The 57,671-nt window shown below is 71.3% G+C and carries 45 protein-coding genes and 2 pseudogenes (1 of these 47 running past the window's edge); 17 read left to right on the top strand and 30 right to left on the bottom strand.

Annotated features, from left to right (window positions below; translation table 11 throughout):
* Nucleotides 1–93 precede the first annotated feature (93 nt).
* From ACFHWY_RS20365 to ACFHWY_RS20390, 6 genes are all read right to left on the bottom strand, one after another.
* The gene (locus ACFHWY_RS20365; protein WP_416581815.1) at nt 94–858 is read right to left on the bottom strand and encodes a hypothetical protein; all 765 of its coding nucleotides are present in this window, start codon (nt 856–858) and stop codon (nt 94–96) included.
* Nucleotides 859–887: 29 nt separating this feature from the next.
* A complete protein-coding gene (locus ACFHWY_RS20370) occupies nt 888–1,049 on the bottom strand; it encodes a hypothetical protein (protein WP_416581816.1) in 162 nt (53 codons plus the stop codon).
* Between the two features lie 83 nt (nt 1,050–1,132).
* Entirely contained in the window at nt 1,133–1,402 is a 270-nt protein-coding gene (locus ACFHWY_RS20375; RefSeq protein WP_416581817.1) for a hypothetical protein, read from the bottom strand.
* Nucleotides 1,399–2,040, bottom strand: coding sequence for a hypothetical protein (locus ACFHWY_RS20380; protein WP_416581818.1), 642 nt, complete (start codon nt 2,038–2,040; stop codon nt 1,399–1,401). Before ACFHWY_RS20380 ends, ACFHWY_RS20375 begins: the two co-directional genes overlap by 4 nt.
* Nucleotides 2,041–2,434: 394 nt before the next feature.
* The gene (locus tag ACFHWY_RS20385) at nt 2,435–3,661 is read right to left on the bottom strand and encodes a trypsin-like serine peptidase (RefSeq protein ID WP_416581819.1); all 1,227 of its coding nucleotides are present in this window, start codon (nt 3,659–3,661) and stop codon (nt 2,435–2,437) included.
* Between the two features lie 151 nt (nt 3,662–3,812).
* Entirely contained in the window at nt 3,813–4,391 is a 579-nt protein-coding gene (locus ACFHWY_RS20390; protein ID WP_416581820.1) for a TetR/AcrR family transcriptional regulator, read from the bottom strand.
* A gap of 58 nt (nt 4,392–4,449) precedes the next feature.
* Here ACFHWY_RS20390 and ACFHWY_RS20395 point away from each other — a divergent pair, with 58 nt between their 5' ends.
* Nucleotides 4,450–4,971 carry a GNAT family N-acetyltransferase gene (locus tag ACFHWY_RS20395; protein WP_416581821.1) on the top strand — a complete coding sequence of 174 codons (522 nt, stop codon included), beginning with the start codon at nt 4,450–4,452 and terminating at the stop codon, nt 4,969–4,971.
* A gap of 109 nt (nt 4,972–5,080) precedes the next feature.
* Here ACFHWY_RS20395 and ACFHWY_RS20400 read toward each other — a convergent pair whose 3' ends face one another.
* Complete coding sequence (locus ACFHWY_RS20400; RefSeq protein ID WP_416581822.1) at nt 5,081–8,455, bottom strand: endo-1,4-beta-xylanase; 3,375 nt, start codon at nt 8,453–8,455, stop codon at nt 5,081–5,083.
* 543 nt (nt 8,456–8,998) lie between these two features.
* On the opposite strand from ACFHWY_RS20400, the gene rox reads away from it, so the two are divergent.
* From rox to ACFHWY_RS20415, 3 genes are all read left to right on the top strand, one after another.
* Entirely contained in the window at nt 8,999–10,426 is a 1,428-nt protein-coding gene (gene rox / locus ACFHWY_RS20405; RefSeq protein ID WP_416581823.1) for a rifampin monooxygenase, read from the top strand.
* A gap of 65 nt (nt 10,427–10,491) precedes the next feature.
* Nucleotides 10,492–11,049 (top strand): hypothetical protein, encoded by a 558-nt coding sequence (locus ACFHWY_RS20410; RefSeq protein WP_416581824.1) that lies wholly within the window; start codon nt 10,492–10,494, stop codon nt 11,047–11,049.
* 228 nt (nt 11,050–11,277) lie between these two features.
* A complete protein-coding gene (locus tag ACFHWY_RS20415; protein WP_416581825.1) occupies nt 11,278–12,873 on the top strand; it encodes a diguanylate cyclase in 1,596 nt (531 codons plus the stop codon).
* Here ACFHWY_RS20415 and ACFHWY_RS20420 read toward each other — a convergent pair whose 3' ends face one another.
* From ACFHWY_RS20420 to ACFHWY_RS20440, 5 genes and pseudogenes are all read right to left on the bottom strand, one after another.
* Complete coding sequence (locus tag ACFHWY_RS20420) at nt 12,874–13,869, bottom strand: hypothetical protein (protein WP_416581826.1); 996 nt, start codon at nt 13,867–13,869, stop codon at nt 12,874–12,876.
* A 217-nt stretch (nt 13,870–14,086) separates the two neighbouring features.
* Nucleotides 14,087–14,248: pseudogene (locus tag ACFHWY_RS20425) on the bottom strand (hypothetical protein); the annotation flags it as partial.
* Nucleotides 14,245–14,616 (bottom strand): PadR family transcriptional regulator, encoded by a 372-nt coding sequence (locus tag ACFHWY_RS20430; RefSeq protein ID WP_416581827.1) that lies wholly within the window; start codon nt 14,614–14,616, stop codon nt 14,245–14,247. The gene ACFHWY_RS20430 and the pseudogene ACFHWY_RS20425, both read right to left, overlap by 4 nt.
* Nucleotides 14,617–14,748: 132 nt before the next feature.
* Nucleotides 14,749–16,134, bottom strand: coding sequence for a DEAD/DEAH box helicase (locus tag ACFHWY_RS20435; RefSeq protein WP_416581828.1), 1,386 nt, complete (start codon nt 16,132–16,134; stop codon nt 14,749–14,751).
* A gap of 168 nt (nt 16,135–16,302) precedes the next feature.
* Nucleotides 16,303–16,524 carry a hypothetical protein gene (locus ACFHWY_RS20440; RefSeq protein ID WP_416581829.1) on the bottom strand — a complete coding sequence of 74 codons (222 nt, stop codon included), beginning with the start codon at nt 16,522–16,524 and terminating at the stop codon, nt 16,303–16,305.
* A gap of 324 nt (nt 16,525–16,848) precedes the next feature.
* On the opposite strand from ACFHWY_RS20440, the gene ACFHWY_RS20445 reads away from it, so the two are divergent.
* Together ACFHWY_RS20445 and ACFHWY_RS20450 are read left to right on the top strand one after the other, a co-directional pair.
* A complete protein-coding gene (locus ACFHWY_RS20445; protein WP_416581830.1) occupies nt 16,849–22,311 on the top strand; it encodes a biotin carboxylase N-terminal domain-containing protein in 5,463 nt (1,820 codons plus the stop codon).
* A 54-nt stretch (nt 22,312–22,365) separates the two neighbouring features.
* Nucleotides 22,366–22,512: a hypothetical protein gene (locus ACFHWY_RS20450; RefSeq protein ID WP_416581831.1), complete on the top strand. Its 147-nt coding sequence runs from the start codon at nt 22,366–22,368 to the stop codon at nt 22,510–22,512.
* Nucleotides 22,513–22,524: 12 nt separating this feature from the next.
* Here ACFHWY_RS20450 and ACFHWY_RS20455 read toward each other — a convergent pair whose 3' ends face one another.
* On the bottom strand, nt 22,525–23,898 hold the full coding sequence (locus ACFHWY_RS20455; protein WP_416581832.1) for a hypothetical protein: 1,374 nt from the start codon (nt 23,896–23,898) through the stop codon (nt 22,525–22,527).
* Nucleotides 23,888–24,487, bottom strand: coding sequence for a SigE family RNA polymerase sigma factor (locus tag ACFHWY_RS20460; RefSeq protein ID WP_416581833.1), 600 nt, complete (start codon nt 24,485–24,487; stop codon nt 23,888–23,890). Before ACFHWY_RS20460 ends, ACFHWY_RS20455 begins: the two co-directional genes overlap by 11 nt.
* Before the next feature lie 196 nt (nt 24,488–24,683).
* On the opposite strand from ACFHWY_RS20460, the pseudogene ACFHWY_RS20465 reads away from it, so the two are divergent.
* Together ACFHWY_RS20465 and ACFHWY_RS20470 are read left to right on the top strand one after the other, a co-directional pair.
* Nucleotides 24,684–25,190: pseudogene (locus ACFHWY_RS20465) on the top strand (bile acid:sodium symporter family protein); the annotation flags it as partial.
* A 180-nt stretch (nt 25,191–25,370) separates the two neighbouring features.
* The gene (locus ACFHWY_RS20470) at nt 25,371–26,747 is read left to right on the top strand and encodes an FAD-dependent oxidoreductase (RefSeq protein ID WP_416581834.1); all 1,377 of its coding nucleotides are present in this window, start codon (nt 25,371–25,373) and stop codon (nt 26,745–26,747) included.
* Nucleotides 26,748–26,910: 163 nt separating this feature from the next.
* Here ACFHWY_RS20470 and ACFHWY_RS20475 read toward each other — a convergent pair whose 3' ends face one another.
* Nucleotides 26,911–27,291, bottom strand: a complete 381-nt coding sequence (locus ACFHWY_RS20475; RefSeq protein ID WP_416581835.1) for a YccF domain-containing protein — start codon at nt 27,289–27,291, stop codon at nt 26,911–26,913.
* A gap of 64 nt (nt 27,292–27,355) precedes the next feature.
* On the bottom strand, nt 27,356–29,473 hold the full coding sequence (locus ACFHWY_RS20480; protein ID WP_416581836.1) for a cellulase family glycosylhydrolase: 2,118 nt from the start codon (nt 29,471–29,473) through the stop codon (nt 27,356–27,358).
* 248 nt (nt 29,474–29,721) lie between these two features.
* Here ACFHWY_RS20480 and ACFHWY_RS20485 point away from each other — a divergent pair, with 248 nt between their 5' ends.
* Entirely contained in the window at nt 29,722–30,987 is a 1,266-nt protein-coding gene (locus ACFHWY_RS20485; protein ID WP_416581837.1) for an FUSC family protein, read from the top strand.
* Between the two features lie 25 nt (nt 30,988–31,012).
* Here ACFHWY_RS20485 and ACFHWY_RS20490 read toward each other — a convergent pair whose 3' ends face one another.
* Complete coding sequence (locus ACFHWY_RS20490) at nt 31,013–31,981, bottom strand: AraC family transcriptional regulator (RefSeq protein WP_416581838.1); 969 nt, start codon at nt 31,979–31,981, stop codon at nt 31,013–31,015.
* Nucleotides 31,982–32,307: 326 nt separating this feature from the next.
* On the opposite strand from ACFHWY_RS20490, the gene ACFHWY_RS20495 reads away from it, so the two are divergent.
* On the top strand, nt 32,308–32,967 hold the full coding sequence (locus tag ACFHWY_RS20495; protein WP_416581839.1) for a hypothetical protein: 660 nt from the start codon (nt 32,308–32,310) through the stop codon (nt 32,965–32,967).
* Between the two features lie 27 nt (nt 32,968–32,994).
* Here the strand turns inward: ACFHWY_RS20495 and ACFHWY_RS20500 are convergent, their stop codons facing one another.
* A complete protein-coding gene (locus tag ACFHWY_RS20500; RefSeq protein ID WP_416581840.1) occupies nt 32,995–34,728 on the bottom strand; it encodes a hypothetical protein in 1,734 nt (577 codons plus the stop codon).
* Between the two features lie 287 nt (nt 34,729–35,015).
* Between ACFHWY_RS20500 and ACFHWY_RS20505 the strand changes: the two genes are divergently transcribed.
* The 4 genes from ACFHWY_RS20505 to ACFHWY_RS20520 are packed head-to-tail and all read left to right on the top strand — an operon-like array spanning nt 35,016 to nt 39,945.
* A complete protein-coding gene (locus tag ACFHWY_RS20505; protein WP_416581841.1) occupies nt 35,016–35,849 on the top strand; it encodes an ABC transporter ATP-binding protein in 834 nt (277 codons plus the stop codon).
* Nucleotides 35,850–35,895: 46 nt separating this feature from the next.
* Nucleotides 35,896–36,876: an ABC transporter substrate-binding protein gene (locus ACFHWY_RS20510; RefSeq protein ID WP_416581842.1), complete on the top strand. Its 981-nt coding sequence runs from the start codon at nt 35,896–35,898 to the stop codon at nt 36,874–36,876.
* 5 nt (nt 36,877–36,881) lie between these two features.
* Nucleotides 36,882–38,984, top strand: a complete 2,103-nt coding sequence (locus ACFHWY_RS20515; protein ID WP_416581881.1) for an iron ABC transporter permease — start codon at nt 36,882–36,884, stop codon at nt 38,982–38,984.
* A 16-nt stretch (nt 38,985–39,000) separates the two neighbouring features.
* Nucleotides 39,001–39,945, top strand: coding sequence for a siderophore-interacting protein (locus ACFHWY_RS20520; RefSeq protein ID WP_416581843.1), 945 nt, complete (start codon nt 39,001–39,003; stop codon nt 39,943–39,945).
* A gap of 10 nt (nt 39,946–39,955) precedes the next feature.
* Here ACFHWY_RS20520 and ACFHWY_RS20525 read toward each other — a convergent pair whose 3' ends face one another.
* From ACFHWY_RS20525 to ACFHWY_RS20545, 5 genes are all read right to left on the bottom strand, one after another.
* A complete protein-coding gene (locus tag ACFHWY_RS20525) occupies nt 39,956–40,471 on the bottom strand; it encodes a 2'-5' RNA ligase family protein (protein ID WP_416581844.1) in 516 nt (171 codons plus the stop codon).
* A gap of 21 nt (nt 40,472–40,492) precedes the next feature.
* Nucleotides 40,493–41,539, bottom strand: a complete 1,047-nt coding sequence (locus ACFHWY_RS20530; protein ID WP_416581845.1) for an NAD(P)-dependent alcohol dehydrogenase — start codon at nt 41,537–41,539, stop codon at nt 40,493–40,495.
* Nucleotides 41,540–41,915: 376 nt separating this feature from the next.
* Nucleotides 41,916–42,554, bottom strand: a complete 639-nt coding sequence (locus ACFHWY_RS20535; protein WP_416581846.1) for a hypothetical protein — start codon at nt 42,552–42,554, stop codon at nt 41,916–41,918.
* Between the two features lie 118 nt (nt 42,555–42,672).
* Complete coding sequence (locus ACFHWY_RS20540) at nt 42,673–43,521, bottom strand: alpha/beta fold hydrolase (RefSeq protein WP_416581882.1); 849 nt, start codon at nt 43,519–43,521, stop codon at nt 42,673–42,675.
* Nucleotides 43,522–43,702: 181 nt separating this feature from the next.
* Nucleotides 43,703–44,962 carry a hypothetical protein gene (locus tag ACFHWY_RS20545; protein ID WP_416581847.1) on the bottom strand — a complete coding sequence of 420 codons (1,260 nt, stop codon included), beginning with the start codon at nt 44,960–44,962 and terminating at the stop codon, nt 43,703–43,705.
* Between the two features lie 330 nt (nt 44,963–45,292).
* Between ACFHWY_RS20545 and ACFHWY_RS20550 the strand changes: the two genes are divergently transcribed.
* Together ACFHWY_RS20550 and ACFHWY_RS20555 are read left to right on the top strand one after the other, a co-directional pair.
* Entirely contained in the window at nt 45,293–47,350 is a 2,058-nt protein-coding gene (locus tag ACFHWY_RS20550; RefSeq protein WP_416581883.1) for a DNA gyrase/topoisomerase IV subunit B, read from the top strand.
* A 32-nt stretch (nt 47,351–47,382) separates the two neighbouring features.
* Complete coding sequence (locus tag ACFHWY_RS20555; RefSeq protein WP_416581848.1) at nt 47,383–49,866, top strand: DNA gyrase/topoisomerase IV subunit A; 2,484 nt, start codon at nt 47,383–47,385, stop codon at nt 49,864–49,866.
* Between the two features lie 19 nt (nt 49,867–49,885).
* Here ACFHWY_RS20555 and ACFHWY_RS20560 read toward each other — a convergent pair whose 3' ends face one another.
* The 7 genes from ACFHWY_RS20560 to pseB all read right to left on the bottom strand — a co-directional run bounded on the left by ACFHWY_RS20560 (nt 49,886) and on the right by pseB (nt 57,261).
* Entirely contained in the window at nt 49,886–50,521 is a 636-nt protein-coding gene (locus ACFHWY_RS20560; protein WP_416581849.1) for an alpha-ketoglutarate-dependent dioxygenase AlkB, read from the bottom strand.
* A gap of 20 nt (nt 50,522–50,541) precedes the next feature.
* Complete coding sequence (locus ACFHWY_RS20565) at nt 50,542–51,645, bottom strand: PseG/SpsG family protein (RefSeq protein ID WP_416581884.1); 1,104 nt, start codon at nt 51,643–51,645, stop codon at nt 50,542–50,544.
* On the bottom strand, nt 51,642–52,376 hold the full coding sequence (locus tag ACFHWY_RS20570) for a cytidylyltransferase domain-containing protein (RefSeq protein ID WP_416581850.1): 735 nt from the start codon (nt 52,374–52,376) through the stop codon (nt 51,642–51,644). The genes ACFHWY_RS20565 and ACFHWY_RS20570 overlap by 4 nt, the downstream gene beginning before the upstream one ends.
* On the bottom strand, nt 52,373–54,202 hold the full coding sequence (locus ACFHWY_RS20575; protein ID WP_416581885.1) for a class I SAM-dependent methyltransferase: 1,830 nt from the start codon (nt 54,200–54,202) through the stop codon (nt 52,373–52,375). Before ACFHWY_RS20575 ends, ACFHWY_RS20570 begins: the two co-directional genes overlap by 4 nt.
* Complete coding sequence (locus ACFHWY_RS20580) at nt 54,202–55,041, bottom strand: hypothetical protein (RefSeq protein ID WP_416581851.1); 840 nt, start codon at nt 55,039–55,041, stop codon at nt 54,202–54,204. Before ACFHWY_RS20580 ends, ACFHWY_RS20575 begins: the two co-directional genes overlap by 1 nt.
* An 11-nt stretch (nt 55,042–55,052) precedes the next feature.
* The gene (locus ACFHWY_RS20585) at nt 55,053–56,210 is read right to left on the bottom strand and encodes a DegT/DnrJ/EryC1/StrS family aminotransferase (RefSeq protein ID WP_416581852.1); all 1,158 of its coding nucleotides are present in this window, start codon (nt 56,208–56,210) and stop codon (nt 55,053–55,055) included.
* 67 nt (nt 56,211–56,277) lie between these two features.
* Nucleotides 56,278–57,261 carry a UDP-N-acetylglucosamine 4,6-dehydratase (inverting) gene (pseB, locus tag ACFHWY_RS20590; protein ID WP_416581853.1) on the bottom strand — a complete coding sequence of 328 codons (984 nt, stop codon included), beginning with the start codon at nt 57,259–57,261 and terminating at the stop codon, nt 56,278–56,280.
* Between the two features lie 267 nt (nt 57,262–57,528).
* Here pseB and ACFHWY_RS20595 point away from each other — a divergent pair, with 267 nt between their 5' ends.
* A protein-coding gene (locus ACFHWY_RS20595; protein WP_416581854.1) for a hypothetical protein crosses the window boundary here: on the top strand, nt 57,529–57,671 show its beginning. 1,582 nt of this gene lie beyond the right edge of the window; 143 of the gene's 1,725 nt are visible here — the first part of the coding sequence; its start codon is at nt 57,529–57,531; its stop codon lies off the right edge, out of view.

Here is a 57,671-nt window from a genome sequence, read left to right on the forward strand (position 1 = left end):
GCTGATCGGCAGCTTGATGGTGCGCGTATCGACGCCGAGCGGGTATGGCGGGCGATGATGGTGGCCTGGGGCTTTCCCGGGGCCGGCCGTACTTCACGGACTCGACGGCAGTCGGGGTGTCGGGGTAGGACATGTAAGGAAAGGCCCTCTGCTAGCGCCCGGCTGGAACGCCACGTCGGTGACGTCGGCGACCAACTCGGTGAAGTCGGTGCCGTACGCGGCCGGCTCGGTGATGCGCAGCACCAGCGCGAACGGTCGGTCGGCGCCGTAGGTGCGGCGGAGTTCCCGGTGGTGCGTGGTCAGGTAGCGGGCGGCGGCGAGGTTGCTGCCCGCAGTCAGGCCGCCGATGAAGAACACCGGGCGTCCGCCGACCGGGCCCCAGAACCGGGCGAGCAGGACGTAGCTGGTCTCCGGGCTGTGGGCGTACTCGGTGCCACCGACCGTGAACGACAGCCGACGCTTCTCCTCGTCGAAGACCTCGTACGTCACGCCACGGAGGATCGCGCGTACGTGCGTGACGCTGCGCGGGCTGGCGCCGCCGGGGCCGCCGACGCAGAACTCGGTCAGCCGGCCAATCTCCCCGGTCGGCTGGTTCTCGCCGACCCGGTCCGCGTGCGCGCCGCATTCCCGGGCGATGGTCGCCAGCTCCACCAGCGCGGCGACGTCGCGGCGGTGGACGCTGAATTCGCGCGGTGACGACGCGTGCCGGGACACCACAAGTAGGCAGCTCGCTCCGGCGGTGAGGCCGAAGAAGGCGCGTGCCCGGTTCAGCCTGCGTCGCCGCAGCAGGAACCCGGCGAGCCAGACGGCCGTCCCGGCGATGACGCTCGCCAACAAATTGATCACAAGGTCGCCCATGCCTCGATGATGTCCGATCCCGTCTCGGCTCAGCTGCGGTGTAGTACGCCAAGGAGGGTCACGGTCAGGGTCAGCTTCAAGGAGTCCTTCAACTCCATGTGGAACCGGGTCAGGTGAGGTTCGGCCTGGTAGGCCGCCTCCAGACTGGGAGGGGGAGTGCTGCACGCCGACAGCGCGCCGACCATGGCCACTGTTTGCAGGCTGATCGGGCCGGGAACCGATGTGGAACCGATGTCATCGCATGGTCCGGGTGGCGCAGGCGGGGTGGCCACGTTCAGATGGCGGTGCCGAGGTGCTGGCCGCCGATGACCTGTAGCAGGTCGAGTCTCTCGCGCGGGTCGGTGCCCTCAACGGGGAAGAAAACGAGGACCTTCGAATCCTCCTCGGGGGTGAGCAGGACCTCGCAGTTCAGGTCGAGGGTGCCGACCTCGGGGTGCAGGATGCGCCTGCGGTCGAGGCGGCGCACCGCGACGTCGTGATGCGCCCAGATCGCACGGAACTCGTCGCTGCTGATCGACAGGTCACGGATCAGGCGCAGAATCATGTCGTCACCGCCGCGACGGGAGAGGGACGCGCGCAGGTCGCTGACGTGGCCGGTGCCCCCACAATCCGTTGCCGCCGATCTGGAGTTGCGGTGGCCGGAGGAAGCTGTGGCGGCCGTGGACCGGGCCCGCGATGGCACTTTCGTCGCGGGCCCGGTCCACGTGTTCGGCTTCCGTCAGTTCGGGGCGTGTACCCCAGCGGCGGACCAGTCCCTGGTGGCGCCACGGACGTACATCGTGCTGTTCTGGCTACCGTGAAATACTGCCGGATGGAGCCGGCGAACGGTGTGCTGGAGGCGTAGCGGCCGTACACGTCGGTGTAGACCGTGGTCGGGCCGCTGTTCTGCACCTGGGAGGTGCCTGGCCGGAACTTCCGCAGGGTGCCCTTGAACGGCGAGCGCGGGTCGTCCCAGGCAATGTTCTGGCCGGCCTGGCGGGCCTGGTTGCAGTAGTCGCCACCGGCAAGGTTCGTGTAGCACAGGTCCACGATCCGGCCCAGGTTGTTCGGCTTCGTCGGGTCGTAGTAGCGCGACGGGTTGACCACGTAGAACAGTGGCGCCAGGCGGAAGTTCAGCCCGGAGCCGGTCACCTCAAAGTCGGAGAACCAGAAGTCGTCCATGTCGGACACGGTGAACGGCACGGGGTTGAGGGTAGAGCGCTACAACTGGGCGGTCGGCGCCGCCGACCAGTTCGGCGAGCACGCCGCACTGCTCACCTACCAGGGCTTGGGGGCACCTCGTCTATGGCCGGGCGGCCTGCGCGGACGAGGCAGTCGAGGCGTATCTGATCGATCTCGTCGTGCCTGCGGCGGGCGCCCGGTGCGCTGCGGCCCCACCACCCGGCACGACGTCCGACGGGGCTCGGGGCCGGGCACCGGGCCAGGATGCCGGCTCCTGCGCGCAGCCGATGATCCCGCTGCGCGGTGGGCCGGAGCTACCGACCTGGCTGTTCTGACCGGTGGTGTGGCGGTGGCCGGCGTCTCCGCGCATTGGCGGGGACGCCGGGATCGGCGTATGCCTCCACCTGGCCGATCGTCAGCCGTTGTCGATCAGGCTGGCGATCTCGTTGTAGATCAGGTGCGCCTTCGCGCCCTGGTTGGAGGGGCAGCCGCCGAGGTGGTGCAGGGCGATAACCCGGTGGCTGCTGTTCAACACCGGCGAGCCGGAGTTGCCGCCGGAGGTGTCACAGCTGTAGCTGATGTTCCAGGTGTTGTAGTTGGCGTTCCGAACGGCGCAACGCGCGCCGGTCTGCGAGTCTTCGAAGATCGACAGGCGCTTCGGGCGGCCGTCGCCGTGCCCCGGGATGTACATCTGGGTGCCGGTGGTGGTGGCGGTCGTCGCCAGGTAGAGCGTGCCGAACCCCTGGATGGCGGCGAAGTTGTTCACCGAGAACAGGGCGTAGTCCAGCTGGCTGGAGCCACCACTGCTCACCCGGTAGAGGGTGGCGCCACTGACCTTGGTGCCGGCGCCGGGGTTCGCGCCACCGCAGCTGGCGCACTGGTAGTTGAACTGCATCTCGCTGCCGCTGACCGCGGCCTGAGTCGAGAAGCAGTGCTTGTTGGTCAGCATGCGGTTGGTGTCGCCGACCCGCCAGGTGGTGCACATGCCGCCGCCGCTGATCAGCAGTCGGGCGACCGCGTTGCCGCGGGCGTACTCGGTGGGGTGGCTGGTGCGGTAGCAGACCACGTCGCGGCGGGCGTCGGTGCTACAGACGGACTGGGTGGAGAAGTTGTACTGCCCGATCTCCGTGCTGTCGTAGCCGCGCCAGAACCGGTCGATGGTCGCGGCGCTGCCACGGCTGGCGCGGCTGCTGTGCAGCGTCACCACGGCGGTGTCACCCTCCACCGACATCGCCCAGAAGCCCGACCGTCCGTCGGTGGTGTAGTCCGATCCGGTCGCCCGGTTCAGGTGGCGGTCGTACCGGTAGCTCTCCCGGCCGTCGGGGCTTGCCACGGTGACGTATTCGCCGGCAGCCAGGCGCAGGGAGCTGAAGTGCACCTTGACGTACGTGGCGCCGGGATGCTGGATGACCTGGGTGCGGCCGCTGCGGGCGTAGGACAGCGAGCTGTCGACGGTGCGCAGTTCACCGACGGTCGTCACGCCCTCGGCCGTGAACTGATCCGACTCGGGTGCCCGGTCGGAGTGTGGCGCGAGAGGCTGAACCGAGTACGCCTCGGCGGGTGCCGACAGCAGGCTCAGCCCAAGCGTGCAGGCGCTGAGCGTGACAGCCACCGTTCGTAGGCGTCGCAGGGCGTGTTTCATCGTCGCTCCTCCCGAGGAACCGGACCTTAACGAGTGTTAAGTCTTCTTACCCGAGGCGATCGATACATGCAAGAGCGTCGATGCAGAAGCTGCGCTGCGGGGTGCGGCGGACATCGACGTGGCGCCCCGTCGTCGCCGCCCCGGTGCGGAACTAGGGCAGGGTGAGGTGGTGTCGGACGGCGGCCGTCACCCGGTCCTCGTCCTCGGTGGCCAGCAGGTCGAGCAGGGCGCCCCGGAGGACCGCCAGGGCCAGGGTCCGGCGGGCGATGCCCTCGCCGCTGTCCCTCTCGGGTGGGGGCTGGCATGCGGCCAGTACGGCGAGCCAGTCGCGCACGGTCGCGCGGGCGAAGCCGGACCATGCTCCGTCGGGCTCGACAAGAGAGCGGGCGTACGCCTCTGTCCACAGTCGCAACAGCGGCCGGTGCTCCTCGGCGGCCAGCCATGTCCAGACTCGCTCGACCGCGGTCGCCAGCCCGATGGACGCCTCGCCGGTGCGCTGCCCGACCTGCTCCAGCATCGCCAACTCGTTGGTGCGGGCTCGCGCCAGCAGCGCCCGCACCAGGCCGTCCTTGTTGCCGAACAGGAACATCAGCACCCGTGGGCTGGAGCCGATGGCCGCGGCGAGCGGCCGCAACGACAGATCGGCCAGGCCGTGCTCAAGCGCGTAGCGGTAGGCGCTCTCCAGCAGCTCGACCTGCCGCGCGGACGCCGTAGGCGTTTCATCGGGCACGGGGGTAGCGTACCGTCCACTGAAACAGTCGTGTCAGTGGACTCGAAGGGGTGGCCCGATGTCCCAGCAAGGTCAGCAGTTGGCGAGAGTCACCGTGCGACGGGCCGACAACCCCGGAGACCTGGGCTGGGTGGTGATGGCTCACGGCGAGGTCTACGACCAGCAGTACGGCTGGAACATCGACTTCGAGAAACTGGTGGCCGGAATCGTTGGCGACTACGCCACCCACCACGACCCGACCCGTGAAGCCGGTTGGATGGCCGAGGTCGACGGCGACCGCGCGGGCTGCGTCTTTCTGGTCGCCGGCGACCAGCCGGATACGGCCAAGCTGCGTGTGCTGCTGGTCACGCCGGCCGCCAGAGGCCACGGCATCGGCACCCGTCTGGTCGAGGAGTGTCTCATCTTCGCCCGCGACGCCGGCTACCGGCGGGTCACCCTGTGGACCGTCGACACGCTCGACTCGGCACGCCGCATCTACCAGGCATTCGGGTTCACCCTCACCAACAGCGAGCCATACCACAGCTTCGGTCACGACCTCGTCGGTCAGAACTGGACCCTCGACCTGCCCCCGGTCGAGTGACGACGCACGATGGCGGGCCACCGCCCGTGCTGGGCGGTGGCCCGCCACCGGACCTACCTCACCGGCTCGGCCGCGCCAGCTTCGTCGGCTCGGCGTCAGGGACCGGGCCTCACAGGTTGGCGCAGTACCCGACGCTGAAGGTACTGGCGCCCGCCGCCAGGGTCCGGTTCCAGCCCACCCCGCCGATCCGGTAGTTGCCGTCGGAGAACCGCTCTCGCTCGAAGTTCCACGCGGTGTAGATGTCGCCTTCGAGGTCGACGACAGCGGACCACTCGACTGCCTTGTCGCTGTTGTTGGTGGCGGTGATGGTGGCGCAGTAGCCGCCGCCGCTGTCGGAGTTCCACCGGGCGATCCTGGTCTGGGTCACCTCGACGTTGGAGCCCGCCACGAGCCGGCCCACACCCCATCGGGCGGTGGTCTGGTAGCCCACACCGTTCGGCTCGGCCCAGTTGCGGATCGCCGTCCGAGCGCCGTCCGACGCGTCGTTGACCTGGAAGTCCAGGCCGTGGAACCTGCCGAGGCCACCGTGTTCGAGCAGGCTGATCGCCGCCTCGACGGTGTACCCCGTGTCGGTGCGGACGACGGCGCTGGCCAACCGGCCCGCCTGGAACGCCTCGTCGCCGGTACCGAACGAGACGACGTTGTCGGCGCTGATCCGGATCTGGGTGTCGTCGTAGCGGTAGGAGCCGTTCTTGGCGTTCCCGGCGTCGACGTAGATCTCGACCGAGTCCTGGGTCCACGGGTCGGAACCGGAGACGTCCACCACCGGGTCGGTGACCTCGGCCAGCACATAGAGCGTCTGGTCGCGCCACAGGGTGCGGACCTGCGCGGTCGCGCCGTCGGTGCCGGAGACCACCTTGTCGGTGGTCACCGCGACCGCCTGGGCCCACGCGTCGTCCACCGCGCCGTCGACGACCGGTCCGGTGGCGACCTCGCGCACCTCCAGGTACGACAACTCCTCCACCAGGGTGAGGGTGCCGAGGGCGCCCGGGGTGTTCCAGCCGGACGTGACGCCGTTGTCGCCGACCCGCACGTCGAAGGTGACCGTGTCGCCCTGGGCGGCGTCGGCGAGCGGCAGGTGCGCGACCAGGTGGTAGCCGCCGTCGCGCTGGGCCACCACGGCCGGCACGTCCCCGGTGTCGTCGCGGGGGGAGACCCGGTACGTCTCGTCACCCACCACGAAGCTGACCCGGTCGTCGTCGGAGGCCGTGGCGTCGGTGACCGTGACGTACGCGGTCAGCTGGTCCGGCGCCCAGCGCAGCTGGAACCGCGCGGTGTCCCCCACCGGGTGCAGCGGGAGCTTGCGCCAGGTCAGGTCCGCCGGAGCGTCGTCGGTGACTGGCACGTCACCGGCGAAGACGTCTGCGGTACGCAGCCGGGCGGGCAGCTCACCGTCCACCGCCCCGTGGTAGGCGGGCTTGGCCCGCAGGTTGTCGTCGAAGATCAGGGGCGCGCCGCTGCCGGACCGCCACGAGCGACCGTCGGTGAGACCCCAGACCGTGACGGCCAGCAGATCGTCGCTGTACGCCCGGAAGATCCGGAAGACGTCCCGGTAGTAGTAGCCCTGCTCGATCAGGTTCGCCTGGCTCACCGGGGTGCCCGTGGTGACGTCGAGCTCGGTGACGGCCTGGGTCACCGGCAGGTCCGCGAACGTCTCCAGTGCGGTCTCCAGGCTGCTGACCGGCATCGCCAACGAGACGTGGAACTGGTGGCCCACGCCGTGCACCGGCACGCCGCGCGCGAGCAGCCGATCGACGAGCGCCCGGTAGCGGACCTGCTTACCGCTCTGCTCGGTGTTGTAGTCGTTGACGAACAGGGTGACCGGGTCGCTGCCCTCTACCGCGTGCACGTCGTTGAACGCCTCGTCGGCGTACTCGAAGGTCAGGTCGATGAAGTTCTCGCCGAGAATCCGGTACCACTCGCTGCGGCGCAGGCCGTCGGCGTACTCGCCGCTGTCGCTGACCACCTCGTTGACCGCGTCGAACGCGTACAGCGGGTTGGTGGCAGAGCCGAACGGCCCGTACCGCTCGCTCAGCGAGCCGGCGACATCGAAGATGTGGGTACGCAGCCGCTCGCGCAGCACCTGCTGGTCCGCCGCGGACGTGGTCAGCGGCTCGCCGGCCGCGTCCTGGAAGAACCAGCCCGGGGTCTGGCTGTGCCAGACCAACACGTGGCCGTAGACACGCAGGTCGTTGTCCCGGGCGAAGTCCATCATGGCCAGCGCCTGCTCGTGCGGGCGGAAGTTGCCCTCGTCGTCGTACCAGGCCTCGGGTTTCATGTGGTTCTCCGGGGTGATCTGGTTGAAGTGCCGGGTGAGGAGTTCGGCCGGCGCACCGACCGTCTCCCGACTGTCGATCGCCACACCGACGGGGAAGTCGGTGGTCTCGTGGATGCCGGTGAGGTCCTCGATGACCGGGGGCTCGGGCACCCGAACGACGATGTCGTCGGCGAGGAAGTCGCTGGTGTTACCCGGTACGTCCGCGCCCTGCCAGCTCGTCTCGAAGTAGAGCAACGCGCTGTCGGCGGCCGGCATCGTGAACCGGGCGGTCAGCTCCGTCCACCCGCTGTTGGTGACGTTATCGAACTGGGCGAGCGTGCTGAACGACTGGCTGTCGCCGGTGGTGCTGGCGAGGCTGAGCCAGATCTGGTCGCTCGGCTGGCCCTCGGCGAACCGCAGCCAGGCGCTGAACTCGTAGCTGACGCCCGCCTCGAACAGGCCGGTGACGTCGCGGCCCAGGCCGGCGCCCTGGCTGACCCGATCGGTGACCAGCGCAGCGGACACGCCGCCGTGTGCGACGCCGGTGACAGCGACGCTCGGGGCACCCGGGCCGCCGTCGCGCGGGCCCCAGCCGTCCAGCCCGTCCTCGAAGTCCGTGTCGATCACGACCGTGCCCGGCTCCGGTCCACCCCCGCCGCCGTCCGGCGCGGTGATCAGCACGTCGTCGAGAAGGAACGGAGTGTCCTCCTCGGCCTCGACGTAGAGGATGGCGGTGCCGAGCCCTGCGGGCAGCGTGTAGTCGCCGCCGATCTGCACCCAGCCGTCCGCGGTGGTCGGGACGTTGCCGCCGATCCAGGTGTACGTGTTGTCGCCGCCGTCGGCCGGGGCCGCCTCGACGGTGAAGTGCACGCCGGCGGTGCCCTCGGTGCCGGCCGGCAGCTTCACCCAGGCGGTGACCGAGTGGGGCGTACCGGTCTCGAACAGCGCGGTCGCGCTCGTCGCCGGGCCCTGCCAGTTCGCCGTGCGGCCGGTGACCGAGAGGCTGTTGTCGCTTTCGTGGCCTTCGTCGACGATGGCGAGGGTCACGTCACCGCGTGGCCCCCACGGGGTGTAGGAGCCGGACTCGAAGTCGTTGGAGAGGACAACCTCTGCGGCGGCGGCCGGGGCGGGTACGGCAACGATGGCCGCGATGAGCGCGGTAGAGGACAGCGCCGCTAAGGCACGCGACCGGCGGTGTGATCGATGGGAGAGGTTCCAGAGGCGCATCGGTGATCCCTTTACGCGAATTGGACGGCGGTGGGGTGTGCCCTGACCTCGGTTCCCCGGAGGGATCCAAGCGCGTGCATGCTATGCCGGGGGCTTCGCGGTAGCCAGATCTTCCGGAAACTACCGGCAGCCCTCGGGGCGATGGCGGCACGTCAGCGGCGTGACCGGTGCCCGGGGTGGTGGTGGCCGGGCGTAGGCGTGCGAAACCTGTCGAGCCGATGGCGTAAACGGATCGCGGCTACCGTCCGGCGGTTGCGCGCCCTGCGGGACAGCGCGATCGGAGCCGCTCGACAGGTGCGGGGTAGAGTGGGCAATCACGGCCTGATCAGACCGTTGTGGCCACTTTCAACATATAGCGCATCGGGGGCCTTGCGGCAAGGCCGGGGTCATGCCGCAGAATCTCCAGCCGAAGCCAGGACCTGCGGAAACACCGGTCATTCGACTACGTGAGCGGTTGTCGGACACGGGTGTCTCGCGGGTTGTGCATGGCCGCCGAACTGCGCTGCGCAACTGGTTGACCCGCAGCTTGAGGAATTGGTTCTCGTGACTGACGTGATCATTGCCGGCGGTGGGCCGACGGGCCTGATGCTCGCCAGCGAGCTGCGGTTGCACGGCGTGCGCACGCTCGTGTTCGAGAAGGAGACCGCGCCGGTCGGGTACGTCCGCGCGCTCGGCCTGCACGCCCGCAGCGTGGAGGTGATGGACCAGCGTGGCCTGCTGGAGCGGTTCCTCGCGCTGGGCCATCAGTATCCGGTCGGTGGCTTCTTCGCCGGCATCGCCAAGCGCTCACCGGAGCGGCTGGACACCGCGCATCCGTACGTCCTCGGCATTCCGCAGACCCTCACCGACCGCCTGCTCGACGAGCACGCCACCGAGGTCGGCGTCGACATCCGGCGCGGCTGCGAACTGGTCGGGCTCGGCCAGGACGACGACGGCGTGACGGTCGAGTTGGCCGACGGCACGACGCTGCGCTCGCGCTACCTCGTCGGCTGCGACGGTGGACGCAGCACCGTGCGAAAGCTGCTGGGCGTCGGCTTCCCCGGCGAACCAACCCGGGTCGAGACGCTGCTGGGCGAGATGGAGGTGAACACGCCGCCGGGGACGCTGGCCGCCGTGGTGGCCGAGGTCCGCGCGACCCAGCTCCGATTCGGCGCCGGGCCGATCGGGGACGGGGTGTACCGCGTCGTCGTACCCGCCGAGGGGGTGGCCGAGGACCGCACCGTCCCGCCGAGCCTGGGCGAGTTCAGACAGCAGCTGCGGGCGTACGCCGGCACCGACTTCGGCGCACACTCGCCACGCTGGCTCTCCCGTTTCGGCGACGCCACCCGGCTGGCCGAGCGCTACCGAACCGGCCGGGTGCTGCTGGCCGGCGACGCGGCGCACATCCACCCCCCGGTTGGTGGTCAGGGGCTCAACCTCGGCATCCAGGACGCGTTCAACCTCGGCTGGAAACTGGCCGCCGAAATCGACGGCTGGGCGCCGGAAGGGTTGCTGGACAGCTACCACACCGAGCGGCATCCGGTCGCCGCCGAGGTGCTGGAGAACACCCGCGCCCAGATGGAGCTGCTGTCGCCGGAGCCCGGACCTCAGTCGGTACGCCGGTTGATATCGGAGCTGATGAACTTCGAGGACGTGAACCGGTACCTGACCGAGAAGATCACCGCGATCGGGGTCCGTTACGACTTCGGGGCGGGCCACGAACTGCTCGGCCGGCGGCTGCGGGACGTACGGCTCAAGCGGGCGCGTCTCTACGAGCTGACTCGCGGCGGCCGGGGCCTGCTGCTCGACCAGACCGGCCGGCTCTCGGTCACCGGCTGGGCGGACCGGATCGACCACGTCGTCGACGTCAGCGAGGAGCTGGACGTGCCCGCCGTGCTGCTGCGGCCGGACGGCCACGTGGCGTGGGTCGGTGACGACCAGCAGGATCTGCTCGGCCAACTGCCCAGGTGGTTCGGCGCCGCCCGCAGCTGAGGGTGACGGTGGCCGGTTCGGCCGACGGCGAGCCACCTGGTTGACGGATCGGCTTGGATGGGCACATGGAGGTCACCAGGGACGGGCGGAGCTGGCGGATCGGCACCGCCGGCGACGTCGCCTGGCTGGCCGGCCAGACCACGCTCGGGCTCGCGATCACCACGGCTATCCCGCCTGTCTTCGACGCCTACGCCACCTGCCACCCGCCCGACGGCGTCAGCCTCACGGCCCACGAACGGGCCATGGTCGACGAACTCACCGAGCAGACCGCTGACCAGCCCTGGTGGCTGGGCTATCTGGACACCGGTGCCCACGACATCGTCTTCCCCGGCGCCCCGAAGCTGTCCCTCTACTGGGACTGGCCCTACGTGCTGGTCGAAGCCGGGCCCGACCAGGCCCTAACCTGGCGTACCGGTCACATGCGCGGCGACGCAGGGGTACTGCCCGATCTGTTCTTCCCGGCAGACCGTTCCTGGCTCGTCTCCGCACTCTGGGACGACACCTGGACCGATGTCGGCGGTACCACCGCCCTGGTCGCCGCACTGCACCGCAACCCGCTTGTCAATGCCCGGCCGGTGGGGCCTGACGAGGACGCCCTACCGCCCGGACTGACCCGCGACTGACGCCGATGGCGCTCGCGGTGTTCGTGCTCCGCTGCCAGCGGCAGCTCGGACTGTCCGCGGCCGGCCAACCTCCACGGGTCAGTCCCGGCTGCCGCAATTTCGCGCATCGCTTGGCCGGGTCCACCGCCGATCCTGGGCGGAGCCGGCGGCGGCCATCGCGACCCCTCGAAACGGAATCCTTCCCGTAGCATCGGTCTGTTCTTCCCTGGGTGGTGCGGAGGAGACCGCATGGACGATGTGACCCGCCGTGCCCTGCGCCTGCTCGAGGAGGCCCAGTCCGGTCGCGCGGCCCAGGTGCTGGTGGCGGCCGAGTCGGCGCTTCGCGTACCCACCGGCGAGATCTGCGGCGGTCCGGCGGCGATGCACTTCGCCCGCGTCGTGGCGTTGACCCGGCTGGGTGACCTGCGCGCCGCGATCGCCGCCGCCGACCTGATGCTGGCCGCCGCGGAGCGGGAGGGCAGCGTCGGCTGGCGTTCCTGCGCGCTGTCGCTGCGGGCCACCCGGCGGCTGCGCCTCGGGGACCAGGACATCGCCGAGTACGACATCGAGGCGGTGCTACGGGATCTCACCAGCGCGGAGACCGCCCTGCTGCTGGACGAACCCGATCCGGTGATCGCGGGTAACGCACACACCGGCATTGCGATCGGGTACGCCCAACTGCGTCTCTACGAGTTGGCCGTGCCCCAGTTCCAGTCCGCGTACGAGGCGACCTCTCGGGCCTCGTACCCCGACAACGGCAATCGGGCGATGTGGCTGTGCAACCTGGCGGAGCTCAACCTCATCTGGGCGCTGGAGCTGTACCAGGTCGGTCAGGTGACCGAGGCGGAGAAGCACACCACGGTGGCCGAGGATTACGCGGTGCGCGCGGTGACAGAGGCATCCGGACCCAAGGCGGAGGTGTGGCGGCTCTCTGCGTTGCTGTACGCGGCGTGCTCCCGCGCCGACCGTCAGGACCCGGCCGGTGCGGCGGCGGACATCCCCAGGTATGTCGCGCGGCTACAGTCACTCGGCGTGGAGCAGCGACAGCAGGAGTTGCTGCTGTGCCGGCCGTTCCACGCCGTGGCACTCAGCCGTGCGGGGCAGCCGGACGAGGCGCTGCGCGTCATCGAGGAGGCGGTCACTGACCTGTCGCCGGACAGCGACTGGCTGGTCTCGGCGGCGTTGCACCGTACGCACGCGGTGCTGCTGGCGAACAACGGTTCGCGCGACGCCGCGCCGGGCCTCACCTACGGTGACGCCCTCGCGGAGCTGTTGTGGCGCCAGCGGCACCGCTGGCTGCATGCAGCAGTGACCATGCAGTCCTACGACATCCTGCGGTGGCAGCACGAGCAGGCCGAGCGGGCCGCGCGGGTCGACCCGCTCACCGGGGTGGCGAACCGCCGAGGCCTCGACAACTTCCTGCGGAACCTGGCCGCTGCCGCCACCTCCGGTGACGGCGAGTCGGTGGCGGTGCTGATCGTCGACCTGGACCAGTTCAAGCACATCAACGACTCGTTCGGGCATGCCGTCGGCGACGACGTGCTGCGGGCGGTCGCGCAGGTGCTCACGACCAACGTACGAAAGGGCGACTTCGTGGCCCGGTTGGGCGGCGACGAGTTCGTCGCCGTCCTTCCGGGTGCCGACTCCGTGGCCGCCGAGCAGGTCGCCCAGCGGACGGTGACCGCCGTGGCCGGCATGACGACGTGGCGGGTGGAGGTCAGCGTCGGGGTCGCCAGCGGTTCCGCGGACACGCTCCGGGAGACGCTCGCCCACGCCGACGGCGCGATGTACGCCGCGAAGCGGGCGGGCGGGAACCGGACGAGCTGTCGGCACGCCACGTCGTGATCAGTGGTAGCTGAACAACGGGGGGAAGACCAGGACCACGATCCAGGCCCAGCCGGCGTACACCGGTAGGTAGCCGGTCTGCCAGCGTTCGAGCGCGGCGAAGGGGGTTCGCCGCCGGACGAAGCCCAGCACCAGCCACGCCGACCAGGCGAGGTTGGCCAGCAGGATGACGTTCTCCCCGAGCGCCGCCGCCTTGTTCGGGGTGGTGCCGTACTCGGAGATCCGCTCGGTGATCTCCCGGAGCACCAGCACGTCGATGACGAGTGCGCTGACCACCAGGGCCAGTTGCACCGTGTCGAACAGGCCGGGTGGGGCGAGCGGGTCGCGGGCCGAGATCGAGTAGAGCAGCAGTCCCAGCACCACGACCAGCAGCAGGTCGAAGAGGATCAGCGCCTCCCGCTCGACGTTGATGCCGGTGCTCGTCCAGGTGAGGGCGACGAGGAAGGCGAGCAGCGCGGCGGTGAACAGTGGGGTGAACAGCCGCGTGAGCACGGGGGCGATGTTCTCCACGACGCTTTGCTTGGCCTCGACGAGCCAGCCGGCCACCACCACCGATGCCACCACTCCACACGGGACCAGCCACTGCGTGACGAAGCCCTCCGACTCGATCCCGATGGCCTCGAAGGTGCCGATCGTGAATGCGATAAGCACACCGCCGCCGAGGGCGATGAGGACGAAGTAGACGAAGCACTCGCCGGTGAAGCGAATGAAGTCCATGCGTCGGCGCGACGAGCGCAGGTCGTCGGAGATGTACGCCAGACCGACCACGAACCACAGGGCGATGGGGAGATGGATGCTGGTCAGCACCAGCGACTGGGAGTCGTCGGCGAGCGGGTAGGCGTTGGCGGCCACGGCGCCGAGCGCGAAGAACGCCACCAGCACTGCGATCAGCGCCGGTCCGGTCTGACGACGCCAGGCCAGGAAGGCCGCCAGCCAGGGGAGCGCGAACAGGGCGAAGTTGGGCCCGTAGAACGCGCCGTCGCGCTCCAGGCTCATCCCCGAAAAGTTCCGGCACCCTTATCGACACTGCCGCGCCGACGGCACAAATGATCATCGCGAGGAGGTCCTGCCGCGATCGGCTGTCCGTTGCGGGGTCGTCGGTCCTGCCGGTCAGCACCAACTGCTTCCACAGCCGGTCCGAATGCTCCCGGGCGAATTCGCGGGACAGGTCGTCCAGGCCACCGAGGCGTTTGACGGCTACCAGGAACGCTTCGTCGGCGCGTAGGCCGGCAGCGACGAGTTCGTCGACGGAACCCCGGAGATGATCCTCCAGTTCCTCGGTGTCGGTCCGCTGGAGCGCCGGGCGACGCTGCACGTACTGGCGCCACTGGGCGAACTGGGCCTCCAGGCCCTCCTGGCTGTCCGCCGCGCTCATGCGGGGTCCACGAGTGGGAACGTCGACCGCCGGACGTCGCCGGGGCCGTCCCAGATCTCCTTGAGCGCGTTCACCACCGTGTCCCACTGGCGGCGCTGCTCGGCGAGTTCCGCCAGGCCGCTGCCGGTGACGCGGTAGTACTTGCGGCGTCGCTCGCCGGGGACCGTCTGCCAACTCGACTCGACGTGGCCGAGGCGTTCGAGCCGGTGCAGCAGTGGGTAGAGCAGCCCTTCGGTCCAGTCCAGCTCGCCGTCGGACAGCTCGTTGATCCGTTTGAGGATGGCGTAGCCGTAGCTTTCCCCGTCGGACAGAATGCCCAACACCATCGGTGTGGCCGAGGCGGCCACGAGATCCTTGGTGACCTTCATGAGAACTCCCACCACGAGTAATACCTAGAACTGTGAGGCATGGTAGTTCTAGGTATTAGCGCGCCGCAAGAGACCGGTGCTTGCCGGGGTGGGATCAGCGTTCAGGTGACGGCGCTTGCGCCGACGTCACGCTCAGCGGCTGCCGCCTCGAGTGCCCGGACGGGCGCGGGACGAGAAGGACGCCGCGGATCGGGCCGGCACGGCTTGCGTCGAGGCGCTCGGCGAGGGCTTGCCGCCACGCCGCCCCCGGCTCCCGTTCGCCGCGGACACCTCGTGCCGGGTGGTGGTCGACTGTGGCGCCGGCGGCTGCGGAACCAACGCCCGTTCCCCGGGGGCGAGCTTGTGCAGCAGGGCGTCGCCCGGACGCAGCCGGGTGGTGGTCGCGGCGATGCCCGCCTTGCGGGTCAGCTCCCGCACCTCGGGTGCCTGCGTGTCGGTCATCAACGTGACGACGGTTCCGGCGGCACCGGCTCGGGCGGTACGGCCCGACCGGTGCAGGTATGCCTTGTGCTCCACAGGCGGGTCGGCGTGCACCACGAGGGCCACGTCGTCGATGTGGATGCCCCGGGCGGCGATGTCGGTGGCGACGAGTGTGCGCACCTCGCCCTCGGAGAACGCCTTCAGGTTCCGGGCGCGGGCTGCCTGGGCCAGGTTGCCGTGCAGCTCCACCGCGGTCACCCCGGCCGCCACCAGCCGGCGGGTAAGAGTCTTCGCACCCCGCTTGGTGCGCGTGAACACCACGGTCCGGCCCGGCGCGGCGGTCAGGTCGACCAGCACTGCGAACCGGTCCTCGGCCTGGACGTGCAGCACATGGTGCGTCATCTTGGCGACCGGCGACAGCGTCGAGTCGACGCTGTGCACGACCGGATCGGTGAGAAATCGGCGTACGAGCACGTCGACGCCGGAGTCGAGGGTGGCGGAGAAGAGCAGGCGCTGCCCGCCGCGCGGGGTCTTGTCCAGCAGCCGCCGGACGGTCGGCAGGAAGCCGAGGTCGGCCATGTGGTCGGCTTCGTCGAGCACCGTGATCTCGACGGCGTCCAGGTGGGCGTGCCCGGCGTCGACGTGGTCGGCGAGCCGTCCGGGGCAGGCCACCAGCACGTCGACACCGGCGCGCAGCCGGGTGATCTGGGGACGGGCGCCGACGCCACCGAAGACGGTCATGGTGGTGAGCGACAGCGCCCGCGCCAGCGGGGCCATCACGCTGTCGATCTGGGTGGCCAGTTCCCGGGTGGGCGCGAGGATCAGCGCCCGGGGGCGCCCGGCCCGCCGGGTGGTGGTGCTGGCGGCCAGTCGGGTCAGTACCGCCAGCACGAAGGCGTAGGTCTTGCCGGAACCGGTGCGTCCCCGGCCGAGCACGTCTCGTCCGGCGAGCGCGTCGGGCAGGGTGGCGGCCTGGATCGGGAACGGCCGGTCCACCCCGGCCGAGGCCAGTACGCGGGTGAGGGCGTCGGGCACACCGAGGTCGGCGAAGGACGGGGAACTGGCTGGGGTGGTCTGTTGCGGGCGGCGTGCCGCCATGAAGGCTCCGAACGTCGAAGAAAACGTCCCGCCCGGCGCTGACCGTTTCGGCCGCGACGCGTGGTCTGGGACAGTGAACCCGGCCCGCCATCAGGGCGGCCGCGCCACGAGTCTACCTGAACCCGTTGCCCGCCGACGGCCGGTGAGCCTGGCGTGCGTCGGCGCCGGTCAGGACGGCGCCACGACCCGCCACCGGCTCTGTCCGCCCATCCATGCGCTGGCCAGGATCTCCGCCGACTTCCGGCCCGGACACGGGTGGATCTTCGACCGGCCGGCGCCGCCGCCGGTCCGGGCCTCGACTTCCCACGACTCACCGTCAGTGCGGATGTACACATCGCGACGACCTCGCACGGTGTGGTCGCCGTTCCACCAGTGGCGCTCGATTCTCACCCTCCGACCGTATAGCACCAGGTCCGGGAGGGAAACGTGGGCGATCTTGGGGATCTTCGCAGACGCCACGGGGATTTCAGCCACATGACCGTCATGTCCACCTTTGAGCGGCGGCGCCGGTCGCCGGACCGGCATGGGCGGCGCAACCGGGGCGCGGTGGCGGGGGCGAGGCGCGGCGAGTTGGAGGGTTCACACAATTATCGTTGTCCGAAGGTGGCAGTTCCCACGTCTTCCTTACCGGCCGGTAGCCGCGAAGGTTGTGTGAGCGGGGCCCCGCCCGGGGGCGTCCTGTGCCTGGGAACCAACCTCTGGAGGGCCTGCTCGGTGTTCAGCCGCATCGCCATCGTCAACCGGGGTGAGGCCGCCATGCGGCTGATCCACGCTGTTCGCGAGCTCAACGCCGAGACCAGTGCCCCACCGATCGAGACCATCGCGCTCTACACCGACGCGGAGCGGGGTGCCACCTTCGTCCGGGAGGCGGACCACACCTACTGCCTCGGGCCCGCGTCGGCGCGGCCGTACCTGGACCACCGGGTCCTTGCCCGGGCGCTCGTCGAGACCGGCGCGGACGCGGCCTGGGTGGGCTGGGGGTTCGTGGCCGAGGACCCGACCTTCGCCGAACTCTGTGAGAAGAACGGCGTCACCTTCATCGGCCCGAGCGCCGAGGCCATGCGCAAACTCGGTGACAAGATCGGCGCGAAGTTGATCGCCGAGGAGGTCGGCGTTCCGGTGGCGCCGTGGAGCCGTGGCGCGGTACAGAGCCTGGCCGAGGCTCAGCGGTCGGCCGCCGAGATCGGCTATCCGCTGATGCTCAAGGCGACCGCGGGCGGTGGCGGCCGGGGCATCCGGGTGGTCCGCAGCGACACCGAGCTTGCCGAGGCGTACGACCGCACCAGCCTGGAGGCCCAGCGTGCCTTCGGCAGCGGTGTGGTCTTCCTGGAACGTCTGGTCACCGGTGCGCGGCACGTAGAGGTGCAGGTGATCGCCGACGGTCAGGGCACCGCGTGGGCGCTCGGTGTGCGGGACTGCTCGGTGCAGCGACGCAACCAGAAGGTCATCGAGGAGTCCGCCTCACCTGTGCTCTCGGCCGAGCAGATCCGCGAGTTGAAGGCGGCTGCCGAGCGGCTGGCGCTGGCCGTGGACTACTGCGGCGCGGGGACCGTGGAGTTCCTGTACCACCCCGGTGAGCGGCTGTTCGCATTCCTCGAGGTCAACACCCGGTTGCAGGTCGAGCACCCGATCACCGAGGCGACCACCGACTTCGACCTGGTCAAGGCCCAGCTCCAGGTGGCCGCCGGAGGTCGCCTCGGTGACCGGATCCCGTCCGAGGCCGGGCACGCCGTCGAGGCTCGACTCAACGCCGAGGACCCGGACCGCGACTTCGCCCCCTCACCCGGCCGGATCGTCCGCCTGGTGCTGCCCAGCGGCCCGGGGGTCCGGGTGGACACCGGGGTCAGCGAGGGCGACGTCATTCCGGCCGACTTCGACTCGATGATCGCCAAGATCATTGCCTACGGTCGCAGCCGCGAGGAGGCACTCGGCCGGCTGCGCCGCGCGGTCGCCGAGACCACCGTGATCATCCAGGGCGGCGCCAGCAACAAGAGTTTCCTGCTCGACCTGCTCGACCAGCCTGAGGTGATCGACGCCAGCGCCGACACCGGCTGGATCGACCGGGTCCGCGCACAGGGCCGCCTGATCTCCACCAGACACTCCGGCATCGCGCTGGCAGCCGCCGCGATCGAGGCGTACGAGGACGAGGCGCACGTCGAGCGGCAGCGACTGCTCTCCACCGCGCACGGCGGTCGTCCGCAGGTCCAGCACACCAGCGGGCGGCCGATCGACCTCAAGCTGCGCGGCGCGACCTACCGGGTGAGCGTCGCGCAGACCGGGCCGCACCGCTTCCGCGTCGGCATCGGCGAGGCCGCCGTCATCGACGCCGAACTGGAACGGTTCGACGAGCACAGCGGGCGGATCCTGGTCAACGGCCACCGTTTCCGGCTCGTCACCGACACCCACGGGCCGATCCACCTGGTCGAGGTGGACGGCGTGACGCACCGAGTCAGCCGCGACGAGGGTGGCGTGCTGCGCTCCATGTCGCCCGCGCTGGTCGTCGCCACCCCGCTGGCGGCCGGCGACGAGGTCGAGACGGGTGCGCCGGTGCTCGTGTTGGAGAGCATGAAGATGGAGACCGTGCTGCGCGCGCCGTTCAAGGCGAAGGTGCGTGAGTGCCTGGTCTCCGTCGGCAGCCAGGTGGAGACCGGTGCGCCCCTGCTGCGCCTGGAACCGGTCGGCGACGACGTGGCGGACGAGGCCACCGAGTCCGCCTCCGTCGACCTGGAGCTACCGCCCGAGCCGACCGGCCTGTCCGCCGAGGACCGGGTCGCGCGCGGCATCAGCGACCTGCGCAGCCTGCTGCTCGGCTACGACCTCGACCCCCGCGACGAGCGCCGGGCCCTGTCCACCTATCTGGCCGCTCGGGCCGAACTGCACCACCACCCGCTCGAACAGGAGGTGGAGCTGCTGCAGGTCTTCGCGGACCTCTCCGAACTCAGTCGTAACCGGCCGGCCGGCGAGGAGGGCAGGGTGGACACCCGGGTACACAGCCCGCGCGAGTACTTCCACACCTACCTGCAGTGCCTCGACGTCGATCGGGCCGCGCTGCCGGACACCTTCCGCGACCGGCTCGCCCGGGTGCTCGCCCACTACGGGGTCGATGACTTCGAGCGCACCGCGGAGCTGGAAGACGCCGTGTTCCGGATCTTCCTCGCGCAGCAACGGGCCTCGGCCGACGTCACGGTGATCGTGACGTTCCTGCAGCGGTGGCTGACCGAGCCGTCGCCCGGCGCAGGGCTGCGCGAGCTGGTCGGCCAGGCCCTGGAGCACCTGATCTTCGCCACCCAGCTCCGTTTCCCGGTGGTCGGCGACCTGGCCCGCAGTGTCGTGTTCCGATGGGCCGCACAGCCGATGCTGCGCCGCAAGCGCGCCGAGGTGTACGCGGAGGTCCGCAGCAACCTCCGCCATCTGGACCTCAACCCCGACGTGGCCGACCGCGCCGACCGTATCGCCAAGATGGTCGCCTCACCGGAGCCGCTGGTTCGGCTGCTCGCCCAGCGCATCGGCCGGACCGGCGCAGACCACGGCCCGATGCTGGAGGTGCTCAGCCGGCGCTACTACGGCAACCGCGGCGCGAGCGCCGCCCGGGCGGTCGAGGTGGCGGGGCAGTCGTTCTTCACCGCGGAGTACGACCGCGACGGCGAACGCTTCCGCCTGGTGGCGGCGGCCGCCGACTTCGCCGAGCTGCCCGCGACCCTGGTGAAGGTGGCCGGGCTGGTCGATGCGGAATCCGTCGCCGACGTGTACCTGACCTGGAGCGACCAGCCCGAGGTCAACGCGATGGCCGCGACCCTGCGGGACATCCTCGACCAGGCCAACCTGCTGGAGGTGCTGGCCCGGGTGACGATCTCGGTGGCCGGGCGCACCGGCGCCGAGATGCACCACCAGTTCACCTTCCGGCCCGAGGTGGGCGAGGACCGGGTCATCCGGGGGCTGCATCCGCTGATCGCCCAGCGCCTGCAACTGCCCCGACTGCGCGACTTCGACCTGACTCGGCTGCCGTCGGCCGACGAGGAGGTCTACCTCTTCCACTGCGTCGCCCCGGGCAATCCGGCCGACGAGCGGCTGGCCGCGATGGCCCAGGTCCGCGACCTCACCCCGCTGCGCGACACCGAGGGCCGGATCCTCGCGTTGCCCGCCGTCGAGGGCGCGCTGGACGCCTGCCTCGACGCGATCCGCAAGGTCCAGTCGCGCCGGCCGGCGAAGAAGCGGTTCGACACCAACCGGATCACCATCTTCGTCTGGCCGCCCAACGACCTGAGCATCGAGGAGCTGAACACCGTCGCCCAGCGGGTGCTGCCGATCACGGCCGGCGCGGGCCTGGAGCAGGTCCTGTTCCTCGGCCGCCAGCGCGACGAGACCAGCGGCGAGCTGACCGACATCGCGGTGCAGATCTCCTACGACGAGGGCATGCGGGTGTCGGTGACCGAGCCGACCGCCGAGCTGATCCGACCGCTGGACGACTACCGGCAGAAGGTGCTCGCGGCGCGTCGACGCGGTACGACGTACCCGTACGAGCTGACCGAGATGCTGGCCGGCCGACGTGGCAGCTTCACCGAGCACGACCTGGACGACGCCGGCGAGCTGACCCCGGTGCACCGACCGAGGGGGCGTAACCGGGCCGGCATCGTCGCCGGTGTGGTGAGCACCCCGACCGAGCGCTATCCCGAAGGGGTCACCCGGGTGGTGCTGCTCGGCGACCCGACGAAGGCACTGGGTGCGCTGGCCGAGGCGGAGTGCGCGCGGGTGATCGCCGCGCTCGACCTGGCGGAGCGGATGCGGGTACCCCTGGACTGGTTCGCCCTGTCGGCCGGGGCGCGGATCTCGATGAGTTCGGGCACCGAGAACATGGACTGGGTGGCTGCCGCGCTCAAGCGGATCGTCGAGTTCACCCAGGCCGGCGGCGAGATCAACATCGTGGTCGCCGGGATCACCGTAGGCGCCCAGCCGTACTGGAACGCCGAAGCCACGATGCTCATGCACACCAAGGGCATCCTGGTGATGACCCCGGACTCGGCGATGGTGCTGACCGGCAAGCAGTCGTTGGACTTCTCCGGCGGGGTGTCGGCCGAGGACAACTTCGGCATCGGCGGCTACGACCGGGTGATGGGCCCCAACGGCCAGGCCCAGTACTGGGCCCGAGACCTGCGGGCCGCTCACCAGGTGCTGATGGCGCACCACGAGCACACCTACGTCGCGCCGGGGGAGACCGCACCGCGCCGGGCCGTCACCGTCGACCCGGTAGACCGCGACATCTCCGACTACCCGCACGCGGTGCCGGACAGCGACTTCACCACGGTCGGCGAGATCTTCTCCCGGGAGCGCAATCCCGACCGGAAGAAGGCCTTCGACATCCGTACGCTGATGCGCGCCCTCACCGACCAGGACCACGCGATCCTGGAACGCTGGGCTGGCATGGCCGACGCCGAGACCGCCGTCGTCCAGGACGTACACCTCGGGGGCATCCCGGTGTGCCTGCTGGGCATCGAGTCCCGGTCGGTGCCGCGACGCGGGTTCCCGCCCACCGACGGTCCGGACACCTACACCGCGGGCACGCTGTTCCCCAGGTCGTCGAAGAAGGTGGCGCGGGCGATCAACGCGGCCAGCGGAAACCGCCCGCTGGTGGTCCTGGCGAACCTGTCCGGCTTCGACGGCTCACCGGAGTCGATGCGCCAGTTGCAGCTGGAGTACGGCGCCGAGATCGGCCGGGCGATCGTGAACTTCGCCGGACCGATCGTCTTCTGCGTGGTCTCGCGGTACCACGGTGGCGCGTTCGTCGTCTTCTCCAAGATGCTCAACCCGAACATGACGGTCCTCGCCGTGGAGGGCTCGTTCGCCTCCGTCATCGGTGGGGCACCCGCGGCGGCGGTGGTGTTCGCCGGCGACGTCAACGCGCGTACCGCCAAGGATCCGCGCGTGCTCGACCTGGAGACGCGGGTCGCGGCGGCGACCGACGGGCAGCGGGCGGCACTGGTCACCCAGCTGATGGAGATGAGAGCCGCGGTCCGTACGGAGAAGCTGGGCGAGGTGGCCGTCGAGTTCGACGGCGTGCACAGCATCCAGCGCGCGGTCGAGGTCGGCTCGGTTGACGCCATCATCCGACCGCAGGAACTGCGTCCACAGCTCATCGCCGCCGTCGAGCGTGGCCTTCAGCGGGCGGCGTCACCGTCCTGAGCAGTGGTGTGCCACGCCGCCGGCGGGACGCGGTCCCGCCGGCGGCGTGCCACGATGCGCCGTGCCCAACTGGCCAGTGAGGTCCGGGTGCGGGAGCGGGTCACCGACGACGCGGCGGTGCGGCGCTTCGTGGCGTCGCAGGACCGGCGCATTGTGGCCTACCGGGCGGCCGAGCTGACCCGCTGGATGACGGTCCGCTAGCCGCACGGCTACTCACCAGGCCCAGACCGTCGGTTCGGCGAGTTCGGCGGCGTCGGCGGCGAGGCGCGGGGTGGCCACGTCCCGCAGGAGCCGGTCGTCGTTGTCGAAGACTCGCACCCTGGAAACCTGCCGGTGGTCGATTCGGAAGGCGGCGACGCCGTCGGCCAGGGGGCCGTCCGCGACCGTCCTTCCCGTCCTGTCGAGCAGCTCGGCACGGACCGCCGACTCTGGCCCGGCGACCAGCACGCCTGCGGCCTCGCCCGGCACCGGCACGGCGATCAGGCCGGGTGTACCGGTACCGGTCCGGTGGTCGGACGCCAGATGCGCCGACTCCGGATCCGCTCGCCCCACGGTCTCCATCTTGAGTAGCCCCGCGCAGCCGCCGTCGGTCGAGCAGGAGCTGACCAGGGCGGCGGTCGGCGCGCCGGGAACCCAGGCGGGCAACCGGCCGGTCCAGACCACTCGGGGCGTCGGCCCGGTTAGGCCGTTGCTACCGAGCAAGCCCTGCAGTTCGCGCACGCCGGAGGCGGTGAGCGCGGCGGGGATGTCGGTGGTGGAATCCGACGAGATCGTTTGGGCCGGGCCGATCGTGCCGGCGGCCGGGCCGGCATGGCGTACGACTCCGTCACAGGTGAACTGCCACCGTTCCGTCGTCTCGCCTGCCCCCCGTACCACGAAACCGTCGGTGCTCGTCTGCTGCCAGGTCCGCAGGACGGATCCGTCCGGCTGTATCCGTCCGTCCACGGAGGTCTCGACCCGGCACCCGGCCGGTGCCAGACCGACGGCGAGGTCGGCGACATGGCGGCCGTCCACGAGGGAGTGTCGCCCGAAGAAGAGGTACGGCTCCAGCGGCAGCGGCTCGTCCGGCGTCCCGGTCTGGTCGAGTAACTCCGGCACCGAGGCCCCCGGTCGGCCGCTGCCGTGACGGAGCAATGCGTGCGAGTCGCCCAGGAAGGCCACCACCACCGTGCGGGCACCGGGTGCGTCGTGGGCGAGCAGCACCCTCACCTCGTCCAGCGCCGGGTCGACCAGCAGTTGGGTGCGGGCCGACCGGTACCCCCGCTCGATGGCCGCGATCAGCGCCGTGTCGCCGGCCAGATTGCCCCGGGTGGGGGAGCCGAGCAGCCGTAGCACCATCGGTTCCTCCACCAGGCTTGCCGGCTGGTACGCCTGGTACGGCGGCGCGCCGTCAGCTGTCGGCTGGCGGTCCGCCGCGCCGAGCGACGGCAGTGTCGTCGCCGCCATCGCCAGTGCGACCACGCTCGCCGCCGCCAGCCTGCGCCGCCTGCGTCGCCGTACCCGCCGCAGCAGTCGCTGGTACGGGTCGGGTCGCGGCACCACCGGTTCGGCGAGCCGGGCCAGGGCTTGTCTGATCTCATCGGTCATCGCTCGGTTCCTCCATTCTCGTCGTTGCCGGCACCACGGTGAGCGCACCTGCACCGACCTGCCCGCGCCGTGCTGTTCCTTCCGGCGTCGCAGGCCGGGGCGTCGCCAGTAGCGCCGTCCGTAGCCGGGTCAGCGCCCGTGATGTCTGGCTCTTCACGGTTCCCACCGAGCAACCAAGCATCTCGGCGGTCTGGGCCTCGGTGAGGTCCTCCCAGTACCGCAGCACCAGCACCGCCCGCATCCGGGGCGGCAGGTGGTGCAGAGCGCCGAGGACCTCGTGGCGGGTGACCACCTCGTCGGCCAGGTCCCGGCTTGGCTCGGGCGGGGTGTGCGATCGCCAGGAACCGGTGAAGCCGGCGAGGAGTTCCCGGGACCCGAACCGGCGCCAGAGCTTGGTCCGTTCGTTGACCATGATCTGGCGGACGTACGCCATCGGTTGGTCCACCTGCCGCCACCGGCGCATCGCCCGCATCAGCGCGATCTGTACCAGGTCCTCGGCGGCGTGCCGGGAACCGGTAAGCAGGTACGCGGTCCGGACCAGGTCCGCGTACCGGATCTCGACGAACTCGCGGAAGCCGTCATCGGTCACCTGCACCCTCCAGCCCCATCTGGGCATCGTTGACGACAGGAAGACCTCCGACAGGCAAGAAAGGTTGTGTGGCGTCGGCGAAGAGTGGGGCAGCGCGGTCGTCGACGAACGTCTCGTCGACGTCCGGCGGTCAGCGCGGGGTCGCCTACCCCGGGCCGCATGGAGGATCGCGAGTTCATTACCGGGTGGTAACGATGTCGTGCTGCAGTTCGACAAGGTGTTCCAGCTCTTCGCCATCGTGCTCATCCCGGTCGCCGTCGGCATGCTGATCCGCGCCAGGGCGGCCCGCGTCGCCGAACGACTCGACCGTCCGGTGCGGGTCCTCTCCGTCGTCGTGCTCGTCGCGGTGCTCGTCGGCGCGGTGTTCGGCGAGCGAGACAACATCACCGACTACTTCGTCGCCGTCGGTCTGGCCGTGCTGGCGTTCAACCTGCTGAGCCTCTGCATCGGGTACGGCCTGCCCCGGCTGGCCGGGGTCGAACGAAGCGCCGCCAAGGCGGCCGGGTTCGAGATCGGCATCCACAACAGCACCCTGGCCATCACGATCGCGCTCAGTCCAGCCCTGCTCGACAACGCCCAGATGGCGATCCCCGGCGCCGTCTACGGCATCGTCATGTTCTTCACCGCCGCGGCCTTCGGCTACCTGGTCAACCGGGCTGGTAGCCGGCCGGCTGCCGCCCGGGACGAGGCCACCACGACGTGAGGCGTGCGGGACGACCCCCTCGCCCCGCCGGTGACCACCGACCGGCGGGGCGAGATTCGTTCCCCTGCTGTGTAACGATCGTTGAGCGCATGCCGGTCGCCCGGCTCTGTCTGTCCACCTGTGCCTCGCCACCGGCGGTCAGGCGGGGAAGGCGCCACCTCGTACCCTTTGGAGAGCACGATGTCCCTGCATCCGGCCCGGGTCTTCGCCGCGCTCAACGCGGTGCGACCCCCCGATGAGGCCTTCCCGGTCATGGAGAAGGCGGTGGTGATCGGCGGCAGTGTCGCCGGAATGCTCGCCGCGAGGGTCTTGTCCGACCACGCGGAGAGTGTCGTCGTGATCGACCGCGACGATCTGCACGGCACCGATGGGCGCCCCGGCGTCCCGCAGGGGACCCAGCTGCATGCGCTGCTGCCCGGCGGCTTCCTCCAACTCGAACGGCTCTTTCCGGGATTCCGGGAACAGGCCCTGGCCCGGGGGGCGGTGGAGGCCCCGCCCCCCGCCCGGCGGAACTACCTCGACGGCCGGTTGAAGGTGGTCGTGCCGGGCGACGCCGACAGCCTGGCGGGCAGCCGTCCGCTGCTGGAGTCGCTGATCCGTCAGCAGGTGCTGCGACTGCCCAACGTGAAGACGATCACCGGCCGGGCGACCGGGCTGGTCTTCGACGGCGCCGTCACCTCCGGTGTCCGCCACGACGTCGGCGGCGCGGTCGGCATCGAGCACGCCGACCTGGTGGTGGATGCGATGGGCCGGTCGAGCCGGCTGTCCGAGTGGCTGGAGGAAACCGGTTGGGAACGGCCCGCCATGCGGCGGATGACGGTGAACCTGAACTACGCGACCGCCCTGTTCCGCCGCCGGCAGGCACACCCGGAGCACGCGGTGGTGCTGGCCCTGAACAGCCCGAGCGTGTCGTCGGATGTGGCCGGCGCCGCCTTCTTCGCCATCGAGGACGGCCGATGGATGGCCATGATGGCCGGGTACGGGGACAGCCGTCCCGGCCGTACCGCCGAGGACTTCGTCCGTCGCCTGCGGGGGCAGTTCCCCCCGGACTTCGCTGAGGTCGCCGGCAGCGAGATGCTCGGCGACGTGCAGACCTACCGCCACGCCGACAGCCGGCGGCGGGACTTCCACGCGCTGACCCGGCTCCCGGCCGGTCTGGTCAGCGTCGGTGACGCGGTCGCCTCGTTCAACCCGGTGTACGGGCAGGGGATCACCGCGGCGGCCCTGCACGCGGCCTGCCTGTCGAGCTATCTGCGGCCCGGCCCGGATCTGGGGGTACCCGCGCGCGAGTTCTTCGCCCTGCAGAAGGTCGTGGTCGACGTCGCCTGGTCCATGTCGACCTCCGCCGACCTCGCGCTGCCGCACGTCGACGGGCCCTATCCGCGCGGCTACCGGCTCTCCAGTTGGGTCAGCCGGCAGATCGTCACGGCGACCATCACGGACGTGGCCATTGCCCGCCGGTTCAACGAAGTCGTCTCCATGCAGGAGCATCCGCGTGTGCTGGCCAGTCCGGGGGTGATCCTGGGCGCCCTGCGGGCGAACTGGCGGGCCCGCTGAGTCAGTCGCAGCAGGGCAGCGCTCCCTGAGCCCGGAACCGGTGATCCTGAAGGCTGTCACCCGACCACCGGTTGGTGGCACGCCCACCCGATCGCGGCCGTGGCGGTGGGCCGACAGCGGGGCGGCCCGCGCCGGTAGAACGCGGGCCGTCGGGCGGCTTCGCCTACGGCGCGGGGACCACCTCCTGGCCCAGCGGCCAGAGCGCCGCCGGTACGAGCTTGAAGTTGGCCACGCCGAACGGGATCCCGATGATGGTGAGGCAGAGACCGACGCCGGCGACGATGTGGGACAGGGCCAGCCACCAGCCGGCCAGGATCACCCAGACCACGTTGGCGATGCCGGAGACCACACCGACGCCCGGCTTGGGCACCAGGGTCCGGCCGAAGGGCCACAGCGAGTACGACGCCAGGCGCAGCGAGGCGACGCCGAACGGGATGGTGACCACGAGTACGAAGCAGATCAGGGCGGCGATGCCGTAGCCGATCGCCAGCACCAGCCCGCCGCCGAAGATGAGCCAGAGCACGTTCAGCACGAATCGGATCATGAGCCCATGATGACCGCCGCGCGCCACCGGTCACCGAGCGGGCGACCGGTGGCGCGCGGGCGGGTCAGCCGGTGACGCCGGTGACGTTGCTGCCGGACTTCGTGACGCGGTAGGTGACCTGTGCGCCGCTCCAGAAGTGGAAGGTGAGGGTGACCTGGGCTCCGTCCCGTACCGCACCGAAGAAGGTGTCGGTCAACGTGATGCGGTTGCCGGTGTAGTCGGGCGCGAAGGTGACGTCGAACTCCTTGAACGACGTCCAGTCGTGCGGGCCGGCGTTGTTGCCGTCGGCGTACCTCGCTTCCATGGTGGCGAGTTGGTCGCCCCGGAACTGGGTCGGGATGGCGAACGAGCCGGTCGAGCCGGTGGCGTTGGACAGCACCGGTCTGTCGTACGTGACCACGTCGATCCGCCACGGGACGCCGGCGGAGAACCGGGCGTGCAGGGTGGCGTTGACGCCGTACGCCCGGCTGCCGACCAACCGGGTCAGTGCGCTCGCGGTGATGGTGAGCTGGCTGCCGGAAATCGTGTAGTCGGTGCCCCGGACCAGTTCGGTGCCGCCCTGCCGCAGTCCGGAGAAGGCGGTGCCGTTCAGGTTCAGGGTCAGCGCCTTGGCGGTGATCGTACCGGTGCGTGGGACGTACACCTGGTCGGCGGAGGCGGTGCCGGAACGGGTCGTCCAGCTCGACCTGATCTGGGCGAACAGCTCCGCGTCGCGCCACTGGAAGGTGGTCCGGTTGAAGTGCTGGCCGTTGTCCCAGAGTTGGGTCGTGAGCCGCTTGGTGCGGGCGTAGTGGCCGAAGTACTCGAAGAACTTGAGCTTCTCGCCCTGCTGGATGGTGCCGGTGTGGCGGTCGAAACCGAGCAACCCGTACTCGCCGATGACCACCGGGATGCCCTGGGCGACGAAGGCGTTGTGCACCCGGTCGAACGCGTCGGTGAGGTCCTGCTGGGTGGCGGCGTCGAATCGGGTGCCGCCGGCGACGTTGACGCTGAACGGCCAGTATCCGTAGAAGTGCACGGTGGCGATCAGGTTGCGGTCACCGAGCTGGCTTATGGTGGCGGTCAGCTCGCCGATCCGAGCCTGGTCCGAGGAGGTGTGCAGGGTCGGCAGGACCAGCATCCGGGTGGCGTTGTTGCCACCCGAGGCGCGTACTACGCGGTGGAAGTTGACATTGAGCTCGTTGAGCAGCTGTGCGTTCTGGGCGTCGCCGGAGCTGTTGGCGAACTGCGGCTCGTTGACGCTCTCGAAGTGCAGCTTCGGTGACGCGTCGCGGAACGCGGCGGCGATCTGGGTCCAGAGGGCGTTGTAGCGGTTCAGGACGGTGGTCCGGTTCGTCGGCATCTCGTGGATCCACTGCCACGAGTCGTGGTGAATGTTGACCATCACGTAGAAGCCGTCGTCCAGCGCCCAGCCGACCACCTCCTTGACGCGGTTCAGCCAGGCGGCGTCGATGGTGTACGACGGCGCGGACCCGTGGTGGTTGCTCCAGGTGACCGGGATCCGGATGCTGTTGAAGCCCTGCGCCCGGATGGCGTCCAGCTGCGCCTGGGTGACGCGGGGGTTGCCCCACGCGGTCTCGTCGGCGCCGATCGCGTCGAAGGTGTTGCCGAGATTCCAGCCGGGCTGCATCGCTGCCACGTAGGCCATCGGGTCGCCGGCCGGCGGCGGGCTCGTGGGCGGCGGGGTGGTCGGCGGCCCGGTGGTGGGCGGCGGGGTGGTCGTCGGTGGAGGTGTGCTGGGGCCGACGCTGCCGGTGCAGGTCACCCCGTTGAGGGCGAAGGTGGTCGGCGCGGTGTTGCTGCCGGACCACGACCCGTTGAAGCCGAACGACACGGTCTGGTTGGTGCCCAGGGCGGCGTTGTAGCTGACGTTGGCGGCGGTGACGTCGTTGCCGGCCGAGGTGATCGTGGCGTTCCACGCCTGGGTCACCCGCTGACCGGAGGGGAACGTCCAGGTCAGCAGCCAGCCGTTGAGCGGGTCGCCGAGGTTGGTGACGGCCACGTTGGCGGTGAACCCGCCCGGCCACTGGCTGGGGGCGGAGTAGACCACCCGGCAACCGGCAGCCGCCTGGGCGGCGCCGACGTTGACCAGGCCGACCCCGGCCAGCAGCGCCGCGACTCCGCCGGCTACCAGGCCGAATCGCCAGCGTGTCCTGCGTAGTGTGCCCCTCAGCCCGGCCATGACGCTCCTCGTGTGGTGGTGGTGTCGACGGGTGGCTGGCCGGGTGTCGCCGGGCCACCGGGAACGTCCGGCCGGCTCGCACCATAAGTTGGGATCATGAACTTTGTCAATCGACCTTTCGCGATGTGAAGGTCTTCGGCGCAGGTGGCATCGGTTGTGGCCAGAGCCAGCGTCGGCGCGGCGGACGCATTCGCGGCGCCGGGTGCGTCGACGGCGAATGAGAACGGCTGGGCGGGGTAGTCGGCGGCGTGACGGCGGCGGACGAGCGGAGCGAGGATGGAGTTCGTGGTGCCGCCGGCCGGGTGGAGGCCGGGGTCGCGAGGCTGGTCGGCTGGCTCAGCCGGCGGGTCGGCTGGCAGGAACGGCGTCGCACCCTGGAGCTGTACACCATCCTCGCCGTGCAGGCCGGGGTGGCTGCCGCGCTCGCCTGGACGGTGGCGCACGAGGTGCTGAACCACCCGTCGCCGGTCTTCGCCCCCACGGCCGCCGTCGGCACCATCGCCGCCGCGATCGGCCGCCGCACCCGCCGCACCATCGAACTGCTGCTCGGCGTGCTGGCCGGCCTGCTGGTCGGTGACGCCCTGGTAGCGGTCATCGGCACCGGTCCCTGGCAGATCGCCACCGTGGTCACCCTCGCCATCCTGCTCGCCCTGACCATGAGTAGGGGCGGGGCGGTCGTCAGCCAGGCTGGCGGCACGGCGGTGCTGATCGTCACGCTCGCGCCGGTGCAGCGCGGGCTGGAGCTGCCCCGGATCATCGACGCGGTCATCGGCGGGATCGCCGCCGTGGCGGTGGTGGCCGTACTGCCGGTCAACCCGATGCGGATCATCCAGCGGGCCGCCCGGCCGCTCTTCGCGGCCCTGATCGAACACCTGCACAACGCCGCGGACGGGCTGGCCGCCCGGGACGGCGCGATGGTGGCTGCGGCGCGGGACGGGCTGAGCGGTCTGGGACCCCGGCTCGGGCTGCTCAACGACGGCGTGTCCGGAGCCCAGGAGGCGGTGGCGGTCTCGCCGGCCCGCTGGCACCGGCGGGCCGAGTTCGAGCACTACCGGCGCGGTACGCGCTACCTCGACCTGGCCGTCCGGGGCGGTCAGGAGATGCTGCGCCGGGCCGCCACCGCGGTCCACGACGGCGAACCCGTCCCACCCGGACTGGCGGCCGCGGTGCATGACTTCGGTGACGCCCTCGCGCTGCTCCAGGTCGAGGCCGAGAGCGGGCACCGCACCCAACGGTCCGAGCAGCTGATCCTGAAGGCGGTGGACCGTGCCGCCGAGGCGTACGACGACGGGGTCGGCTTTTCCGGCAGCGTGGTGGTGGCCCAGATCCGTACCGTCGCCACCGACCTGCTGCGCAGCCTCGGCTGCGACGATGAGGAGGCCGTCGACGCGATCCGGACGCGCTTCGGGCGAGAGCGCGCCCGCCGTGCGGAACACACCACCGAGCCGGAACACACCACCGAGCCGGAACACACCACCGAGCCGGAACACACCACCGAGTCGGACCGAGCCTGACCGCTGTCCGTCTATCGCGAGCTCCTCAGGCGTGCAGCGTCTGGCTGGGCGGGAAACCGTAGGCGGCGTGGTAACGGGCGGTGAACCTGCTGTGGCTGAGAAAACCCCACCGCGAGGCGATCGCCGACACCGTCTCCTGCCGCGGGTCGGCCTGCAACAGGTCGCAGTGGGCGCGGTCGAGTCGGACCCGGCGTAGATGCGCCATCGGGGTGGTGTCGAGGTGCCGGCGGAAGGCCAGTTGCAGGGCCCGTAGCGACACCTGGGCCGCCGCGGCGATGTCGGCCGCCCCGATGTCGCGGTCGGCGTGCTCGTCGATGAACGTGGTCGCCCGGCGCAGCGTGGCGTTGGTCGTGGCGAGCCGGTCCCGCGTGGTCGAACCACCGGCGGTGGTGTTGGGAAAGACCGCGAGGGCCGAGGCGGCGAGCATCCGGGCGGCGTTGGAGATCACCAGCGGCTGCCGGTACGCGGAAGGGTTACCCAGCACGACGTGGTTGAGGTAGGTCGTGGTGTGCCGCCACAACCGGGCGAGAGCCGGCGAGGTGGGAGTCAGCCCGGTGAACCGGACGGTGGTCGTCCGCCCGGTCGGCTCGTCGCCGGTCACCCTGGCCAGCATGGAGAGGCTGAGCAGGCATGTCGTCAGCTTGCCGGGCAGCCAGCGCACCGAGTAGGGCAGCCCGGGGGCGGCGGCCAGGAAGACGTCACCCGGCCCGAACCGGCCTTCCACACCACCGCAGGTGCGGTCGATCCGGCCGCTGACGACCTGACAGATGACCAGTGCGGCGGGCGGTCCGACATCGATATCGAGTCGAGTGGGGTGATCCATCGCCTCCAGCCAGAACGGGCCCGCGTCCACCCGGTGATGGCGGAACCGGTAGCGGCCGCCGGCCGCCGCCCGGATCGTCATCTCGGTGTCGTAGGCATGCACCAGGAAGTCGCGGATGGTCGCCGGGTCGTGGCTGTCGAACCGGTGGGCCGTCGGAACCTTCGTCTTCAATACGTCTCCATCAGCGTGGACGGAGTGCGCTGCCGCGCGTCGAGCGGGGCCCGGCGGGGATGGTGGAACCGGTGCGGTCGATCGAAACTCAGGATTCCCACCGATGGTATCTACAAGGGAGGGAATCCTTTGACTTCATCGTGCCTATCGCGTCTCGCCGATCAGAGGTCGCTCGTTGTCGATATCGGGGCGAGTGTTCGTTTTCGGGCTAGCCGGTCCGACTCCCGTGCGCAAACCGGGCTAGCCGACGACCGAACGTGGCCGTGATCATGCGAAGAGTGTCCAACGAGGGGTAGCTGATCGACCTAAGTGGATGGAGGGATGGGGTGTTGGAGACCAAGGATCCGCTCGACATCGTCCGCATGGCGACGGCTGAAACGCTCCGGCGGATCGCCGGAGAGGCACTTCTGACCGGCATCATGGGAACCCGGATGTCCGCCCTCTCGGACGGCGTACGGGACGTGCTCCGCGCCGCCCTGGTGGCGCAGCAGGTGGTTACACCAGGGCGGCTGATCGTGCTGTGCCGCGCCGTCGACCTCGGGCCCGACGCCTTCGACCTGCTGGGGCACCACGTGTTGGCCGCCCTGGTCGGCTACCGGCCGGGGCCCGACGCCCTGGTGCGGGTGGGTGGTGCGCTCGGCCTGGCTCGCCGGGAACTGTTCCCTCCCCGTGGTTCGGCGCCGGCCGACCCGCAACGGGTGTCGACCCGTGCCGGTATCCGCAACAACGCCGCCACCCGGTACCGGTCGACGAAGCCGCCGGAGCACCTGCCCTCGCCGCCGACCTGGACCTGCACCGGCTGCGGCCGGGAGTGGCCCTGCCCGGTCAAGCAGAGCCAACTGCTCGCGGAGTTCGGCGGTGCCCGCGCCGCCCTCGCGGTCTACCTGGGCTCGTGCCTGCTGGCCGCCGCCCGGGACCTGCCGGGCCTGCCGCTGGCCCGGGCCCGGAACAGGTTCCTCGGGTGGTTGCCGCGCCGTCCCTTCTGACGCCGCGGCAACCGGACGCGGCCGAGGTCAGTTCGCAGCGGGCTCCGGTGCGCGGTCGGCGCCGGTCGAGGTGGCCGCCGGGCCTTCGGTCTCGTCGGACTGGGCGGCCTCCGCCTGGCCGGCGAACCAGTTGATGGCACCCGGCCCGGCAGCCGCCAGCGCCGCCGCCGCGCGAGCCACCGGGTCCGCCTGCGGGTGTGCGTCGCTCTCCGGTTGCGGGTGGTCCGGCTGGCCGGCCACGGCGCCGTCGCCTTGCTGGGCGGACGGGTCGACGCCGTCGGCCTCCGCCCGGTCCACCTCCGCCTCGGTGCGACCAGTGTTCCGGTGCGGGGTCGCGTCGTCCCGGCCGGTGGTGTCCTCGGCCTCGCCGCCGGACGCCTCGCCGCCGGACGCCTCGCCGCCGGACGCCTCGCCGCCGGACGCCTCGCCGCCGGCGCGGGGGCCCGCCGTACGGGACGCCACCATCGGGTACTCGGCGGTCTCGGTCCCGCCGGCCGCGGCGGCCATCACGGCTGCGGCCGCAAGGTCGGCGACCCGCTTGGCCTCCCGCTGCACCCGGGCCCGGATCTCCTTGGCATGTCGCTCGGCGGCCTCGGCGGCCCGACGCGCCTCCTCCAGTCGCCGGCTCTCCGCCACCAGGTCGCGGCTGGTCTCCTCGAACTGCTGTCGCAGCCGGGTCAACTCGGCCTCCGTGGCCTGCTTCGCGCCTGCTGCCTCGTCGAGTTGCTGCCGGGCCTCGCCCAGCTCCTGGCTCAGCTCAGCCATCGCCTCCTGCTGCTCGCCAACGGCCAGCTGTACGGCGTGCAGCTGCTCCTCGGCGTCCGCTGCCTGCTCGTCGCTGAGCTTGCGTACCTCGGCCGCCTGTTCGTCGGCGCGCTTACGGATCTCCGCGGAGTACTGCTGGGCGTCCGCGATCATCGAACTGACCCGCTGCTCCGCGGCGGACCGCTGGGCGGCCAACTCCCGCTCGGCCGTCGCCCGCTGTTCGGCCAGGTCCTCCTCGGCGGCGGCCCGCCGCTCCGCCAGCTCCTCCTCCACGGTGGACCGCCACTGGGCCAGCTCCTGCTGGCTCTGCGCCCGGGCCGCCTGGATCTCCTGATGGATCTGAGTGCGTGCGGAGGCGGTCAGCGCCTCGGCTGCGGACCGGGCCTGCTCGATCTGCTGGCGGCACTGCTCGCCGATCCGCTGCGCCTCCTGCTGGGCGCGTTCGTGTGCGGCCTCACCCTCGGAGCGCAGCTTGTCGGCCCGTTCGCGAATTTCGACCAACTCCGCGTCGGCGGCCGCCCGCAGTTCCTCGTAGGTCTTCTCATGCTCGGCCCGCCGGCCGGCCAGCTCCTCTTCGAGGTCGGCCAGCGCCTTGACGGTGCGATCCCGCGCGTTGGCCAGCGTCTTCTCCGCCTCGGCCTGAAGGTTGTTGGCCCGCTGGGTGTGGGTCTCGACGATCGCCGCTGCCTGCTTCTCGGCCAGGTCCAGGATCTGGCCGACCATCGGACCGACGTCGTTGAAGGTGGCCTTGTCCAACTGCGCGGGTCGTTGGCGCAGATCGGACACCTCACTCTGGACCGCCTGCAGCTTGCCGGTCAGGTCCCGCACGTGTGCCAGGATCCGGTCCCGCTCGGCCGTGACCATGGCGAGCCGGCCGTCCATCTGCTCCACGTAGCGCTCGACCTGCCGTTTGTCGAAGCCGCGCATCCCGACCTCGAAGTTCGGCCGTGAGGCCAGGTTGTCGCGGGCCGCGAACGGTTCCTCGCCGATGGACATGCCCCATCCTCCAGACGATCGGGAGCGCCGCACCGGCGGGCCGGCGGCGATGACGCGCAACGCTACCGCTGCTCCGGCTGGTCTGTCCTCCCACCCCGGTACCGTTTTCGCGTTGCCTGACGGATGGTGCCGGGCCCGACCGTCGCCGGTCGTCGCCGGTTCCGGTCCGGAACCGGACCGCGCTGCGATCGAACCGTGTCTACCAGTGGCGACATCGCCGGAGAGCCCGGTTGACGCGAGCGACCCCCACGTCTTGACAGCTACTTAGGTTAGGTTAACCTAACCGCATGTCGAGCGGACTGGCGTCGGACGATGCCGAGCAGAGCCTACGCGGGACCGGCCTCCGCCTGGGCTACCACGGCACCACAGTGGTACACGGTGCGGCCATCACCCTGCGCCCCGGCGCGGTGACCGCCCTCGTCGGCCCGAACGGCAGTGGTAAGTCCACCCTGCTTCGAGCGCTCGCCAGACTGCACCCGATCGACAGCGGCGCGGTGCTCTTCGCCGACGGCACCGCCGCGGCCGGCCTGCCGCCCAAGGAGTACGCCCGGCGGGTCACCCTGCTCGCCCAGAGCCGGCCGATCCCCAACGGCGTCACCGTCCGGGACGTGGTCGGCTACGGTCGCCACCCCTACCGGGGCCGGTGGCGGGCGGCCGACCCAGACGGGCCGGCCGCCGTCGCCCGGGCGATGACGGTCACCGGGGTCACCAGGATGGCCGACCGGCCCGTGGACGAGTTGTCCGGCGGCGAACTGCAACGGGTCTGGCTGGCAACCTGTCTGGCCCAGGACACCCCGGTGCTGTTGCTCGACGAGCCCACCACGTTCCTCGACCTGCGCTACCAGGTGGAGATCCTCGACCTCATGCGCGACCTGGCCGACGACCACGGCGTCGCCGTCGGCGTCGTGCTGCACGACCTGAACCAGGCCGCCGCGGTGGCCGACGAGGTGGTCCTGCTGGACCGCGGCCGGGTCCGCGCCACCGGCACCCCCGTCGAGGTCTTCACCGAGCAGGATCTGACCGAGACCTACGGGATCCGGATCGAGGTCGCCACCGATCCGTTCAGCGGACTGGTGACCACCCGCCCGGTCGGCCGGCACCTGACACGTATCCCGGTCTGAACCGAACCCCAGACCAATAACGAAAACCCACCCGAGAAAGAACATCATGTCCCGTACACGTGTAACCGCCCTGGTGGCCGCCGCCGCCGCGTTGCTGCTGGCCGCCTGCGGCACCACCGAGACCCCCACCGAGCCCGCCGCCACCTCCTCCTCCGGTGGACCGGTCACCGTGACCGACAGCCGGGGTAAGGAGGTCAAGCTCGACGCCCCCGCCACCAAGGTCGTCGGCCTGGAGTGGGGTGAGGTCGAGATGCTCGTCAGCCTCGGCGTGATGCCGGTCGGCGTCGCCGACCCCGAGGGGTACGCGACCTGGGTGACCGCCGCCAAGCTCGACGCCAGCGTCAAGGACGTCGGTACCAGGGGCGAGCCGAGTGTCGACTCGATCGTCGCGCTGGAGCCCGACCTGGTGGTCATGGAGGACGACCGTGGCGCCAATCTGATCACTCAGCTGGAGAAGTACGTCCCCGTCGTCGTCGCCAAGGGCAGCGACGCCTCGGACAACCTTGGTCGGATGCGCGCCGACCTCAAGATGATCGCCACGGCGGTCGGCAAGACCGCGCAGGCGGACCAGCTGCTCGCCGACTTCGACGCCGCCCTCGCAGACGGCAAGAAGAAGATCGCCGACGCCGGCGCGGCCGGCAAGCCGTTCGCCATCGCCGACGGCTGGAAGGAAGGCAGCACGGTCAGCATCCGGATGTTCGGCCAGGGCGCGCAGGTCTCCCAGATCGGTATCCAGCTCGGCCTCACCAACGCCTGGAAGGGGCAGACCGACCCGGCCTGGGGCCTGGGCCAGACCGACGTCGAGGGCATGACCGTGCTCAAGAGCCCGGACCTGCACTTCTTCTACAACGCATCGGACGGCACCGACGTCTTCGCCGACGGACTGAACAGCAACGCAATCTGGAAGTCGCTGCCCTTCGTCCAGCAGGGCAACCTGCACCGGTTGCCCGACGGCATGTGGACCTTCGGCGGGCCGCTCTCCGGCAAGCAGTACATCGACCAGTTCGTCAACACCTACGCGGTGTGACCGTGCTGACCGCGCCCCCGCGTCCGGAGCCGGCTCTCCAGCCGGCTCCGGCCGGGCGCCTCTCGGCCCCCCGTGTCGTCGGGGCCTTCGTCGCCGCCGTCGCGCTGCTGCTGGCGGTCGTGGCGGTACACCTCACCCAGGGCACCTCCGCGGTGGGAGCGCTGGAACTGCTGCGGCTGCTCACTGGCGGCGACGACGAGACCACCCGGGTACTGATCGCCTCCCGGCTGCCCCGGCTGCTCGCCGGGCTGACCATCGGCGTCGCCCTCGGCTTCGCCGGTGGGGCGCTCCAGTCGATCGCCCGCAACCCGCTCGCCTCGCCGGACACCCTCGCCGTCAACGCCGGCGCACACCTGGCCATCGTCTCGGTCGCCGCGTTCGGCGTCGCGCTGCCCGCGCTGCCCGCCGGTGGGCTCGCCTTCTGCGGTGGACTCTCCGCCGCCGGCCTGGTGATGGCGTTGTCGGCCGGCGGGCAGGCCGGGACCACCCGGCTGATCCTCGCCGGTGCGGCCACCGCGATGGCGCTCAGCTCGGTGACCATGCTGCTGCTCCTGCTCTTCGAACAGGCCACCATCGGGCTGTTCGCCTGGGGCAACGGCTCCCTCGTGCAGAGCGACCTGAACGCGCTCACCCAGCTCGCACCCGTGATCGTCGCGGCCGTCGCGGTACTGATGCTGCTCTGCCACCGCCTCGACATCCTCGCCCTGGGCGACGACACCGCCACCGTGCTCGGCATCGACGTACGGCGTACCCGGCTGGTGGTCACCCTGCTGGCCGTGCTGCTGTCCGCCGCGGCGGTCACCCTCACCGGGCCGGTCGGTTTCGTCGGCCTGTGCGCGCCGGTGATCGTCCGGCTGCTCGGCCCACTGGTGCCCGGGGTGCACCGGCACCGGATCCTGCTGCCGTTGTCCGGCATCGCCGGTGTCGTCATCGTCCTCGGCTCCGACGTGCTGCTGCGCGCCCTGATGGGCGGCCAGGCCGGCGTCGAGATCCCCACCGGAGTGGTGACCACCCTGCTCGGCGCGGCAATCCTGATCTGGCTGGCCCGGCGACACCAAGACGCCGGTCCCACCCGTCGACCGCCGGGCGGTCACGCGGCGATCCGATCCGCCGCCTTCCACCGCACCATCGTGGCCGTCGCGGCCACGGTCACCGCCGTCGCGGTGCTGCTCGGCATGCTCGCCGGAGACACCTGGGTACTGCTGGGCGACATCGTCAACTGGTTCAACGGAAGCACCGGGCCGGCGTACACCTTCGTGCTGGACCAGCGGTGGCCGCGCGTCGCCGCGGCGATGCTGGCCGGTGCGGCCCTCGCCATCGCCGGCACCAGCGTGCAGGCGGTCTGCCGCAACCCGCTCGCGGAGCCCGGCATCCTCGGCATCACCGCCGGTGCCGGACTCGGCGCGGTCTCCCTGCTCACCTTCGTGCCGCTGGCCGGCGTCTGGGCGGTCTCCGGTGTGGCCGGGCTCGGCGCCATGCTCGCCTTCGGCCTCGTCTACGGCGCGGCCTGGCGCGGCGGACTCAGCTCCGACCGGCTGGTCCTGATCGGATTCGGCGCCTGGCAGGGCGGCATGGCGATGATCACCTTCATGATCGTCGCCTTTGACCCGTGGAACACCGGAAAGGCCCTCACCTGGCTCTCCGGCTCCACCTACGGCCGCACCGCCACCCAGGTACTGCCGGTGGTGATCGCCCTGTTGGTGCTCACCCCGGCCGTGGTCGCCGCCCGGCGTGAGCTGGACCTGATGACGCTGGACGACGACACCCCACGGGTGCTCGGTGTCCGGCTGGAGCGGACCCGCCTGATCGCGCTCGGTGCGGCGGCGCTGCTCACCTCGACCGCCGTCTCCGCCGTCGGCGTGATCGGCTTCGTCGGGCTGGTGGCCCCACACGCCGCCCGCGCCCTCGTCGGGGGCCGGCACGCCCGGGTGCTTCCGGTCGCCGCGCTGCTCGGTGCTGCCCTGGTCAGCCTCGCCGACACCCTCGGTCGGACCGTGATCGCCCCGGCCCAGATCCCCGCCGGCCTGGTCACCGCCATGATCGGCACCCCGTACTTCGTCTGGTTGCTGTGGCGCTCGCGTGCCACGGGCGCCACGCAGACCCGGTAACGCACAGGGAGGCACCATGACCGACACCCTGCCCATCGCGCCGTGGCGGCTGTTCGCCGTCGAGGTTCGTGCGGTACGCCGCCTCAGCCCGTCCTTCGTCCGGGTCACCTTCACCGGCCCGGACCTGGACCGCTTCGCCGACAACGGCTACGACCAGCGGATCAAACTGGCGCTGCCACTGCCGGGGCAGGTCGGGGTGCGTCTGCCGCAGGGGCCGGACTGGTACACCCGGTGGCGGGCGCTGCCGGACGGGCAGCGCAACCCGATCCGCACCTACACCGTCCGCGCGGTCCGTCCGCAGTTCGGCCAGGTCGACGTCGACCTGGTGCTGCACGGCGACGGTGGTCCGGCGACCCGGTGGGCCCGGCAGGTCCACCCCGGCGACGAGATCGCCCTCATCGGGCCGGACTCCGGGTACGACGGTGACCACGGCGGAGTCGAGTTCCGGCCCCCGTCGACCGGGTGCCTGCTGCTGGCCGGAGACGAGACGGCGGTGCCCGCGATCAGCGGAATCTGCGAACGGCTACCACTGGACGCACGCGGCCGGGTGCTGCTGGAGGTGCCCGACGCGGCGGACGCGCTGCCGCTGGTCACTCCACCCGGAATCGAGGTGACCTGGCTGCCCCGGGGCGGCGGCGCACCCGGTAGCCGACTGGTCGGTGCCGTCGCCGCCGCCGCGCAGCAACTGCTCTCCGACTCGCCGGGCACCCCGATCGCGGCGAGCGGGCCCGGCGCCGCGCCGGTCGACGACGTGAACGTGGACGTGGACCTGAACGTGGACGTGGACATTCTCTGGGAAGTGCCCGACGCGCCCCCGTCGACCCCGGTCTACGCGTGGCTCGCCGGCGAGGCAGGTGTCGTCCGTACCCTCCGTCGGCACCTGGTCGCCGAGCGTGGCCTGGACCGCCGGGCGGTGGCCTTCATGGGCTACTGGCGTCACGGACGCCCCGACCCCTCCTGACCCCGGCGGATCAGGGAAGGGAGTGGGAGATGCCGCGGGCGTGGTCGGTCAACGCGGCGGCGACCACGGTGGCCTCCAGCGGCAGGACTTCCAGGCACCGGCGGACGGCGGCGGCCATCAGCGCGTTCGGCACCCGCATGGACAGCGTGCAGTGCGGCACCCAGCGGCCCGGCCGATAGTGGTCCACCAGCCCGATACCGGCCGCGGCGAGCTGGTCGTGCACCCGCCGATGATGCTCAAGCAGCTCCGACGTGGGAGCCGGACCGAGCCAGAGGACCCGGCCGACGAACTGGCCGGCGTGCTGGAACGACAGCCGCAGCGGTACCGCCAACGTGGTGCCGGCCAACGCCGACGCCACCCGGTGCGGGTCGAGGTTCGGCGCGACCGCGAGCGAGACGTGCGGCCGGTGCCGCTGCTCCAGCAGGGAACGCAGGCTCTGCACCCCCTCGGCCTCCAGGGCATCCCAGAGCACCCGGATCCGGCGGGTGGCGACGGTGTCCAGGTAAAGCTCCAGCGCGGCGACCACATGATCATTCTAGGCCGGCGATCAGGGCACGACGACGGCCCGACCCTCCAGCGACCCGTCCTGCATCATCCGGTACGCCCGCATCGCGTCGTCCAGGCCGAACGTGGTCGTCCTCGGTCGCACCAAGCCGCGCGCGCCGAGGTCTAGCACCTCGATCAGCTCCGGCCGGCTGCCCCAGTACGTGGTCTGGATACTGACCTCGTACGACACCGAGAAGAAGCCGACCGGCAGCGAGCCGCCGCCGATACCCACGATGGTCAGGTCACCGACGGTCCGTGCGGCGGCCACGCCGAGCCTCAACGTGGCGTCGACGCCGACGAAGTCGAACACCACGTCTGCGCCCCTGCCGCCGGTGGCCTTGCGGATCTCCTCGGCGGTGCGCTCGTCGGAGCGTAGCGTCAGGTCCGCGCCGCACTCCTCGGCGAGCAACAACGCCTCGTCCCGGTTGTCCACCGCGACGACCCGGGCCGCGGTGGTGGCCTTGAGGATCTGCACGCCGATGTGCCCGAGCCCGCCGACGCCGATCACGACCGCCGTGCTGCTGGGCGGCAGCTTCGGCCAGGACCGGCGGATCGCGTGGTACGGAGTGAGGCCCGCGTCGGTCAACGGTGCGGCCGCGACCGGATCCAGGCCTTCCGGCAGCGGCACCAGGTGCCGGGACGCCGGCACCAACTCGTAGTCGGCCATCCCGCCGTCCAGGCCGAGGCCACCGCCGCCGCCCGGTACCGGCGCGGCGGCCGGATCCTCGCAGTAGTTGTCGGCGCCGACCCGGCAGCGGGCGCAGCTTCCACAGCCCCAGGGGCCGTAGACCGCGACGGCCTGACCCACCTCCAGGCCGGTCACTCCGGCGCCGAGGGAGTGCACCCAGCCGGCGTTCTCGTGGCCGAGCGTGAACGGTGGTCTCCACGGCACCGCGCCCGCCTCGAAATCGTGCATCAGGTGCAGATCGGAGTGGCAGGCGCCGGCAGCGCCGACGCGCACCACCACCTGACCTGGGCCGGGCGTCGGCTCGTCGACCTCGAGAAGTTCCGGCTCGGTCTTCCAGCTGGGCAGCCGTAGCGCGCGCATCCTTGCCTCCGGTATCGGGATCGGTGTCACCTGTGGCCGGGCCTGCCCGCTGGATGTCGGCCCAACCCAACTCGCTGCCGTGGCACGCCTCCCGCTCGCCGAGCAGGATTCCTGCACCTGCCGCTGGGAAACGGTCCGGCACCCTCGGGCGGGGCCCAGCGGTTGCCGAACCGCCTCCTTGGCGGTGCACAGAACTACACCGGTGGCATCGAGGTGGGTACGCGAACTCACCGAGACCAGCGCCGACGCGGTGTGCGCCGCCCGCGTCGGCGTCGGCTCAGCGGTGCCAGGCCCGCCGCGTCGTCGGGGTAGCTCAGCCGCGACGGAGCCGGGTCCGGCGGTGCGCCCGGCCCCACCGCCGGGTACGGGTCGGCCGTCAGCGGCCGGACATGGCCATCTGCCGCACCGCGTGCATCGTCGCCATCCCGCCAGCGCCCTTGCCCGACGTCTTCGATCCGTGCATCAGCCCGTTCGCCCGGCCGAGCATGCCGCGCAGGACCTGCCCCGGCTTCTGCTGCTCGCCCATGTACGCGGTCATCACGATCAGCGCGCCGGTCAACGCCGGGATCGTCCACTGCAACATCTTCAACTTGCGCTGACAGGACGCCACGTTCGTCGGTGTCTGCCCGTTCGGCTCGGTGACTCCCTCGACCGACGGCCGACCGGCCTTGGCCAGGCGCATGCCGAGCAGCCGGCTGTAGCCGGTCACCGCCAGGGCGCTGACGGTCAGCGCCGTCTTCACTGTGCTCGCCCGGCCGACCCCGGCCTGGGCGGCCATCCGCGGGCTCTCCGTCACCAGCTCGCCGACCGCCCCGGCGAGATGGGCACCGATGGCTGCCGCGTTGACCGGGGTCCAGCGGGTCCAGCCGGTCGAGGCCGTTGGCAGCCGCTGGGTCGAGTCGTCGATGCGGGCCGCGGCGCCGTTGACGCCGAAGGCACCCATCAGAGATCCGCCGAACCAGGCCGCCAGGCCCAGATCGTGCATCGAACGTAGTGCGGTGTGACTGTCAGACATGAGGTCCCCTTCCGCCGTGTCGGGCGCAGCGGATTACCCAGGTCCGGAGCGGCTAATCGCCGAGCTCACGGTGCGCGGTGCCACGGGCGAGGTTCCCGGCTCCGGCGGGGCGGGCCCGTCAACGCGACGGCAGCCCGCTGGCGAAGCCGGCCACCCGCGCGGCCAGCGGCCTGGCAGCGTGTACCCAGGTGAAGTGGTCCAGCGCGGTGCCCGGAACGTGGAAGCGCTCGCGCTCGACGGGTGCCGCGTCGAGCTTGGCGCAGAGCCGGTCCAGCGTGGGATGCGGGGTGTACTGGTCGCCGTCGACGCTGATGGCCAGCACGGGAGTGTGGACCCGGCCCATTGCCGATTCGGCGTCGACCCCGCCGATGTGCGGGAATCGGCCGGTGCGGGCGGTGTGCGCCCAGTCGCGGATCACCCCACGGGCCTGCCGGCCACCGAAGCCCCATCCGGGCCAGACGCCGAGCATCCGGGCGGTGGCGGCGATGCCCTGGGTGTAGGGCAGCACCCCGTAGCGCCGGGGGCCGGCGAAGTCGCGCCAGTACGGGATACCGACCGCGATCAGCGCCAGGCCGTCCACCTCGTGCGCCTCGTGCAAGGCCAGGTGCAGCACGGCGGCCTGTCCGCCGAGGGAGTGCCCCAGCAGCAGGGTGCGGCGACCGTCGAGCCGTGGCTTGAGCGCCGCCCGCGTCGCCCCGATGTCGGCGGCCAGCTCCGCGTAGCCGTACCGGCAGGCCCGGCTCGGCCGGGGAGTGCTCTCGCCGGTGCCGCGTAGGTCCGCCACGGCCACGGCCAGTCCGGCGTCGCGCAGCGCGGCGGCGAACGGCCGGTAGTAGCGGGCCCGAACACCCATCGCCGGTGCGATAAGCACCATCGGAGCGTCGGCCATGCCGTCGGGCTCCGGGTACACCTGCACGCCGAGACGGGCGCCATCGACCTGGACGTACTCCTGCTGGTATTCCACCATCCCGTTCCCCCCACTCACCCCACCACGCTACCGGCCAGTAGCCACCGGCGAGAGGCCGCCCCGGCGCAGGACGGCCTCTCGTCGATCTAGGGCTGTTCGTCGCGGCTGGAGATCGACTGACGACGTTCGTCCCTAGATCGACGAGGCGGCGGGGCGGCGGGGAGTCCAGGGTGCGGTGGGGTCAGGAGACGGTGATGGCGCCGGTCGAGGTGCGTACGCAGGCGACCGAGCCCGCGGCGGTGGCGGCAGCGCCGGTGAGGCACTGGCCCAGTACCTGGTGGCCGGCGGCGTTCGGGTGCCATGACTCCTGGCAGGTTTGGAAGTAGCTCACGCAGGTGTTGGCGATCCGCTGAATGGCGATCTTGTTCTTGCCAGAGAGGCTGGTGACGAAGGTGCCGTTGGGTGGATTGTCCATCAATCGGATCGGGGTGGCCAGAGTGCCGGCCGGGCTGTTGGCGCTCTCGCAGAGCCGGGCGCCGTCGAAGGCCCGCTGCACGTTGAGGTAGACCAGGTCGGCGCCGGGGAACTCGGCCGCCAGGGTGCTCCGGGTGGCGCTGACGATGCTGCCGAGGCCCTGCGAGAAGCGTTGCCCGGGAGCGAGGCTGGCCCGGTGGATCGGGCAGCCGGCCGCGTACCGCTCTGCGCCGAGCGCGCGGAACTTGTCCCGGGTGTCGCTGCGGTTGTCCTCCGAGTGGTAGGTCGGGGCCAGCTCGAGCGGCAGCGGGTTGGTGTAGTCCTGCAACACCACCCGGTGCTGCCCGTCGGGGTCCACCTCGCGCAGGGTGGTGAGGATCTGGCGGACGGCCGCGGTGGTCTCGGCCGTGGCGGCGGTGATCTGGGCCGCGGTGGCCAGGTCGGCGTCGGAGCAGGGCCTCTGCTCCACCGGGCCGTTCAGGTACGCCCAGAACTCCCACCAGCCGGTCCAGGCGTCGGCGATGAAGCGGTTGGCGCACTTCTCGGCGACCCCGCCGAAGGTGAACGAGCTGTTGTTGGAGCCGAGCCCGATCAGCACCAGGTCGATGTCGTGGGTCTGCGCGACCGCGCGCAACTGGTCGAGTTGGGCGGAGACCTGCCGACCGGTGGCTCGTGCCGAGGACGCGGCGGCGATGTCGTGCGGCTGGCCGCCCGAGCAGGCCAGGTTGAAGCGGTGCTGAATGCCGGGCAGCGACGCCTTGTGCAGCGACGCGTTGGCCGAGCGGTGGCAGAAGTACGCGTTGCTGTTCGGTGCGGTCCAACCGGGGAAGGTCCGCGCCACGCCGGTCGCGTCGACCACCGGCTGGTAGGCGCCGGCGCCTTCGCCGCTGATGAAGCTGTCGCCGAGGGCGATCGCGGCGGTGGGCAGTGCTGCCGAGGCGGGGGCGGGTGCGGCGACGGCGGTGGCGAGGGTCGCTGTGGCGACGGCCAGGGCCATAGCGGCGGCGGTGCGGCGCAACGCGGACATGGGCATCCCATCCGTTAATGGAAATGTGAAAGATCCTCTTGTGGAGGTGATGAGATCACGCAGGTGTGACGAACGTCAACAACGGGAAACATCTGTGACGCGTGGTGCTCGCGGGGCCGACGGTGCTTCGCCGACCTCGGGCGCCGGGCATAAGGTCAGGTGTCGGGGCGTTGACCGCGGCAGGTCCGCCAGCAGTGGTCCAGGGCGTGCCGTACGGGTGTCCGCGCGGCTTGTCGGGGCGTGCGGCTACGCTCGCTGCGGCGTGCCCGCGCCGGCCCGACCGCCGACGGTGCGGGGCAGCACATCGCCGAGACCCGGGAGTACGACCAGTTGACCGCAGAGCCTGAGACCCTGTACGGGGCCGACGACCTCACGCACCTCGAGGGGCTGGACGCCGTCCGCAAACGGCCCGGCATGTACATCGGCTCCACCGACAGCCGTGGCGTGGGTCACCTCGTCAACGAGATTCTCGACAACTCCACCGACGAGGGTGTCGCCGGTCATGCCAAGCAGATCGAGATAGTCCTGCACCCCGACGGCTCGGTGCAGGTCGACGACGACGGCCGGGGCATCCCCACCGACGTACACGCCCGGTCCGGCATCTCCGGCGTCGAGCTGGTGCTCACCCGGCTGCACGCGGGTGGCAAGTTCGGCGGCTCCGGCTACAAGACCTCCGGCGGCCTGCACGGCGTGGGCGCCTCGGCGGTCAACGCGCTGTCCCGCCGGTTCGACGTCACGGTGCGTCGGGGCGGCAAGGTCCACGCCATGTCGTTCCGGCACGGCGTACCCGGCGTCTTCGACGGTGCCGGCCCCGACGCGCCGTTCACCCCCGGCCCTGGGCTCCAGGTCGTCGGCGCGATGAAGCGGGGCCATCGCCCCGGCACCTCGATCCGTTACTGGCACGACCCCCGCTACTTCGAGACCGGTGCCAGGCTCGACCACGACGCCGTGCGGGCCAAGCTTCGGCACACCGCGTTCCTGGTGCCCGGCGTCAGCTACACGCTGTGCGACCACACGGCCGACGAGCCGACCGAGGAGCACTTCCACTACCCCAACGGGCTCACCGACATGGTGGAGTTCCTCGCGCCGGCCGGCGATCGGCCGGTCTCCGGCATGCTGCTGGTCGTCGGCGAGGGGACCTACCGGGAGAACGCCGCCGACGCCAACGGCGTCATGCAGTCCAACGTGCAGCGGCGGGCCGAGGTCGAGGTGGCGTTCCGCTGGGGCACCGGCTACGAGCGCACCGTCGAGTGCTTCACCAACACCATTCGCAACGCCCACGGCGGCACCCACCGCAAGGGCTTCGAGCGGGCGCTGGCTCGTACCCTCGCCGAGGCCGTCCGCAACACCCGTGGCCTACTCAAGGCCAAGGAGGACGCCCCCACCCTGGACGACGTCCTTGAGGGTATGACGGCGGTGGTGCACGTGCGGGTGCCCGAGCCGCAGTTCACCTCCCAGACCAAGGACGAGCTCTCCACCGCCGGCATCACCAAGGTGGTGCAGGGGCTGGTCGAGCAGCATCTCAAGTCCTGGCTGGACGACCGGAGGACGAAGACCGAGGCCCGTACGGTCCTGCAGAAGATCGTCGACGCGGCCCGGGTGCGGCTCACCCAGAAGCAGCAGAAGGACGCCGCCCGTCGCAAGACCGCCCTGGAGGGCGCGTCGATGCCGCCCAAGCTGGTCGACTGCCGCGCCTCCGGTATCGACCGTAGTGAATTGTTCATCGTGGAGGGCGACAGCGCGTTGGGGACGGGGCGGCTTGCTCGTTCCGCCGAGTACCAGGCGCTCCTTCCCATTCGCGGCAAGATCCTCAACGTGCAGAAGGCCAACCTCCAGCAGGTGCTCGACAACGCCGAGTGCGCGGCGATCGTGCAGGTGCTCGGTGCTGGCTCCGGGCGCACCTTCGACCTGTCGGCACTGCGCTACGGCCGGGTGCTCATCATGGCCGACGCCGATGTCGACGGAGCCCACATCCGGACGCTGCTGATCACCCTCTTCGCCCGCTACCTGCGGCCGCTGATCGAGGCGGGCCGGCTCTACGCGGCGATGCCGCCGTTGCACAAGATCACCACCAAGGGGCGCAGTCCGGAGACCGTCTACACCTACACGCAGGTGGAGATGGAGACGACGGTGCGCAGGCTGGAGAAGGCCGGCAAACAGATCGTTACTCCCATCCCGCGTTTCAAGGGGCTGGGCGAGATGGACGCCGAGGAGTTGTGGGAGACCACGATGAACCCGGCCACCCGGTCGGTACGGCGGATCACCCTCGACGACGTCGAGGCCGCCGAGCGGGTCCTCGAACTGCTGATGGGGGAGAAGGTCGAGCCACGCCGCAACTGGCTGATCGACTCCGCCGACCGCGTCGACCGCGACGCCATCGACGCCTGACCACCGGGTCTTTCGGGAAGGAAAGCTGAGCCATGGCACGGCGCAAGGAAACGAAGGTCGACTACTCCGCGTTCGACCGGGCCGGCGCGCGGATCATCGACAACCCGTTGACCACCGAGGTCTCCGACTCCTACCTGGAGTACGCCTTCTCGGTCATCCACTCCCGCGCCCTGCCCGACGCCCGCGACGGCCTCAAGCCGGTCCACCGGCGCATCCTCTACTCCATGCACGAGGCGGGTTTCCGGCCGGACCGGGCGTACGTCAAGTCGGCCCGGGTGGTCGGCGACGTGATGGGTCGCTACCATCCGCACGGCGACACCGCGATCTACGACGCGATGGTCCGTCTGGCGCAGGACTTCTCGCTCAACGTGCCGCTCATCGACGGGCACGGTAACTTTGGCAGCCCGGACGATGGACCGGCGGCGGCGAGATACACCGAAGCCCGGATGTCGCGGGAGGCGATGCTGCTCGTCGGTGAGCTGGGCGAGGACACCGTCGACGTCGAGCCCAACTACGACGGTTCGCTGACCCAGCCGACCGTGCTGCCGGCGGCCTTCCCGAACCTACTGGTCAACGGCACCTCCGGGATCGCGGTCGGGATGGCGACCAACATGATCCCGCACAATCTGGGCGAGGTCGTCTCGGCGGCCCGCTGGCTGATCCGGCACCCGAGCGCCACCCTGGACAAGCTGATGGAGTTCGTGCCCGGCCCCGACCTGCCCACCGGCGGTCTGCTGCTCGGCCTCGACGAGGTGCGCCGGGCCTACGAGACCGGCCGCGGCGTGGTGCGGATGCGCGGCAAGGTGGAGATCGGGCCGCTGGAGGGCAGCCGGGGCCGGCAGGCCATCACCGTGGTCGAGCTGCCGTACGGGGTGGGTGCCGAGAAGGTCATCGCCGCCATCACCAACGAGGTGGCCAAGACCAAGCGGCTCACCGGGATCGCCGATGTCAAGGACCTCACCGACCGGGAGAGCGGCACCCGCCTGGTCATCGAGTGCAAGGTCGGGGTGAACCCGCAGGCGCTGCTCGCCGACCTCTACCGGCTCACCCCGCTGGAGCAGTCCTTCGGCGTCAACAACCTGGTGCTGGTCGGCGGGCAGCCGCGCACCCTCGGGCTCAAGCCGTTGCTTGAGGTGTTCCTGGCGCACCGGTACGAGGTGGTGACCCGGCGCAGCGCCCACCGCAAGCGTAAGCGGGAGGAGCGGCTGCACCTGGTCGACGGTCTACTGATCGCCCTGGTCGACATCGACAAGGTGGTCAAGCTGATCCGGGCCAGCGAGGACGCCCAGGCGGCCAAGAGCGGCCTGATGCGCCAGTTCAGGCTCTCCGAGATCCAGGCGACCTACATCCTGGACACTCCGCTGCGTCGGTTGACCAAGTACGACCGCCTGGAGTTGGAGGCTGAGCAGGCGAAGCTGCGCGCCGAGATCGCCGAGCTGTCCACCATCCTCGACGACGAGAACGTGCTGAAGAAGGTCGTCTCGGACGAGCTGGCCGCAGTGGTCAAGCAGTTCGCCGCGCCCCGGCGGACCACGCTGGTCGACGGTGACCTCAAGCAGGTGCTCGCCGCCTCCGCGCCGGCCGGGCCGCTGGAGGTGGCCGACGACCCCTGCCAGGTCATCCTGTCGGCCACCGGGCTGGTCGCCCGTACCGCCGCCGAGTCGGAGGAGGCCGCCGAGGGGCGTCGCCGGCACGGCCGGGTCAAGCACGACGCGGTTCGCGCCGTGGTGCACTCGACCGCACGGGGCCGGGTGCTGCTGGTGACCAGTGCCGGCCGGGCGTTCAAGGTGGATGTGCTGCCGCTGCCGGTGCTGCCCGAGCAGGCCGGCACGGTGTCGTTGCGTGGCGGGATGTCCGCTGCCGAGCTGGTGCCGCTGGAGCCGGGCGAGACGGTGGTGGGTCTCGCGCCGCTCGACTCCACCGCAGGCGGCTCGACAGGGCTGGCGCTGGGTACCCGGCAGGGTGTGGTGAAGGTGTGTGCCCCCGACTGGCCGGTGCGCTCCGACGAGTTCGAGGTGATCGGGCTGCGCGACGACGACGAGGTGGTCGGCGCCACCTGGCTGACCGGCGGCACCGAGACGTTGGCCTTCCTGACCAGCGCGGCGTTGCTGCTGCGGTTCCCCGCCGGCACCATCCGTCCGCAGGGTCTCAAGGGTGGCGGGATGGCGGGCATCGCCCTGCCGGCGGGGGCTCAGGTGGTCTTCTTCGGCGCGATCCGCACCGACGACCCGCAGCACGGTGAGCCGATGGTGGTCACCTCGACCGGCGGAACGGTCAAGGTGACGCCGTTGGCGGCGTACCCGGCGAAGGGACGGGCGACCGGCGGGGTGCGCGCGCAGCGGTTCCTCAAGGGTGAGACCGATGTGGTCGTCGGCTGGATCGGCCCCCGCCCGGTGGGTGCCACCGCCAACGGCGACCCGGTCGAGCTGCCCGCCGCCGACCCACGCCGCGACGGCTCCGGCTTCGCTGTCATGCTCGGCCCCAGCGTCGTGGGCCACCAGATCGACCGCAACTGAGACCGCCCGGCGAGCTGGTTCAGGCCACGCCGGCGGGGCGGAACTGGACGCTGACCCGGGGGCCGACCGGGCGGGTGGTCTTGGGTATGGCGTGTTCCCAGGTGCGCTGGCAGGAGCCGCCCATCACCACCAGGTCGCCGTGGCCCAGTGGGAAGCGCAGGCTGGCGCCGCCGCCGCGGCGGCGAAGGAGCAGGTGGCGGGGCGAGCCGAACGAGACGATGGCGACCATCGTGTCGGTGTGTGCGGAACGCCCCTGCGTGTCACCGTGCCAGGCGACACTGTCGCGGCCGTCGCGGTAGAGGCACATGCCGGCGGTGACGAACGGCTCGCCCAACTCGTCGGCGTAGTGCCGGGTCAGTGTCTCCCGGGCCGCCGACAGCGCCTGGTGTGGCAGCGGCCGGCCGGCGCCGTACCAGCAGAGCAGCCGGGGCACGTCGATCTCGGCGTCGTACATGGTACGCCGCTCGGCTCGCCACGGCACGTCTCGCAACAGCACGTCGAGCACCTGGTCGGAGCCGTGTACCCAACCCGGCAGGTGGTCGACCCAGGCGTCCCCGGTGAGAGGGTGCCGGCGCAGCTGGCCGCGCAGCGGCCAGAGGGTGGGTGCGGCGTCGGTGACGTCCAGCATCGACGGCTGGTACGCGGCCTGCGACATGAGCCCACCATAGCAGGCTATTAGTACAAGTGTATTATTTCCGGTCGGTGGGTGAGGGTGTCGAGCACCGCGTCGACCACCCGTTCCCGGCCGCGCCCGTCAACCGCCGCCTGTGCCCGCGCGGACAACGCCGCCCGCTGTGCACCGTCACTCAGCAGCCCGCCGAGGGTGCGCGCCGCCGCGGTCCGCGCCGCCGCACCGGCCGGGCCGGCGGCAGCCAGCTCCGGCAGCTCGCCGAGCCCGGCGGCCAGTCCCGCCGCGACGACCCGGTGGTACGACTCGCGCTGGTTGTCCACCACGCAGACCAGCGCCGACGCCGCCCCCAGGAAGCACAGCTCCCAGGTCGAGGTGCCGGCCGCACTGACCACCAGATCGGCGGCGGCGATCAGCGTGGGCAGCCCGCCGGTCGGTGGCACCGGCAGCAGGGACTGTCCCGGCCCGGGCGTCAGCCGGTCCAGCCGTGCGGCCGTCCCGGGTCGGCCGACGACGACGGTGAGTTCCATCGGCAACCCGGTCGACAGCAGCACCTCGGTCAGCGCCGGTGCCGCGCCGGCCGCGTCCGTGCCGCCGAAAAAGGCCAGCACCGCCGGACGGCTCACCACCGCCGCGTCCGCCGCCGGCCCGTCCGTGACCGGCCCGTCCGTCGAAGGGGCCGCTGGCGGGCGGGCCGCCAGCACGGTGTCGCGCAGCAGGGCGTAGCGGCTGCCGGCCAGCAGCCGCCCCGCCGGCACCCCGAGATCGGTGCCGAAGTTCTGGTCGAGGTAGAGGTCGGCGTCCTGGCCCCGGGTGTCGCCGTCGACGATGGCCAGGGTCACCACGCCGGCGGCGCGCAGCGCGCCCGCTCCGGCAGGATCCAGCTCGTAGGAGTCGAGGACCAACACGTCAAGGGAGTGCCGGTGGGCCGCCGCGACCAGCCCGTCTGGGGTGTCCGGGCCGGGGTGCAGCGGGATGCCTCGGGCGGCGAGCTGCCCGGCGGCCCAGTCGATGCCGTCGACGGCACCGAACACCTCGACCGTGGCGCCCCGGGCCAGGAACTCCTCGCCGAGGGCGAGGCAGCGGACCAGGTGCCCGACGCCGCGCTGCGGCCCGGCATCGCAGCGCAGCCCGACGCGTACCGGGCTCAGCACTCCTCCAGCCGTTTCTGCCGGACGTCGGCGTTGAGCGCGCGCAGCGACGGCTGCCCGTCGAGCCAGTCGGCGAGCTTGGCCAGCGGCACGCTGACGTCGCCGAAGTGGTCGGCCACCGTACTGACCAGGTCCCAGTCCGCTTCGGTGTCCAGGGTGAGCCGCAGCTGCGAGCGGTCCGGTGTGAGGGTGACGCCGAGCACCCGGAACAGCTCCGGATGGGCGTACGCGTACGAGGTGACGTGCACCCGGTGGTGGTCGGTGGCGAGCCGGTCGACGGTGCGCAACGCGTCCCCCCGGATGATCTCGACGTCGAGCCCGCGCGGCAGGGTGCGGGCGATCGACGTGCTGGCGTAGTCCAAGCCTGGCACGGCGCGATACACCGAGGCGACCAGCGCGACGATCTCCGGGTCCAGCAGCGGGCAGTCGGCGGTGAATCGCATGACCGCGTCGGCGGGGTGTGCGGCGAGCGCGCCGACGAACCGGGTCAGCACGTCGTCGACCGGGCCTCGGTGGCAGGCGATCCCGAGCCGGGCGCACTCGGCGACGACCGCGTCGTCGCCGGTGTCGGTGCTGGTGGCCACGACCAGGTCGGCGAGGACCCCGCTGTCCTGGGCGGCCCGGACCACCCGGCCGAGCACGCTGCGTCCGGCCAGGGGCCGCAGCACCTTGCCGGGTAGCCGGGACGAGCCCATCCGGGCCTGCACGACCCCGACAATCCGTTCGGTCACTTCTGCTCCCGTTTCGTCTGTTCCTGCCGTTTGGCGGCGATCGCCGCGCGGGCCCGGCGTTTGGCGGCCCCGGCGCCCCGCTTGGCCATCCGGGCCGGCGTGATGGCCAGCCGGCCGACCTTGTAGCTCAGCGAACCGCTGAGCAGGTTGATCTTCGCCTCGGTCCGGCGCAGTGCCCGCTCGCGTGCGTCGAGCAACTCCTCGGTCCACTCGAGCAGCGCGGCCAGCCGGGTGTTCTCCTCCCGTTCGCGCAACCAGGTCTCGTACAGCTGCTGATAGCTGCGCGGCCCGGCCGGCGGGACGGTCCCGGTGCCCGGGTCGACCCGCCCGGCTGACTGCTGCGGCCCGTGTACCACGGCACCGACCACGGCCTCCGCCTGCACGGCAGCGCCCACAACGGCCCGGTCGAAGTCCCGTCCGGCGACCCCGCCGAGCACCACCGTCAAACCCGCCGCGTCCAACGTGGAAATCCACGGGTGGGCGCACCCGCCGGTGAGCAGCTCGGTGGCGAAGCGCCACAGGGTCCGGGCCAGCACCACGTCGACCGGCATCGGGGCGTCGGCCCGCCAGCTCGGGTCGAGCACCGCGAAGCGGTCACCCACGACGACCAGATTGTCCGCCCCGGCAAGCGCGACCGCCCCGGCGAGCTGTCCCCGCTCCGCCTCGCCGTCGAGCCACTCGGCGTACCCGTGCAGCAGCCGGCGCAGCAGGGCGGTGTCGCGGCGCAGACAGCCGTCGAGCAGCAGGCTGCGCAGCAGGCGCCCGTCGGGCACCGGCCCCTGCGGCGCCTGCGGGTCGCGGTGGGCGGCCTGCCGGCTGTCGGACGGTGTGGGCGCCGGCCCGCCGGAGCCCGAGTCGGCACGGTGCCAACGCCAGCCGTCCGGCCCGTCGAGCACCTCGACCACGGTGTCGGCCGCAGCGGCCCGCAGCAGCACCGGCAATCCGTTCGGCCCCCCGACCTCGGGCTGCGCGTCATCCGGCTCCCCGCTGTCGGCGCTCGCCGGCTCGCCGGTCGCCCGGCGGGCGTGCAGTAGCCAGGACGGGGCCAGCTCGGTCGCCCGGCCGGCGTGCAGCGCGTCGACAGCCAACCGGGCCGGGTCGGCCAGTACGAACTGACCGGTGAAGCCCTCGGTGCAGGCCTCGTGCAGCACCGCGTCGAACAACCCGGAGTCGGTCCGCCGGGACAACACGTCGGCCGAGAGCAACGCGGTGGTCAGGTCGGGGCGCGGGTACGCGGCATAGCAGGAGCCGATCCGCGCGCCCGCCACGGCCAGCCGGGCGTGGGCCTGTTCCAGGTTGGTCGGGCGGGACGTGTCGAGCACCCCGCCTACCGTCCACTCGGTGTCGCTCCGGCCGGCGTACCAGCTCGACGCGCTGACCAGCCGGTGCACGCCGAGCGGATTGTCCACCCGCAACAGCAGGTCACCACCGGGTCGCAGGGCCGCCACCAGGCGTGCCAGCAGCCCGTCCCAGCCCAGCCGCTCACCCTCGACCGACTCGACGGCGTCCAACCCCGCGCCGGCGATCACCACGTCGTACTCCTCGCCGGTGGGCAGGCCGTGCGGCCCGGCCACCAGCACCCGTTCCACCCGGCCGGCGACCGCCTCCGCGTCCGGGTAGCCCCGTAGCAGGCAGGTGAGCCGGGCGTGGGCCAGCGCGTCGAGCAGCACCGGGTCGTGCGGGCCGGCCACCAGCACCCGGGCGCCGGCCGGCACCAGGCGCGCCGCCAGCGCCGCGAGCGGCCGGTCGGTGGCGCCGTCGCGCCGGTCCGACCAGGCGAGCATCTCGCCGCCGGGCAGCGACACCGTCGGCGCCGTCTCGGTCATCACGTCGTCTCCTCCTGCGGGTCCGCCCAGCCCAGCAGCTCCCGCAGCGCGGCCGGCGGGTGGCGGTGGTCGGTGCCCAGTTCGGCGCGGGCGATCCCGACAGCGGTCGGCAGATGCACCTGCTCGCCGTGCAGTTCGGGCCACTGCCGGCGGATCCGGGCAGTGCCGCCGAACGTCGGGTCCTCGGCGGCCAGCACCATCGGGTCGCCGTACACGGCCGGCTCGCACCCGGCGGCGATGCCGTAGAAGATGGCGCTGGTCAGCCGGTTGGAGGCGACGCGGGCGTGCCGGCGCAGCTCGGCGAGCTGGCGGTGCAGGAACTCGGGGTCGGTGTCCTTCCACCAGTGGCCGCGGTAGCCGTGGCAGACGACCCGGAAACCGGCGTTCTCGTAGAGCCGGCGCACCCGGCGCATCCGGTGCTCGTGCCAGTACAGGCAGACGGTGACCGGGCCCGGCTCGGTGTCCCGGATCCGGGCGATCAGCTCCTTGTGGTCGCCCTTGACGTGCTGGCCCTCCCAGCCGTGGAACGGGTACCAGATGGTGCCCGCCCGCTCCGGCTCCGCCGGCCCCGGCTGCTCCGCCGTGGCCAGCAGGTAGACGAACGGTGCCCCGATCACCGTGACGTTGCGCCGCCCGACCGACCAGGCCCGCCGCCGGGTCTGCTCCGACCAGAGCAGACTCGGCGTCCGCTCGGCGTACGGGTGTCCGGGGGCGAGGCCGTCGCCGATGTTCCAGCCGTGCTGGATGTACCCGTCGATCCGGGGCGGATGCCCGTCGCCCAGCCCGGCGTAACGGGCCAGCACGTGGGCGTGGCCGTAGAAGTGGTTCGCGTGGTGCATCCGGCGTCCCCTCAGGCGGCGTACCGTACCGAGGTGCCGCGCAGGGCCGTGGCCAGCGCGTCGATGACGCGATCCTGGTCGGCGTCGCGCAGTCCCGGGTAGAGCGGCAGCGACAGCTGTTGGGCGTAGAAGGCCTCGGACACGGGGCAGCTGCCGCGCCGGTAGCCGAGGTCGGCGAAGGCCGGATGCCAGTGTGCCGGGATGTAGTTGACCTGCACGCCGATGCCGGCGGCACGCATCCGGTCGTAGATCTCGCGGCGACGGCCGTCGAGCACCCGGATCGGGTACAGGTGCCAGGCCGGAACGGCCCAGTCCCGCCGGCCCGGGGCGAGCACGCCCGGCAGCTCGGCGAGGGCCGCGTCGTAGCGGGCCACCAGTTCGGCCCGACGGGCCAGGAAAGCATCGAGGCGACGCAGCTGGCTGCGGCCGAGCGCGCAGAGCACGTCGGGCAGCCGGTAGTTCAGGCCGAAGGAGTGCACCTCCTGATGCCAGCCACCCTCGTCGGGCCAGCGGTGCTCGTCGCGTTCCCGGACCAGCCCGATGTTGCGGAACCGGCGCGCCCGCTTGAGCAACTCCGGATCTCTTGTGGCCACCGCACCGCCCTCGGCGGTGGTCAGGTTCTTGGTGGGGAAGAACGAGAACGTGGTCAGGTCGGCCAGCGTGCCGACCGGGCGGTCCCGGTAGGTGCCGCCGATGGAGTGCGCGGCGTCGGCGAGCAGCAGCGCGTCGCTGCCGTCGAGCGCGGTGCGCAGCGCATCGTAGTCGGCCGGATGGCCGGCGTAGTCCACCGCCGCGACGACCTTCGTCCGTCTGGTGGTCGCGGCGGCCACCGCCGCCGGATCGAGGGTGAAGGTCTCCTCCTGCACATCGGCGAAGACGATCCGGGCGCCGAGGGCCACCGCGCTGCTCGCCGTCGCCACGAACGTCATCGGGGGCACGATCACCTCGTCGCCCGGGCCGACACCGGCCGCCGCGTACGCCACGTGCAACGCGGCAGTGCCGTTGGAGACGGTGGCCACCCCGGCACCGCCGGCCCAGCCGGACAGGTCCGCCTCGAAGGCGGCGACCTCCGGGCCGGTGGTTAGCCAGTCGCTGCGTAGGGCGGCGACCACCGCGGCGACGTCGTCGTCGGACACCGACTGCCGGCCGTACGGCAGCAGAGCGCTCACGTCGGCACTCCGCTGCGCTGGGTGCCGCCATGAGGCACCGTGGCAATGAGCCTGATGATTCGCCCGCTCATGCCGCGATGCCGAGCATGTCGCGCAACTGCGCCACGCTGAGCCACTCGTCGTTGGAGTCCGACTGGTACGCGAAGCCGTCCGGCACCGGCTCGCAGCCGGCAGGCGGCTGGTAGCCCCAGGTGGCGATGGTCGGCTGCACGATGAAGCGGTCCTTGGCGACCAAGGTCCGTCGGCTGTCGTCCGGCGCAATCATCTCCTCGTGCAGCTTCTCGCCCGGCCGGATGCCGATCTCGTGCGTGGTGGCCTCCGGGGCGACCGCCTCGACCAAATCGAGGATGCGCATGCTGGGGATGCGCGGTACGAACAGCTCGCCGCCCTGCATCTGGTCGAACGAGTCGATGACGAACTGCACCGCCTGCTCCAGGGTGATCCAGAAGCGGGTCATCCGCTTGTCCGTGATCGGCAGGCTCTTGCCCTCGGTGGCGAGCCGGCGGAACAGCGGCACCACCGAACCACGGCTGCCGACCACGTTGCCGTAGCGCACCACCGCGAACCGGGTCGGGTGGTGTGCGGCGTAGTGGTTGGCCGAGATGAACAACTTGTCGCCGACAAGCTTGGTCGCGCCGTACAGGTTGATCGGGCTGGACGCCTTGTCGGTGGAGAGGGCCACGACCTTCTTCACCCCGGCCTCGATCGCGGCGTCGACGACGTGCTGCGAGCCGGTGATGTTGGTGGCGATGAACTCCGACGGGTTGTACTCGGCGGTGTCCACCTGCTTGAGGGCGGCGGCGTGCACGACGTGATCCACCCCGTGCATGGCCCGGGTCAGCCGGTGCCGGTCCCGGATGTCGCCGATGAACCAGCGCAGTCGCGGGTCGTCGGCGAGCTGCTGGCGCAGCTCGTACTGCTTGAGCTCGTCACGGGAGAAGATCACTACCCGGGCCGGATCGGTCTCGGCGAGGAGGTGGCGCAGGAAGGTCCTGCCGAAGGAGCCCGTGCCCCCGGTGACGAGGATGGACGATCCGCTCAGCTCGCTCAACTGCTGCTCCCGTGTTCGTCGGTTGTCCGGCTGGCCCTGGCCGGCCGGGTGCGAACGTTAGACCCGGCGGGTTAACGGGCCCACGCCCTAGGGTTAACCGCCTCACCTCCGGCGGTGAATGGCCGGCAGCGGTACGGCGAACACCGAGCGGTCCTGCGGCGTGCCGGCCGGGCGGCCCCCACCAGGTGGTGGTTAGGGTCTCGACCCGACCGGCACGGCGGCACCGCGCACGACGCGCACCGACCCGGTCCGCCAGGGGAGGGGACGATGAGCGTCGAAGCCGAGGCGATCCGGGTCGCGGACGCGAACCGGCCGGTACCACCGGCGCGCCGGGAATGGCCGCTGCCGCTGCTGCTGGTGCTCGGCTGGCTACTCGGGGTGGCCTGGCGGGTCTGGCTGGCGCGGCACGC

The sequence above is a fragment of the Micromonospora sp. LOL_024 genome (assembly GCF_048060415.1).
In the GTDB taxonomy this organism is placed as follows: Bacteria; Actinomycetota; Actinomycetes; order Mycobacteriales; family Micromonosporaceae; genus Micromonospora.

Coding starts and splice junctions, on each gene's coding strand:
- ACFHWY_RS20365 (WP_416581815.1), bottom strand. CDS start 858: ATGGGCGACCTTGTGATCAATTTGTTGGCGAGCGTCATCGCCGGGACG.
- ACFHWY_RS20375 (WP_416581817.1), bottom strand. CDS start 1,402: ATGATTCTGCGCCTGATCCGTGACCTGTCGATCAGCAGCGACGAGTTC.
- ACFHWY_RS20385 (WP_416581819.1), bottom strand. CDS start 3,661: ATGAAACACGCCCTGCGACGCCTACGAACGGTGGCTGTCACGCTCAGC.
- ACFHWY_RS20395 (WP_416581821.1), top strand. CDS start 4,450: ATGTCCCAGCAAGGTCAGCAGTTGGCGAGAGTCACCGTGCGACGGGCC.
- ACFHWY_RS20400 (WP_416581822.1), bottom strand. CDS start 8,455: ATGCGCCTCTGGAACCTCTCCCATCGATCACACCGCCGGTCGCGTGCC.
- ACFHWY_RS20410 (WP_416581824.1), top strand. CDS start 10,492: ATGGAGGTCACCAGGGACGGGCGGAGCTGGCGGATCGGCACCGCCGGC.
- ACFHWY_RS20415 (WP_416581825.1), top strand. CDS start 11,278: ATGGACGATGTGACCCGCCGTGCCCTGCGCCTGCTCGAGGAGGCCCAG.
- ACFHWY_RS20420 (WP_416581826.1), bottom strand. CDS start 13,869: ATGAGCCTGGAGCGCGACGGCGCGTTCTACGGGCCCAACTTCGCCCTG.
- ACFHWY_RS20430 (WP_416581827.1), bottom strand. CDS start 14,616: ATGAAGGTCACCAAGGATCTCGTGGCCGCCTCGGCCACACCGATGGTG.
- ACFHWY_RS20435 (WP_416581828.1), bottom strand. CDS start 16,134: ATGGCGGCACGCCGCCCGCAACAGACCACCCCAGCCAGTTCCCCGTCC.
- ACFHWY_RS20450 (WP_416581831.1), top strand. CDS start 22,366: ATGCGCCGTGCCCAACTGGCCAGTGAGGTCCGGGTGCGGGAGCGGGTC.
- ACFHWY_RS20455 (WP_416581832.1), bottom strand. CDS start 23,898: ATGACCGATGAGATCAGACAAGCCCTGGCCCGGCTCGCCGAACCGGTG.
- ACFHWY_RS20470 (WP_416581834.1), top strand. CDS start 25,371: ATGTCCCTGCATCCGGCCCGGGTCTTCGCCGCGCTCAACGCGGTGCGA.
- ACFHWY_RS20475 (WP_416581835.1), bottom strand. CDS start 27,291: ATGATCCGATTCGTGCTGAACGTGCTCTGGCTCATCTTCGGCGGCGGG.
- ACFHWY_RS20480 (WP_416581836.1), bottom strand. CDS start 29,473: ATGGCCGGGCTGAGGGGCACACTACGCAGGACACGCTGGCGATTCGGC.
- ACFHWY_RS20500 (WP_416581840.1), bottom strand. CDS start 34,728: ATGTCCATCGGCGAGGAACCGTTCGCGGCCCGCGACAACCTGGCCTCA.
- ACFHWY_RS20505 (WP_416581841.1), top strand. CDS start 35,016: ATGTCGAGCGGACTGGCGTCGGACGATGCCGAGCAGAGCCTACGCGGG.
- ACFHWY_RS20510 (WP_416581842.1), top strand. CDS start 35,896: ATGTCCCGTACACGTGTAACCGCCCTGGTGGCCGCCGCCGCCGCGTTG.
- ACFHWY_RS20520 (WP_416581843.1), top strand. CDS start 39,001: ATGACCGACACCCTGCCCATCGCGCCGTGGCGGCTGTTCGCCGTCGAG.
- ACFHWY_RS20530 (WP_416581845.1), bottom strand. CDS start 41,539: ATGCGCGCGCTACGGCTGCCCAGCTGGAAGACCGAGCCGGAACTTCTC.
- ACFHWY_RS20535 (WP_416581846.1), bottom strand. CDS start 42,554: ATGTCTGACAGTCACACCGCACTACGTTCGATGCACGATCTGGGCCTG.
- ACFHWY_RS20540 (WP_416581882.1), bottom strand. CDS start 43,521: ATGGTGGAATACCAGCAGGAGTACGTCCAGGTCGATGGCGCCCGTCTC.
- ACFHWY_RS20545 (WP_416581847.1), bottom strand. CDS start 44,962: ATGTCCGCGTTGCGCCGCACCGCCGCCGCTATGGCCCTGGCCGTCGCC.
- ACFHWY_RS20555 (WP_416581848.1), top strand. CDS start 47,383: ATGGCACGGCGCAAGGAAACGAAGGTCGACTACTCCGCGTTCGACCGG.
- ACFHWY_RS20560 (WP_416581849.1), bottom strand. CDS start 50,521: ATGTCGCAGGCCGCGTACCAGCCGTCGATGCTGGACGTCACCGACGCC.
- ACFHWY_RS20575 (WP_416581885.1), bottom strand. CDS start 54,202: ATGACCGAGACGGCGCCGACGGTGTCGCTGCCCGGCGGCGAGATGCTC.
- ACFHWY_RS20580 (WP_416581851.1), bottom strand. CDS start 55,041: ATGCACCACGCGAACCACTTCTACGGCCACGCCCACGTGCTGGCCCGT.